This is a genomic window from Winogradskyella sp. PC-19 (assembly GCF_002163855.1).
Taxonomy (GTDB): Bacteria; Bacteroidota; Bacteroidia; order Flavobacteriales; family Flavobacteriaceae; genus Winogradskyella.
Map to the genome: position 1 here is coordinate 2914662 of NZ_CP019332.1, position 57671 is coordinate 2972332.

Below are 57671 nucleotides of genomic sequence, written 5' to 3' on the forward strand. Positions count from 1 at the left end.
ATGAAAAAATTAATATTAAGTATTTGTGTAGTTGGTAGCCTATTCACATCATGTGATAGCGACGACGATAATGGCAGTAACGCAAACCAAGTTACAGCACCACAAACGTTCGTGTTTGAAAGAAACGGAAACACAACCGTAAGTTATAGCGGTCAAACGACCAGAATAGAAATGGGAGAAGAATTTGTTTCTGCGTTAAAAGACCCATCAAAAACAGAAGCTCAGTTAGATGGTATGTTTACCAACACAGGCGATAATTTCTCAGATGCCGATTTAAATAGTTCTTCAAAAACAATAAGAAGTAAAACTGCAGCTTCTCAAGATTATTTTTCTTCAAATACAACCGAAGCAAATGCCATAAAAGCGCAGTTTGATGGTTGGATAGCTAATCAAGTCAACGATGTTTACCCAAGATGGAATGATTTAGCTTCTGCTGGTGTTGCGGGTCAAATTCAAGAAGCAGGCGGAACAGTGCGTTATGTAAATGGAAAAGGACTAGAGTATAACCAAGCGATTAACAAAGGATTAATTGGTGCATTAATGGTAGACCAAATGCTCAATAACTATTTAAGTACTTCAGTTTTAGATGAAGGTCAAAATCGTGCTAATAATGATAACGAAGTTTTAGAAGAAGGAAAAAACTATACAAAAATGGAGCACAAATGGGACGAGGCTTTCGGTTATTTATATGGGACCGACAACGCTATTGTACCATTGCTTAACCAAGATAGTTTTTTAAATAAATATTTATCTCGTGTAGAAAATGACACAGATTTTACTGGTATTGCTCAAGAAATTTACGATGCCTTAAAATTAGGTAGAGCCGCAATTGTAGCTAAAAATTACGAAGTAAGAGACCAACAAGTAGATATTATTAGAGAAAAAGTTTCTGAAATTGTAGGAATTAGAGCAGTCTACTACTTACAGCAAGCAAAAGCGACTTTAGGAACAGACAATGCATCTGCATTTCATGATTTATCTGAAGGTTTTGGATTTATAATGAGTTTACAATTCACAAGAGAACCAGGAGCCGATGCACCATATTTTAGTAAGTCTGAGGTTGATGGATTTTTAGCACAACTTATGGAAAATGATGGTTTCTGGGATGTGACATCTGCAACACTAGATAATATGTCTGATAGTATTGCAGCACGTTTTGATTTTACTGTGGCACAAGCCGCTAACTAAATAAAGTTGAGTTAATCACAAATTAGTATGTGCTTCAATTAGGTTTGAAGCATTTACTAGTTTAAATTTGCAAAAAAATTGAAAAAGAATATAATTATGTTAAAAAAGATTGCCCTTTTAAGTCTTGGTTTGTTCCTTATCATTTCATGTAGTTCTTCTAGTGATGGGACTGACGAACCTATAGACAATTTTGATAGAACTGCATTATTAACAAATTTAGCAGATAACATTATCATTCCTGCTTTATTAGATTTTCAATCTGAAATATCAGCCTTAGATGTGGCAAGGGCAAATTTTGTAAATGATATTAATCAGAATAATCTTGATGCTTTAAGTGGAGCTTGGTTAGAAGCTTACACATCTTGGCAAAATATTGAAATGTTTAATTTAGGCATTGCTGAAACACTTTCTGCTGATGCCAATGATGGCTTCATAGTATTTTTTAATAGATTTCCTGTGACTGTTTCTGATATTGAAACAGGAGCTTCAACAGGAAATTACGATTTAACAAGCACCAATTTTTATGATGCACAAGGATTTCCAGCTCTAGACTTCTTAATTCATGGTACAGCAACTGGAGACACAAATGCAATAGATAAATTTACAACCAATGCTAACGCAGATGGTTATGTAGACTATATGACAGATGTTTTTTCTTTAATGAATTCTACAATAAACATAGTGGTTAGCGACTGGCAAGGCACATACCGAAATACATTTGTAAGCAATACTGAATCAAGCACATCTGGTTCTTTGGATATTATTATTAATGATTTTATCCGTTATTACGAAAAAGGATTAAGAGCAAATAAAATTGGAACACCAGCAGGAAATTTCTCTGAAGGCGAAACATTTCCAGATAAAGTTGAAGGATTTTATAAAAATGATGTTTCAAAGCAATTAGCGTTAGAAGGTTTAGGTTCTGTACAACGATTTTTTAATGGAAACGCATTCAGCAATAATACAAGTGGATTTGGTCTAGCTGATTATTTAGATGCTGTTGAGCGTACAGATTTAAAAAATGAAATTAATGCGCAGTTTCAAGTGGCTAAGGAAAGTATTGAGTCTTTAAACAATAGTTTTAGCGAGCAGATAACTGCGGATAATACACAAATGACGCAAGCTTATGACGAGTTACAGCGCGCAGTAGTACTACTTAAAATCGATATGGCATCGGCACTAAATGTTGATATCGTATTTTTTGATAATGATGGAGATTAAAAAATATATAATATAAGTAAAAGGGATTCTTGTATATCGAGAATCCCTTTTTTTGGTAATGAAGTACAAGTTTCAATCCTATATCAATAAAACAACACCTGCCGCGCCATTAGCGGTTTTCCGTATTGGTTTTGGTCTAATGATGCTTGCAAGTATCATAAGGTTTTGGGCTAAAGGTTGGATTGAAACCGTTTATATAGCACCAAAATTTCACTTTACATATTTCGGTTTCGATTGGGTAAAGCCACTTGATAATTATACGTATTTGCTATTTTTTATCTGCGGGCTTTCAGCATTTTTCGTCGCACTTGGCTTAAAGTATCGGCTTGCTATTATTACGTTTTTTATCAGTTTTACGTACATCGAGTTAATAGACAAAACTACATATCTAAACCATTACTACTTTATCAGTATTGTTAGTTTTGTGATGTGTTTTTTGCCAGCAAATGCATACTTTTCTATAGATGCTATACGCAGAAAAGTAAGCTATACATCCATTCCAAAATGGACTATAGATTGCATAAAGCTTTTGCTAGCAATCGTTTATGTATACGCAGGTTTGGCAAAAATTAATTCCGATTGGATGAATCGTGCAATGCCTCTAAAAATATGGTTGCCATCTAAATACGATTTACCACTAATTGGGAATAACTTGATGCAGCAAGATTGGTTTCATCATGCCATGAGTTGGTCGGGTATGCTGTACGACTTGGCAATTCCTTTTTTATTACTTTACAAACGTACCCGATTGATAGCGTTTTTCTTTGTCGTATTTTTTCATGTATTTACCAGAGTACTATTCAATATAGGTATGTTTCCTTATGTGATGATTGTTTCAGCATTGATATTTTTTGATGCAAGTGTTCATGAAAAAATCTTGAATATTTTCCGAGCTGTTTTTAAGTTTTTAAGATTGAAAGCCAACACGCTTCAAACCAAAGTTTATGCTTATCAAAAGCAAAAAATAGTTTTGCCAATCTTGGCTATTTTCTTTGCTATTCAACTACTTTTGCCATTTCGATATTTGTTATATCCAGGAGAGTTATTTTGGACCGAAGAAGGTTATCGTTTTTCGTGGCGTGTGATGTTAATTGAAAAGGCTGGCTTTGCAGAATTTAAGGTTGTGAATGGTAAAACAGGCGAAAAATTTTTAGTTAATAACTCAGATTTTTTAACGCCATTTCAAGAGAAGCAAATGAGCACACAGCCAGATTTTATTTTGCAATATGCTAAGTATTTAGAAGCACATTTTTCGGCACAAGGACACCAAAACATCGAAATTTATGTCGATAGTTATGCAGCTCTAAATGGTCGAATAAGTACACGTTTTATTGACCCAAATGTCAATTTATTAGAACAAGAAGAATCATTTCAACACAAAAATTGGATTTTACCATTTAAGGATGAGATTAAAGGATTTTAGAATAGTAGTTGTACTCATTTTAGTGAGTGTTTCAGGTTTTGCCCAACAGAAAATATCTGGAATAATCACAGATGCTTCAACACAACAAAGGCTTAAAGATGTTGAAATTTATGACAAAGCTTCAGGTTTACTAACCAAAACAGATGCACAAGGTTATTATGAATTTACAACTAATAAAACGGAATTCACCCTAGTCTTTTTCTCTTTAGAATTTCAAGTTTTAGAAATTGAAGTTAATACAAATTCAGACCAGCAAATCAATAAACAACTGCAACCCATTGGCGAAACACTAACAGCAGTAGAAATCACAGCTCGGAAAGCCAAAGTTTTTGAGTTAGCACGTTTGCGAGATGTAGAAGAAACTGCAATTTACGCAGGCAAAAAAACCGAAGTTGTTTTAGTTGACCAATCCATGGCTAATTTGGCCACCAATAATGCTAGGCAGTTGTACAGCCAAGTCGCTGGTTTAAATATCTACCAAAATGATGATGCAGGTTTGCAATTAAATATTGGTGGACGTGGATTAGACCCAAACCGAACGGCAAATTTTAATACACGTCAAAATGGGTACGATATTAGTGCAGATGTTTTGGGCTACCCAGAAAGTTATTATGCTCCAGCATCAGAAGGCTTAAAAGAAATTCAGGTGATACGTGGTGCTGCATCATTGCAATACGGTACTCAGTTTGGTGGCTTAATTAATTTTGTAATGAAAAAGCCAAATCCAAACAAACCTTTAGAAGTTATTACTAGAAATACGCTTGGGAGCTTTGGGCTTTATACAAATTTCACAAGCTTAAGTGGTACAAAAGACAAGTGGAGTTACTACACGTATTTTAACTACAAAAAAGGAGATGGGTTTCGTCCAAACTCTGAGTTTGAATCAAAAAATGTTTTTGCCCATATCGGATACCAATTTAACGACAAAACAAAGCTTACAGGCGAAATTACTTATTTGGATTACTTAGCCCAACAAGCTGGAGGTTTAACGGATAGACAGTTTAACGAAGACCCATTTCAGAGCAATCGCGAACGTAACTGGTTTGAGGTAGATTGGCTGTTATATAACGTAAAGTTGGCGCACCAATTTTCTAAAAAGACCAATTTTACATTAAACTTCTTTGGGCTTAATGCCTCTAGAAATGCTTTAGGATTTAGAGATAGGCGAGTAGAAGCGCAAGACCCAGGAGAAGAACGCGAGTTAATCATTGGCGATTTTAATAATTACGGTTTTGAGGCACGCCTATTGAGCAAATACAAATTGTTTGAAAAAGATAATACCTTTTTAATTGGGACTAAGTTTTACAATGCCAATAACTTTCAGCAACAAGGTCCAGGTTCTGATGGCGTAAATCCCGATTTTTCTATCAGAGACGAAGAGTTTCCTAATTTTCCAAGTCAATCGCAGTTTGATTTACCTAACTTAAATGTTTCTGTTTTTGGAGAAAATATTTTGTATGTAAATGATAAGTTCTCTATCACGCCAGGTTTTAGATTTGAATACATTAAAACACAAAGCGAAGGATTCTTTAAACGTATCAATACAGATGCTGCCGGCAACGTTATTTTTGAAGAAACTATTGTTGATAACCGCGATTTTGAACGGTCATTTGTATTGCTTGGTTTAGGATTGAGTTACAAGCCAAGCACTAATCTCGAAATCTACGGTAATATTTCACAGAATTACCGTTCGGTGACATTTTCCGATATTAATATTGTAAATCCTGCATTTTCAGTGAGTCCAGATATTACAGATGAAGATGGATTTACGGTTGACCTAGGTTTCCGAGGTAATTTTGATAAATACGTTTCTTATGACATTGGCGCTTTTGCACTGTTTTACAACGGACGTATTGGGTTTATTCAAAAAGGATTGGACGATGGTCGTGTCGTTAGTGAACGTGGTAATGTTGGAGATGCTAGAATGTTTGGAATTGAATCTTTAGTTGATTTCAATTTAAAAAAAGTGTTTGATTTAAATAACGATTTTAGCTTAAATGCTTTTGCAAATACGTCATTTATTACTTCAGAATATACAAGTTCTTTAGAAAACAATGTGGAAGGAAATCGCGTAGAATTTGTGCCAGAATTAAACTTAAAAACAGGTCTTCGTTTTGGCTACAAAGATTTTATGGCAAATGTGCAGTACACTTATTTAGGGCAGCAATTTACCGATGCGTCAAATGCTGTAAACTCCAATATAAGTGGTGTTATTGGAGAAATACCAGAGTACGATATTTTAGACTTTTCAGTAGCTTACACATACAAAAGGTTTAAACTTGAGGCTGGAGTCAATAACGTTTTAGACAATGCTTATTTTACACGCCGTGCAACAGGTTATCCAGGACCAGGAATTATTCCTTCTGCGCCACGAAATTGGTTTACGACTTTACAGATAAAGTTCTAAAACAGAGTTTTTTTAGAGGTTTGTTTTAAATCAGTCTAAATACAAAAAATTGTTTTTCAATACTTTAGGTTTATTTTAAGATAATTCTTTTTTATCTTAGGAAAAATAATAAAATAAAAATTATGTCTATAAGAATAGGAAACAGCTGTATTAATTGTGAAAATTTAGGTAAGAATAATCTGTGTAGTAAACACGGTGTAAAAGTTGCAAAAAACTATACATGTGATAGTTTTAATATGAAAGCAGCATTAAAAAACGACCCTAACTGCGGCAATTGCGCACGTTTTGAATCCTCAAATTGTGCAAACCCAACAAAAGCAGCACCATCTATGTTATGTTCACACTGGGCGCCTCAGAATGCTCAAGCTTAGAATGCCTAACAAAACAAATAAAGACCAGCTTTTTAGGCTGGTTTTTTTGTGAGTTTACATTTCGAAAAAATCCTATTTTAAGTTGTATATTTGCACGCAATTATACTTTAATTGCATCATGACAGCACACAACAACAAAATTTTAGGAGAAGGTCTAACTTACGACGACGTCCTATTAGTACCAGCTTATTCTGAAGTACTTCCAAGAGAAGTCAGTATTCAATCTAAATTTACTAGAAACATTACTATTAATGTACCTATTGTATCTGCAGCTATGGATACAGTAACTGAGAGCAGAATGGCTATTGCCATGGCTCGTGAAGGTGGTATTGGTGTTTTGCACAAAAATATGACTATTGAAGCGCAAGCGATGAAAGTCCGTAAGGTTAAACGTGCTGAAAGTGGTATGATAATCGACCCAGTGACTTTGCAGATGGATGCAAAAGTTATAGACGCAAAAAATGCAATGCGTGAGCATAGTATTGGCGGTATACCGATTGTTGATGATAATGGAAAGCTCAAAGGAATTGTCACAAATCGTGACTTACGTTTTGAGCACCGAAACGAACGTCCTATAGTTGAGGTAATGACTAAAGATAATTTAGTAACTGCTCCAGAAGGTACTTCTTTAAAAGATGCAGAATTAATTCTTCAACAAAATAAAATTGAAAAATTACTAATTGTTGAAGGTGATAAGCTAGTAGGACTTATTACATTTAGAGATATCACTAAGGTTACTCAAAAACCAATTGCTAATAAAGATAGTTATGGTCGATTAAGAGTAGCTGCTGCTATTGGTGTTACTGGTGATGCTGTTGATAGAGCAGAAGCTTTAGTAAATGCAGGTGTTGATGCAGTAATTATAGATACTGCTCATGGACACACACAAGGTGTTGTGCGTGTATTAAAAGAAATAAAATCTCAATTTCCAGACTTGGAAGTTGTAGTAGGAAATATTGCTACTGCAGAAGCTGCTAAATACCTAGTTGAAGCAGGAGCTGATGCTGTAAAGGTTGGTATTGGACCAGGTTCTATTTGCACAACTAGAGTTGTTGCAGGTGTTGGTTTCCCTCAATTTTCTGCCGTATTAGAAGTAGCCAATGCTATTAAAGGTTCTGGTGTTCCTGTAATTGCAGATGGCGGAATTAGATATACTGGTGATATACCAAAAGCAATTGCCGCTGGTGCTGATACGGTGATGTTAGGTTCGCTATTAGCAGGAACAAAAGAAAGTCCTGGCGAAACGATTATTTACGAAGGACGAAAGTTTAAATCGTACCGTGGTATGGGTTCTGTAGAAGCTATGAAACAAGGTAGTAAAGACCGTTACTTCCAAGATGTAGAAGACGATATCAAAAAATTAGTACCAGAAGGTATTGTTGGTCGTGTACCATATAAAGGTGAATTATACGAAAGTATTCACCAATTTATTGGTGGCTTACGTGCCGGAATGGGTTATTGTGGTGCCAAAGATATAGGTACATTAAAAGAAACGGGACGTTTTGTAAAAATCACAGCTAGTGGTATTAATGAAAGTCATCCTCATGATGTAACGATTACTAAGGAAGCACCTAATTATTCGAGGTAGGCTTCTATTGATATATTAGAACAAAAACAGCATCCATTGGATGCTGTTTTTGTTTAGCTTCGTTTAACGGTTTCGTATAACCGTCAGTTACGGGTTAATATACGCAGACTTTTCAGTTAAGCACTGACTTTAGCAATTCCGAGTGGATTCGGACGTAGTCGAATCCGCCGTAATTGCGGTCATACATTGTTGTAAACTGTGCTTATTCATTTATTATTGGTTCATAAGGAATTCCGAAAAGTCCATTCGATAAAGTGATTTTGAATTCTTCTTTATGTTCAATTTTTGCATAGTCATTTTTGTCCATAAATATTCCGTCAACATCATCTTCATATGATTTATCTTTGATTCTTCCACGAACTTCATATTTGTTTTCAGATTTAATAACCCAAGGTCCAGATTCCGTTAATTCTCCATTGGTAGTTACTGTGTATGTACTCATAACGAAATTTTTATTCACAGTTTCGTTTTTAGTTATTCTGTTTGTTTTCAGAGCAATGGTCGTTAATAAGTCAGAGGTCAAACTCAAAATCAGATAGCTTGTAATTCCAATGTATCCTATGTAAATAACTTTAGACCATTTTCCACCATTAAATTCAGATTTATGAAAAGCAATTATGAAGGCTAAAACAATGGATAATAAAATTGAAATTGGTAAAATAGAACTGCGTAATTCGGATATGTCACTCTTCAAGTATAATTCAGATTCTTTAGGTAAAAAATAAAAACTACTCAACAATGAAGTGAGAAGAAATACAATTGAAATTATTATTCTGGTTCGTCTTTTCATATTATTACCAATATTTCGTTGATAAAAAATCGTTTTAATGTTTTTTATCAATCGTTAAACGAAGTTAGTCTAAAATTTTTGGAAAGTCAACTGGCGTAATAGCGACTAAAACATACTAAGAAGCTATGGTTTCTAGAGCATCCACCAAGTAGTTAATATCTTTTTTTGTGATGTAAATACCAAAAGAAATACGTACACCGTTTAATCCATATGAGGACATCGGTCTAGTATCAATACCATAATTTTCAAACAAGCGTTTTTTGACTTCAGAAACAGGTTGCCCTATAACTTCTAAAGTTTGTATAGCACAAGATAGCTGGTCGTTTTCTGGTGTTTTTAGTTTAAATTTTGGATTGTCTTTTACTTTGTCTCTAAAGTAATGTTTAAGCGCATAAGAACGTTTTGAGATTTTATCTCCACCAATTGAATTATGAAAGGCAACAGCATCACCTAGACCTAAATATTCTGGTAAATTTCTTGTATTGTAATTTTCTAATCGTCGTATGCTTTTGTCTTTATGACCTTTTGCAACTATCAGGGGTTTTAAATACTGCTGACTTTCTTTTTTTGCATAAAATACAGCAATTCCTTTTGGAGAAAACAACCATTTATGTGCACTAGCTGTGTAAAAGTCACACTCCAAATTTTTGAGATTAATAGTAAACATGCCAGCAGTTTGTGCACCATCAACAGCAACCAGAATGCCTTTTTTATGTGCCATCTTACTAATTTCTTTAACAGGCATAATCATCCCATTAGTATTTACAATATGGCAGAGGTTTATCACTTTTGTTTTTGGCGTAATTGCTTTTTCATATATGGCAACAATATCATCTACTGTTTTTGGTAGTATTGGTAATTTTGGACGCACTAGCTTAATACCTTTTGTTTCTTGCCAAACTTCCCATGGGATATATGCACTGGTGTGGTCATGGTTAGATAATATAACTTCATCATCAGGTTGTAAATCCATACTTTTTGCTATGAGATTCATACCTTCAGTAGTGTTGTGTGTAATTGCAATTTCTTCTTTATCTACTGAAAATAGATGAGCTATATTTTTACGAACGCGTTCTTTTTCGTCTTGCCATTCGCCCCACATATATCGCGAAGGAAAACCATCTAAAGTAGCTCTATAACTATTAGTAGCACCTTGAACAGACATAGGTGATGGTCCAAGAGAACCATTATTAAAATAATAAAGGCCGTGAGCAAAATGAAACTGAGCCTTTACTGTCTCCCAAAAAGCTTCAGAATTATCATCTATATTAAAACCTTTTATTGGTTTCAGTCGCGTTTTATTATCAGCAAAAAGCTGAGGGATTACTAAGGACGCTGCTGTACCGGCAGTCAATTTTTTTATAAATGCGCGACGATTAGAAGAATTCATACTTTAATTTGGTAGTAGGACTCTAATATAAGGCAAGGCTTTTAGATATTAAAACGATATGATTTTAATCTTTAAGCAATCTTGTTTAAACGCAAAAAAAACCAAGGATTTCTCCTTGGTTTAAGCATCAATTATAAAGACTAATTTTTCTTTTTCATGTATTAGTAATTATTCAGTGCATGATGCGTAATCGTATCCTTCTCTGAAGAGTATTATACCCACAGTACCTTCGGCGTCTACAAACTCTACGACATTACCATCGCATTTAAAGTTTAATTCTGTTCTTAGAAAATTCCCAAAATTTAAATCTATAACTAGTTCGTCTCCTTCAAAAACCCATGTGTTTGGATTTGGTATTGCTGTATCTAAAGCCCCAAATGTTCCATCTGTACTATAAATTGTATGACGTAAGGATTGCGTAAATTCATAAAGTACTGTAGTTTCAAAACCAATAGGATTCCATCTACCAATAATTGTGTTTTCTGACATGTCTTCTTGCATAGTATCATCATTCGATTCGCATGATGTAAAACTGATTATGCAAACTAGTAGTAACGCTTTAAAAATTTGTTTTGTGTAATTCATAGTATCTTGATTTTAGTTCTTTGTTATAAAACATTCTAATAAGGGTTTTTCCTAGCTAATAAATAATTTATCTTTTTTTTAGGGTTTTGATATATAAGGGTTATTGTGTTTTCGTCGTATCTTTGAAAACGCTATGAAACAGAAATCTGTAATTATTGTAGGTGCTGGTATTGCTGGTATATCTGCTGCAATTAGACTAAGATGTCAGGGCCACAACGTTTCGGTTTACGAAGCTAATAATTACCCAGGCGGAAAGCTTACTGCTTTTTCAGAAAATGGCTACCGTTTTGACATGGGGCCATCATTGTTTACGATGCCTCAATTTGTTGAAGACTTATTCAAAACAGCCAATACTAATATTTCAGATTATTTTCAGTACAAGAAAAAGGACGTCGTATGTAACTACTTTTATGAAGATGGGACTACGTTTTCAGCAGTATCAGACGAAGATGAGTTTGCTAAAAAAGCAGAACAGACTTTTGATATTAAAGCAGAAGACATTAAAGAATATTTTAAGCAAAGCAAAAAGAAATATGATTTAACAGCTTCGCTTTTTCTTGAAAAATCGCTTCATAAGGTGATTACTTACTTATCTAAAGGTACGCTCAAGGCCATTTTTAATATTAATAGTTTGGATATTGATAGTACATTAGATACTTATAATTCAAAGATGTTAAAGGATAATCGTTTGGTGCAATTCTTTAACCGTTTTGCAACTTACAATGGGTCTTCGCCTTACCAAACACCTGGTATTATGTCAATGATACCACATCTGGAACAATATTTTGGAACTTACTTTCCAAAAGGCGGAATGCACCAAATTACTTTAAGCCTGTTTAAATTAGCAACAGATATTGGAGTAGATTTTACTTTTGATACTAAGGTTGAAGAGATTATAACTAAGAATAACAAAGTAGTTGGTGTTGGTACAAAGCTAAAAGATAAAACGATTAAAGCGGATATAGTAGTCAGCAACTCCGACGTTGTTCCAACGTATCGATACTTACTAAAAAAACATAAAGCACCCGAAAAAATATTGCAGCAACCCAGAAGTAGTTCGGCTTTAATATTTTATTGGGGAATTAAAAAAGAATTCCCACAATTAGATTTGCATAATATATTTTTCTCCGAGGATTACAAAACAGAGTTTGATTATATTTTTAATAAAAAGAATGTTTCTGATGACCCAACAGTTTATATAAATATTACATCAAAAGAAGAAGAATCTGATGCTCCAAAAGGGCATGAAAATTGGTTTACGATGGTTAATGTACCAAGCAATATAGGGCAAGATTGGGATAAGATTATTAAAGAAACTCGAGTTAACATCATCTCTAAATTAAGCCGATTGTTGGGAGAAGATATTTCAGATTTAATTGAATTTGAGTCCATCTTAGACCCAAGGACTATTGAGTCTAGAACACAAAGCTTTCAAGGTGCACTGTATGGCGCGTCGAGTAATAATAAATATGCTGCCTTTTTAAGACATCCAAACTTTAAATCTAGTATAAAAAATCTTTATTTCTGTGGTGGTAGTGTTCATCCTGGTGGCGGCATTCCTTTGTGTTTGCTATCAGGGAAAATAGTTTCAGAATTAATTAAAAAAAATAATTGATGTTAGATAAAAAGTTTAAACGTAACTTTTCAGTATTTCTGATTTGGTTATTTATTATTTCGGGAATTTTTGGAGTGCTATCTTCAGAGTACTCAGATTGGTTTTTAGGTATGACACCTTTAAACCTATTGCTAATGTTCGTGATATTGATAGTTAATATTAAAACGTATAAAAAAGCTGTTTTTATAGCATTAAGCATTCCGTTTTTAATAGGATTTATTACTGAAGCTTTAGGTGTAAATTTTGGGTTAATCTTTGGTAGCTATGCTTATGGAGAAAATTTAGGTTATAAAGTATTTGGTGTGCCTTTAATGATATGTATCAATTGGGCTTTATTAACAGCCGTTACTGCAGATGTTGCAAAGTCTATCTCTAAAAACAAGATTTTAACTGCAGCAATAGGTGCAATTTTAATGACTGTACTAGATTTAATTTTAGAAGTATCTGCACCTCGTTTTGATTTTTGGGAATTTGATGGTGGTGTGGTACCGTTACAAAACTATTTGGGTTGGGTAGTAACTGCATTTGTTGCACATTTAGGGTATCAGTATTTTAATATAAAGACAGATAAATTTATATCTTGGCACATATTAATCTCTATCACTATATTTTTTTCCGTGTTTTTATTCTATTAGATGAAAGATTATAACTATATCATACTAGGTGCTGGTGCATCGGGATTAATGTTGGCTTACAGAATGGCTAATGATAGTTTTTTTGATGATAAATCTATTCTTATTATAGATAAAGATTCTAATAAGGGCAACGACAGAACTTGGTCCTATTGGGAAGAAGGTCAAGGAAAATGGGATGATGTTACAGATAAAATTTGGGACTCTGTTTTTTTTAGTAACCAAACTTTTTCTAAAACTATTGACATTTTACCCTATCGTTACAAGATGATTCGCAGTGAAGCTTTTTATAATAAAATGTGGGATAGAATTAAAACTAAATCTAATATCCAATTTTTAGAGGCTTCAGTAGATGATTTTAAAGAGAATGATACAGTTGTAGTAAAAACATCTAGAGGAGAATTTAGCACTAGCCAGTTGTTTAATAGCATTCCTAAATCTAGTTATAAGAACCAAGAAAAGTTTCCTGTTTTACAGCAACATTTTTTGGGTTGGTTTATAAAAACTGCTGCAGATACTTTTGATGATGCTACAGCAACATTTATGGATTTTTCGGTACCTCAAAAAGGCAATACTCGCTTTATGTATGTTTTGCCTGTAGATAAGCAGACAGCGTTGTTTGAATATACCTTATTCTCAAAGGATTTGCTAGAGATTTCAGAATATGAAAATGCGATTAAATCTTACCTCAATGAAAAAGGTATTAAAGACTATGAGATAATAGAAACTGAAAAAGGGTCAATACCAATGACATCTTATAATTTTTTGGAATCTAATACCTCAAAAATTTTTAATATCGGAACAGCTGGTGGATGGACAAAGGCAAGCACAGGTTATACATTTAGAGCTACCACTAAAAAAACAAAAGATATTATTGAGCTCCTTAAAAAGCAAAAGGATATTTCTAACTACAAGGGTAAACGTAAGTTTTGGTTTTACGACTTATTGTTTTTGGATGTTTTAGCTAATCATAACGAAAGCGGTTCAGCGTTGTTTTCTAGCTTATTTAAAAAAACTGATGTCAAAACAATTTTTCGATTTCTAGATGAAGAATCATCACTTCTAGAGGACTTAAAAATTATTATATCTGTACCACCAAAACACTTTATTTCAGCATTATTTAAGCGTTTATTTTAGTCTTGATGAACTTGTCCTCTATGAGGTTTTAAAGCATCTCGTAAAGGTTTCATTTTATCCTCATCAACAACAATGTATGCTAAACTATGCATGTCGTTTATGTCCTCAATACCAGTTATAGTAATATCTAATTTTTCAATTTGGATATATTCTCTTAGATGAATTAAATGGTGCTCGGCAGTTTTCTTTCCAGCTGGACCTCTAAAGTCCCATATGAGTTTTAGTTTTCGCATGTTTTTAGAATAACCTTATGACTATAGAAACATAAAAAGCACTTTTAAAAGTGCTTTTTATGTTTCTGCTAAGTTAAGATATTAGTTCAGAATAATTTTTTTTGGTGATACTCTTATTATCAGAATTTATTTTAACGATATAAATCCCTGTAGCTTCAGTCTCCATATTAACTAATATATTACGTTGATTTTCGTAGTTCTTAGAAAATACAGATTGTCCAAGTAGATTATAAATTTTTACAGAGTTAACATCGATAGTTGAGTTAATATTTAACTCTCTGTTCTTTACGTAAGTGACAATATTTATGTTGTTTAATTTTAAATTATCAGAAGATAAAGTAGTAAAAGGTATAAAGCCAGATCTATTGACTGCACTAAAAGAGTTGCCAAACCCTGCTGGATTTTGATTACCTGAATCATTGGTGTATATGTAGCGTATGTCAGTAATGCTTGTGCCTTCTGGATAAAAAGTAGATAGGTCAAAAGAGACTGTATATATGTCTCCGCCTTGGTTTACCATATTTGTACCAGGAAAGCCATTAGATAATTCAGCAAACATATTATTTCCAGCATCTGCTGCATCAACAAATGCATAAAGATTAACGGGATTGCCATTTGCATCCCAATCTACTGCAATGTTATCGTCAAATGTAAAAGTTACAATATTTCCAGTAGTAGATGTGGACATTTGCGCAACTCCAACTTGGGAGATAATTAATAAAATTAAGAGTAGTTTTATTTTCATATTTTAATAATTGATTTAATTCAAATTTATTAATAAATACTCTCTTTATTTAAGAATATATTTTACGAAAACGATTTCGTGTTAATAAGATTTCAATTTTAGTATACATTTTGCAATAATAAATTATGAATACAGTTGTAATATTCCAACTTGTAAAATAGTCGATTTATGTTATTTTTGCTAGGTTGTTCGAAACGTACAATAACCGCATAAACCTTAACCTTTGTAAATATCATGCGTATTAAATTACTAAGTTTTATAATTCTGCTTCTTTGTTTCAATTTATCCTCTGCACAAAAGGATGAAACATTATTAACTATTGAAGGTGAAGACGTATCTACTGATGAGTTCTTAAAGCTATACAATAAAAATCTTGACCTTGTAAAAGACGAATCTCAAAAACAATTAGACACCTATTTAGAATTGTTTGTTAGTTACAAATTAAAACTAAAGGAAGCTGAGCGCTTGGGCTTAAATAAAGATGCAAATTATAAGCGAGAATTCGAAAATTATAAAAAACAACTCACCAAGAATTATCTATCTGATAATAAAGTTACCGATGCATTGGTAAAAGAAGCTTATGATAGAATGAGTTATGATATTAAAGCATCACACATATTAATTTTAGAAGATCCTGAAGAAGAAGATACCCTTGTGGCATACAATAAGTTATTGGACTATAGAAAGACTTTGTCTAATAAAGGTTACCAAGGAGCTAAAGCTAAATACCACAACGGTAATTCAGTTTTGGTAGAAGACTTAGGTTACTTCTCAGCATTTAAAATGGTTTATGATTTTGAGTCTGTTGCTTATAAAACAAAACCAGGAGAAGTATCCATGCCTTTCAAAACAGATTTTGGTTATCATGTAGTAAAAGTAGATGAGAAACGACCATCTCGAGGAACAGCAACAGCAGCTCATATAATGGTGTCTTTAAAACAGAACGATAGTACTATAAATCCAGAAGAACGTATTAATCAGATTTATAAAAAATTGGAACAAGGAGAAGCTTTTGACGCATTAGCTAAGCAATTTTCTGATGATAAAAGCTCTGCAAGAAATGGTGGTAAATTGCGAGCTTTTAAAAGCGGCCAGTTGTCATCTACGGTTTTTGAAAATGCTGCTTTTGAATTAGATAATGAAGAAATTTCGAAGCCGATTAAAACTAAATTTGGCTGGCACATTATAAAGCTTATCAATAAGCAACCTATACAATCATTTGAAGAATTAAAACCGAGTTTAGAATCACAGGTAAAACGTGATGCACGTTCTAAGCTTATCAATAGTGCAATGGTAAATAAGCTTTCCAAGCGTTACGAAATTAAAAAGAATCCTGAAGCTAAAGTATATTTTGAGCCAATATTGAAGGGTGCTTATTTTTCAGGTAAATTTAATTTGCCAAAGGATTATAAATCAGATACACCAGTCGTAACTGTTAACGATTCAGTATATACTAATAATGATTTTCTTCATCATTTAAAAGCAAAGCAACGTAAGTATATGCGTCAGCAAACTACAGTAAAAAAGGTTTTAGAAACTGAGTTTGAATTATTTTACGAACAATCAGTATTAGACTTTAGAGAAAAAAACCTAGTTAATGAAAATAAAGATTTTGCAGATGTATTGCAAGAGTATAGAGACGGTTTATTGCTATTTGCACTCATGGAAAAAGAGATTTGGAACAAAGCCTCTAAAGATTCAATTGGTCTCAAAAAATATTACGACGCTAATAAAGTAAAATATCAATGGGAAGATAGAATAGATGTTACTATTGCGACTACAAATAATGCAGTTGATGCAGAAAAAATTATGCCTATCATAAGACGCAATGATTCATTATCATTACTTAAAAGCGAGATAAAAAATAATGGTTTTGATAAAAAAGTCATCCTCACTACAGGCATTTTTGAAAAATCTAGTTTAAAGCTTCCTTCAGAATTAGAATTTAAAATTGGAACGTCAAAGATTTATAATCATAACGATGGTTTTCATGTTTTCAAAATTCATGATGTAATAGAAGCAAGAGAGAAAACTTTAAAAGAAGCTCGTGGTTCTGTTGTTAATGATTACCAAAACCAAATTGAAGAAGAGTGGCTAGCAAGCTTAAGAAAAAAGTTTAAAGTCGAAGTCAATAATAAAGTATTAAAGCGTTTAAAAACAAAGATAAATAATTGAAAAACAGGTTATTAAATATAATTATTGTTGTAGCTCTTTTGCAAAGTTGCGACCGTTTTAACTCTAATGAAGCTGAAAATGCAGTAGCGAGAGTTAATGATACTTATTTGTATAAGGAAGACATAAAAAAAATAATTCCTGAAGGCGCATCTAAAGCGGATAGTACTTTATTAGCTAATAGCTTCATAAATAATTGGGCAAGTAATTTATTATTAATGGATAAAGCAAAACTTAATTTATCCGAAACGCAACAAGAAAACTATGACGACTTAGTTAAGCAATATGAAACTGATTTGTACACAAAAGCATATTTAGAAGCTTTAGTAAAACGCTCAATTGATACTACCATAACTAAGGCAGAAGCTGATAAAATATATCACAGAAACAAAGAATCTTTTAAGCTCAATGATGAGTTATTAAAACTTCGTTATTTGACACTTCCACAAAACGCTGTGAATTTAGACGCCATAAAATCTAAGTTCAAAAACTTTGAAAAAGCAGACAAAGTTTTTTTAGACTCTATTGCAGTACAGTTTAAATCTTATTCATTAAATGATTCAGTTTGGGTAAGAGCATCACAGGTTTTAGAAAAGATACCAGTAGCAAATCAAACCAATAAAAATCAACTGTTAAAAAAATCTAATTTTGTGCAACTCAAAGACTCATTAAACCTATATTTGATTCAAATTAATGATGTACTTTTGCGAGGCGATTACGCACCCTTAGATTATGTTAAACCTACGGTAAAACAGATAATAAGTAACAAGCGTAAATTAGCTTTGATTAAGGAAATAGAAAATGAAATTACAAAAGATGCTATTAAAAATAAACAATTTGAAACCTATAAATAAATACACACTATCAGTCTTATTTGTATGTTTTATGCTTTTCGGATTTTCTCAAGAAATCATAAAAGACGTCGCAAAAGCTACAGAGATTACAAAGAAAAAAATAACAGGGAACCGTATCAAAGCCGATGGTGTAGCTGCTGTTGTCGGAGATTTTATCATTTTAGATTCTGAAGTAAGTAGAAGAAAAGCACAAATTAAAGCTGGTGGCGGAAATTTAGGAGATATAACTGATTGTGAATTGTTTGGTAGTGTTTTAGAAGAAAAGCTCTACGCACATCAAGCAATACAAGACAGTATAGTGGTTAATGAATTACAGATACGCTCGCAAATAGATCAACAAATGCAAGCGATTTTAGGTGAGTTTAATGGGTCAATGACGAAGTTATTAGATTTTTATAAAAAAGACTCTGAAGATGCCTTAAGAGAAGAAATTTACGAGATTAATAAGAATCAATCTCTAGCCTCTCAAATGAGAGACAAGGTTATTAGTGAAGTAGAAATTACACCGGAAGAAGTTCGTCAGTTTTTTAATGAGTTAAAAAATAGCGAAAACGGACTACCGACTTTTGGAACGGAATTACAAATTGCCAACATTGTCGTTATTCCTGAAGTTACAGAGGAATCAAAAAACGCAACAATAGAAAAGCTTAAGGGTTTCAAGAGAGATGTTGAAGAAAACGGAGCTAGCTTTACCACAAAAGTTTTATTTTTCACAGAAGATACCGGGTCGAAATCTACGGGCGGTTTATATACTTTAAACAGAAAAAGACCTCGAATGGTTAAAGAGTTTAGAGACGTAGCTTTTTCATTACAAGAAGGAGAAATTTCAGAACCTTTTGAGTCAATCTATGGTTACCACATCATTTTATTAGAGAAGATTAGAGGTCAAGAGTATGATGTAAGACACATACTTATACGTCCAGAAATAACTCCTGATGCTATTGAAGCTGCACAAAAAACGATTAATGATGTACGCTCTAAAATTGCTGATGGTTCAGTTAGCTTTGCAGATGCGGCTAGGGAATTTAGTGACGAAAAAGAAACTAAATTCGAAGGTGGTAAGTTAGTAAATCCAGTAACTCAAGATTTTAATTTTGAGTTAACTAAAATGGAGCCTGATGTTTATGCACAAGTTCAGGATTTAAAAGATGGTGAGGTTAGTCCAGTTATACAAGACGGTGACCGTGAAAACCCAATTAAATTTAAGCTTATGATGGTTACAGATCGTATTAATGACCATGAAGCGGATTTTGCAAAAGATTATCTAAAAATCAAAAGATTAGCCTTACAAGACAAACACTTTGACGCTATTGAAAAATGGCAAAAAGAAACCATTGAGTCGACTTACATAAAAATTAATGGTGAGTATAGAGATTGCGTCTTTACAGGTAATTGGTTAAAAAATAGATAATATGTCGGATGTAGCTGCTATTGAAAACTTTGTAAATAAATACAAAGCGCTTAAAAATGAGATTGCAAAAGTTATTGTCGGACAAGAAGCTGTTATTGATCAGATACTGATTTCAATTTTTTCAGGAGGACATTCTCTACTTATCGGTGTCCCTGGCTTAGCTAAAACATTAATGGTTAATACCATAGCTCAGGCTTTAGGCTTAGATTTTAAGCGCATTCAATTTACACCGGATTTAATGCCGAGCGATATTTTGGGTAGTGAAATCTTAGATGAAGACAGGAGATTCAAATTTATAAAGGGTCCAATTTTCGCTAATATCATTCTTGCAGATGAAATTAACAGAACACCACCAAAAACACAAGCAGCTTTACTTGAAGCTATGCAAGAGCGTGCTGTTACAGTAGCAGGACACAATTATAAGTTAGAGTTACCTTATTTCGTTTTAGCAACTCAAAACCCAATTGAGCAAGAAGGAACGTATCCTTTACCAGAAGCACAGTTAGACCGTTTTATGTTTGCTATTAATCTAGAGTACCCATCTTTTCAAGAGGAAGTAGATGTGGTCAAAGCTACAACTACTGATAAAAAAGTTTCAGTTAATTCTTTATTTTCAGCACAAGAAATAATAGATTTTCAGAATGTTATGCGTCGCATCCCAGTAGCTGATAATGTCATCGAATATGCAGTGGCTATGGTTGGTAAAACAAGACCTAATACTAGTACAGCTGCAGATTTAGTAAAAGAATATGTAGATTGGGGAGCAGGTCCACGTGCGTCACAGAACTTGATTTTAGCTGCTAAAACTCATGCAGCAACAAAAGGTAAATTTTCACCAGATGCCGAAGATATACAAGCTGTAGCAACTTCGATATTACGCCACAGAATTATTAAAAATTACAAAGCCGAGGCCGAAGGCATAACTGACGAAGCAGTAATTAAAAGCTTATTCTAGATTAATTGCAGCATAGTATTACATTTGTACTATGTTGAATCATCCTAACAGAATTTTTGGTTTAGATGTTATTAGAGCAACTGCAATACTTCTTGTTCTATTATCGCATTGTACTTATATTCTACCTGAATTTAATAAGAGCTTAACTGATGGTATTCGTCTACTAGGAGCAACAGGTGTAGATATTTTCTTTGTGCTTAGCGGCTATCTTATTGGTGGCATATTACTCAGAAAATTAGATGTTGGTAAAATTGCGTTGTCAGATTTAATGCATTTCTGGAAACGTAGGTGGCTTAGAACCTTGCCTAACTATTTCCTAGTATTAATATTAAATATTTTTCTAGTCTTTTTTTTAGATGATGATTTAGTTAACGATGTTTGGCTATACTTTCTGTTTCTTCAAAATTTTTTAACACTACACCCTAACTTTTTTACCGAAGCTTGGAGTTTATCTATTGAGGAGTATGCATACTTAATTTTACCTTTTTTAATGTATGTTTCATTTGTAATATTCAAAAATTTAAAAGCCTCAAAAGTGTTTTTATACACTACAGTTTTTATAATTTTTTTTCTATTTATTTTAAAAATCCATTTTTATTATTCTGTAGAAATTGAAAGCTATAAAGACTGGAGTTCTCTATTTCGAAAAGTAGTTATATACAGACTTGATGCTATTTATTACGGTTTTGTATTGGTATATCTAGTTTCAAAATATGATTTTTTTAAAAAGCAGAGTTATCCGCTATTTATCTTTGGTTTAATACTGTTTATATGCCTTCATGTTATAATAGTTTTATTACAGATAATACCAAATAGCCATAAATTATTTTATAGTATTTTTTATTTGCCATTAATTAGTATTAGTATAGCTATGGTGTTTCCTTATTTTTTAAAACTCAAAGCAAGTAATAATATAATGAAGTTTATTAAATATATCAGTACGCGTTCTTATGCTCTTTACTTAGTTAATTATTCTTTAGTAATGCTAACATTTCAACAATTTTTAAGGCCTTCGATTTTGACAGTTGTAATTTATTTAATAGTAACTTTTATAATTTCAGAAATACTGTATAGGTGGTTTGAAATACCAATTTTGAAACTAAGAAAACGCTTAGTTCCAAGATAGTTTTGTTGATTAGAAATTTTAATAATCAATTAATTAGGGTCTTAATTGTTAACTTATTAGATTATTAACCCTTAAACTGAAAAATATTCAAATTTGTTATAGATATTTTACCTTAGATTGAATTATTCCTAATGAATATTCAATTTTGTTACATATTTTTAAAAATGCTTTAAAATTTGTAAATTTGTGCTGCAAAAAAATAATTATCAACCTTTAAAAATACTATATGGCTTTTGACATTGATATGATTAAGAAGGTTTATGCCAACATGACGGAGCGCGTAGATGCAGCTAGAGATGTTGTTGGTAAACCATTAACTCTTTCAGAAAAAATATTATACTCTCATTTATGGGATGGAAAACCTACTACAGCTTTCTCTAGAGGAAAGGATTACGTAGATTTTGCTCCAGATCGTGTTGCTTGTCAAGACGCAACAGCGCAAATGGCATTATTACAGTTTATGCAAGCTGGTAAGCCAAAAGTGGCTGTTCCAACAACGGTACATTGTGATCACCTAATACAGGCAAAAGAAGGAGCTGCTACAGATTTAAAAAATGCTAATGATGTAAGTAGCGAAGTTTTTAATTTCCTTGAGTCTGTATCTAACAAGTATGGTATTGGTTTTTGGAAGCCAGGTGCAGGTATTATTCACCAAGTAGTTTTAGAAAATTATGCATTTCCTGGTGGTATGATGATAGGTACCGACTCTCATACTGTAAACGCAGGTGGTTTAGGAATGGTAGCAATTGGTGTCGGTGGTGCAGATGCAGTAGATGTAATGGCTGGTATGGCTTGGGAACTGAAGTTTCCAAAATTGATTGGTGTTAAATTAACAGGTAAATTATCGGGTTGGACAGCACCAAAGGATGTAATACTAAAAGTTGCTGAAATATTAACTGTAAAAGGTGGAACAGGAGCTATCGTTGAATATTTTGGCCCAGGTGCTACTGCAATGTCTTGTACAGGTAAAGGCACTATTTGTAATATGGGAGCAGAAATAGGAGCGACTACATCTACATTTGGCTATGATGATTCTATGGAGCGTTATTTACGTGCTACTGATAGAGCAGATGTAGCAGATGAAGCTAACAAAATAAAAGATTATCTAACAGCAGATGCCGATGTATATGCAAATCCGGAGCAGTATTTTGATCAAGTTATAGAAATTAACTTATCAGAATTAGGGCCACTATTAAACGGACCTTTTACTCCAGATTTATCAACAACTGTAGGTAGCGCAATGACTGAGAAAGCAACAGCTAACGAATGGCCACTTCAAGTAGAATGGGGTTTGATTGGTTCTTGTACCAATTCTTCTTATGAAGATTTATCTCGTGCATCTTCAATTGCTCAACAAGCTATTGATAAAGGTCTAAAAATGAAATCTGAACTTGGTATCAATCCAGGTTCTGAGCAGGTGCGTTACACTGCTGAACGTGATGGCATCTTAGGGATTTTTGAAGACCTAGATGCTAAAATATTCACTAATGCTTGTGGACCTTGTATTGGCCAATGGGCACGATATAGTGATCCTAAAAATGCACCTAAGAATAGTATTGTACACTCTTTTAATAGAAACTTTGCTAAGCGTGCAGATGGTAATCCAAATACACATGCCTTTGTAGCATCTCCTGAGTTAACTGCAGCAATAGCTGTTGCTGGTCGCTTGGATTTTAATCCATTAACAGATAAGTTAATTAACGAAAACGGTGAAGAAGTAATGTTTGATGAGCCAACAGGATGGGAATTACCACCAAAAGGCTTTGAGGTTAAAGATAATGGTTATTTAGAACCAGTGGCTGATGGTAGTGGTGTTGAAGTAACAGTCAACCCTACATCAGAACGTTTGCAATTATTAACTCCATTTACACCTATAGAAGGTAACATCAAAGATGTTAAATTATTAATTAAAGCATTTGGGAAATGTACAACTGATCACATTTCAATGGCAGGTCCATGGCTACGATTTAGAGGACATTTAGACAATATTGCAAATAATACATTGATTGGTGCCGTAAATGCATTTAATAAGAAAACAAATTTTGTTAAGAATCAATTAACAGGCGATTATGGAGGAGTTCCTGATACACAACGTGAATACAAGAAAAATGGTGTTTGGTCTGTTGTTGTTGGAGATCATAATTATGGTGAAGGTTCATCTCGCGAGCATGCTGCAATGCAACCACGTCATTTAGGTGTAGCTGCAGTTATTGTAAAATCTTTTGCTCGTATTCACGAAACAAACCTTAAAAAGCAAGGTATGTTAGGACTGACATTTGCTAATGAAGCGGATTACGATTTAATACAAGAAGACGATACTTTTAACTTTACAGATTTAGATGCTTTTGCACCTAATAAACAATTGACTTTAGAGATTGTTCATGCAGATGGAAGTTCGGATGCTATTAAATTGAATCATACATACAATGATTCTCAAATAGAATGGTATCATGAAGGTTCGGCATTAAACTTAATAAAAAAGCAGAATGCTTAATTAAGATATTTATTTAATATTGAAAAGGCTTTGATGAAAATCAAAGCTTTTTTATTACTAGTAATTTACAGCACACTTATAATATTCGAAATATTTTTTATCTGTGATATTAAAAGTAATAAAAAAGCCTCTCATATTATGAAAGGCTTTTTTGTACTATAAAGTTATTAACTTACAAAGCAGCAACGTGCTTAGTTAATTGAGATTTAAGGTTTCCAGCTTTATTAGCATGTATAACATTTTTCTTAGCTAACTTATCAATCATACTAACTACAGAAGGTAACATAGCTTGTGCTTCTTTAGCGCTAGTTAATTCACGTAACTTCTTGATAGCGTTACGTGTTGTTTTGTGCTGGTATCTGTTCAGCAGACGTCTCTTCTCGTTACTTCTAATTCTTTTTAATGCTGACTTATGATTTGCCATGTCTTTTACTTTTATTAAAAAATTGTAGCCCGTAGGGGAATCGAACCCCTCTTACCAGGATGAAAACCTGGCGTCCTAGCCGATAGACGAACGGGCCATTTATATTTAGTTTTTTTAAGCTTTATTAAGAGCTTTTGAAAACTATTTAAAATTTAAATGAACAACAATGTTTCCATTGCGGATGCAAAAATACAACTATTTTTAAATGTTGCAACACCAAAGCAATTTTTTTTAAAAAAAATTAATATGCCTTTGCAAAGAGGACACGTTGTTTTGATATATTACCTGTGTAAACACATTGTCCTTCCTCCATTACGCTGTCGTAAGGAATACATCTAATGGTAGCTTTTGTAAGTTCTTTTATTTTATTTTCAGTCTCTATTGTACCATCCCAATGAGCAGAAATAAACCCAGTTTTAGTTTCTAGTATTTTTTTGAAAGTTTCGAAGTCATCTACTTCTGTTATATGTTCATCTCTGTAAGTCTGTGCTTTATTAAATAAGTCTTGTTGAATCGTATTCAATAAATCTGAAATTTTATTCTCAATACCCTCAATTGTAACTACTTCCTTAGTTAACGTGTCACGTCTAGCTAATTCAACAGTGCCATTTTCTAAATCTTTTGGGCCAATAGCAATACGAAGTGGTACGCCTTGTAGTTCGTGCTGGGCAAATTTAGCACCAGGTCTAAAAGTATCTCTGTCGTCAAATTTTACACTTATGTTCTTTGCCTCTAAGTCAGATTTTAGTTTTGATACAACTTTTTTTATAGCTTCAAACTGTTCATCGTTTCTATATATGGGAACAATAACAACTTGGTTAGGAGCAAGGTTTGGCGGTAATACTAGGCCTTGGTCATCACTATGAGTCATTATTAATGCGCCCATCAATCGAGTAGAGACACCCCATGACGTAGCCCAAACGTAATCTTGTTTTCCTTCTTTGTTAGTAAACTTAACATCAAATGCCTTTGCAAAATTTTGACCCAAAAAGTGAGATGTTCCGGCTTGAAGGGCTTTTCCGTCTTGCATTAGGGCTTCTATACAATGCGTATCTATTGCACCAGCAAAACGTTCGCTTTCTGTTTTTACACCTTTGATAACAGGAATAGCCATAAAGTTTTCAGCAAAATCGGCGTATACTTTATTCATCTGTTCTGTTTCAGCTATAGCTTCTGATTCAGTGGCGTGAGCAGTATGTCCTTCTTGCCATAAAAATTCTGCTGTACGTAAAAATAAGCGTGTACGCATCTCCCAACGTACAACATTTGCCCATTGGTTAATAAGTATAGGTAAGTCTCTGTAACTTTGAATCCATCCCTTGTATGTATTCCATATAATAGCTTCACTTGTTGGTCTTACTACAAGCTCTTCTTCTAATTTTGCTTCAGGATCAACTCTTAACTTACCTTCGTTATCTGGATCATTTTGTAACCTGTAATGTGTGACTACAGCACATTCTTTAGCAAAACCTTCAGCATTCTTTTCTTCGGCTTCAAATAAACTTTTAGGAACGAAAAGCGGAAAATAAGCATTTTGATGTCCAGTAGCTTTGAACATTTTATCTAATTCTGCTTGCATATTTTCCCAAATCGCATAACCGTAGGGTTTGATAACCATGCAGCCTCTTACCGCTGAGTTTTCAGCTAAATCGGCTTTGACCACCAATTCGTTATACCATTTTGAATAATCTTCTGCTCTTTTTGTAAGATTTTTGCTCATTATCTGTTATTTGGCACAAATGTTGTGACTATGTTAAATAAAAAAATAGTAGAGCAAAACTAACTATTTTTGTAATGTTCAACAATTTAAATCATCATAGATATGCGATTTACTTATACACTCAAAAAATTAACAGCACCATTTATAGCGTTAGGAGGAATTTTAATGCTTTCTTCATGCGGTGCTTATCAATACGTTGGATACGATAATGACGGAATATACAGTTCTGATGAAGTTGTTGTAGATGTTAACGAGGCAGCTACAAACCGAACTAATGACAATTACTATGCAAATTATTTTGCTGAACATGTTAACGAAGCACAATTATTGCAAGATGAAGGTGATGTCTTTACTGATATTGACTCTTACAGCAGCGGCTCTGTTGCTAGTCAAGACGTAGAGATTATTGAAGATTATGGAGGTTGGGGTCAAGTAAACGATCAAGTAACTATTAATTATTATAATACTGGTTGGAATAACTGGGGTTGGGGTTTTAATGACCCTTGGTTATGGAATGGAGGTTTTGGATTTGGTTGGAATAACTTTGGTTGGAATAATTGGCGTTGGAATAGATGGTATGGTAATATTTGGTATAGTCCATGGGCATGGAACGGAGGCTTCGGTTGGGGTTACAACAACTGGGGTTGGAATAATGGCTATCATAGAAATCAGTTTGCATATAACTATAGTAGACGCGGTAATGCATACAACAGGTCATCTGTTCAAAATAGTAGAAGAAATAGAACAGGTGTATCTAGACGACTAGCATCTGTTAATAGAAGAGGTACAACTGTAGGAAGAAGAAATATGACAACTCGACCAAGTCGTACAATACGAGACCCACGAATTCGTGGAGGTAACTCTACATCGACGAGACCATCGAGAGGTACTGTCACTAGACCATCTAGAGGTACAACAACTCGTCCGTCTAGAGGTACAACTACTAGACCATCACGAGGAACTACGACTAGATCTTCAAGAGGTTCTGTGTCTAGACCATCTCGTAGTGGATCAGTTAGAAGTTCAAGAAGTTCTTCTTCTCGTTCTTCAGGAAGTGTAAGATCTTCAAGTAGCAGAAGTAGTTCTTCAGGAGGTTCTCGTTCAGGAGGTTCTCGAGGTGGAGGTAGAAGAGGATAATTTCAAAAAAAATATTAGTTTAAATTAAATTATGAAAAAAGTTATTTTACTCTTCATAACAGTACTTTTCATGTCCTTTATTAACGGGCAAGACATAACTGATGCCGTTAGATATTCTGACGATGAAATAAATGGTACAGCTAGATTTAGAGCTATGGGAGGCGCATTTGGCGCTCTAGGTGGAGATTTGTCAGCTGTAAGTATAAACCCAGCAAGTTCTTCTGTTTTTACACAAAGTAGAGCCTCTTTTACCATTGGTTATAATACTAAATCTAATAATTCTAATTATTTTGGAAGTTCTTTAAACGAGAGAGATGGAAATATTAATTTTTATCAAGGAGGAGGAGTTTTTGTTTACGAATCAAATAATCCAAGTACTAAATGGAATAAATTTTCTTTAGGAGTAGCTTATGACCAAACTGGAAATTATGATGATAATTGGTCTGTTTCGACATTAGATGCAACAACATCTATTTCTGAATATTTTCTTGGGTATAGTCAAGGTCTACGATTAGATGAAATTTCTGCATTTCCAGGTGAATCTTTGAGTGAAGCTTATGCCGACATAGGCTCGGTTTACGGTTATGCAAATCAACAAGCATTCTTAGGATATGAATCTTTAATAATTGACCCTGTAGAAAATACAGATGACAACACTGCTTATGTAAGTAGTATTTTGGGTGATAGATTTAATCAAAATTATTTTTTTAATTCTACTGGATATAATGGAAAAATGGCATTTAATTTTTCAGGTCAATACGATAATAAACTTAATATAGGTTTAAATATCAACGCCCATTTTATTAACTACGAGCGATTAACCCTAATGAATGAAATCAACACGAACCCTAACTCTGCAGTTGAACGTGTGAATTTTGAAAATGCTTTAAGAACAACAGGAGCAGGGTTTTCTTTTCAGATTGGGTCTATTTATAATGTAACAAAAGAATTAAGGGCAGGACTATCTTATCAATCTCCTACTTGGTATAGAATAACTGACGAATCTAGTCAATATATTGAAACTCTTGTAAGCCAAGGTAGCGCCTTTAGAGTGATTGATCCAGGTATAATTAATATTTTTCCTGAATATAGATTACGTACTCCAGGAGAATTAACGGGTAGTTTAGCTTATGTATTTTCTGGTAAAGGTTTGTTTAGTTTTGATTATTCCCGTAAAGATTATTCTGAATCTTTATTTAAACCAAATGACGACCCGTTTTTTGCTTTTCAAAATAACGAAATTCAAAACTTATTAGGTGTTTCTAATACATATAGATTTGGGGCTGAATACAGATATAATCAGTTTAGTTTTAGAGGAGGTTATAGATTTGAAGAAAGTCCTTACAATGATGATTCAATATTAGGAGATTATACAGTTTATTCTCTAGGTCTAGGATATAAAATAGGAGATTTTGCTATTGATTTAGCATACATACAAGGCCAGAGAGAGCAAAATAACTTATTATATTCTGATGCTCCAACATTCAGAGAAAGTGCTCAAGTAGACTCTAAGCTAACAGATGTAGTTATTACTCTTTCTTTCGGAATTTAATATAATTATAGATTTACAAAAACCTCTAGCATAAATGTTAGAGGTTTTTTTTGTAAGTATATCTAAGGAATTACGACTAGAAAACACAGAATCAAATAACTTAACCATGAATTCTATTTGGCTTTTTGAAGATGTAAACCTCTTTAGTTTATTATGCACACACAAGTTTAAGGCTTACAAGCATAATCACGATTTTGATGCTTATAAGAAAAGTGACTACATTTATTTTGAAGAAGATGCTGCCAATAAAGTTTATCTAATCGAAAAAGGTAAAGTCAAGATTGGCTATTATAATGAAGATGGAGCCGAAGTAGTTAAAGCTATTTTACGTAAAGGCGAATTGTTTGGAGAGAAAGCAATATTAGGCGAAAATACAAGAGATGAGTTTGCACAATCGATAGATAATAATACTTCAATTTGTCCTGTTGGCGTTAATACGATGCATGATTTAATGCGAGCTAATCAAAAATTCAGTTTTAAGATATATAAGTTTATTGGTTTTAAATTCAAAAAGCTAGAACGCAGGCTTCAGCTTTTACTTTTTAAAGATGCCAAGACGCGTTTAAGCGAATTTTTAGATGAACTTTGTAATGATTATGGATATAATTGCGAAAAGACAGGAGATTATGTTATCAAACATCCATACACACAAAAAGGTATTGCCTCTTTAATTGGTATCTCGCGACCGACTTTAAATACGCTTATGAATGATTTAAAGCTACAAAACATAATTGATTTTAATAGAAGAGAAATTAGAATCCTAAAAAAGGTAGCTTAATGTCAGCTAGCTGACATTTTATCCAATTTTGGTCATATAATTTAGCATCATCAAATTATATGAACTTAAAAAATTGGATAATGATTAAAAAAATGTTTTTAGGAGTTTTAGCATTAGGATTAATGGTAACTTCTTGTAGTGACGACGACGATGTGCAAATAATTCCTGATGCAGGAGTATTAAATGGTAGTGATTTTTCATTTACTGTAGATGGTACTCCAGATTTTGTTACAGGTATATCAACAGATGCAAATGCTGTTGGTACAAACAGAACTTTTGTAATTACAGATTTAGATTTAAATATTTTGGGAACTCCTCCAAATATTGAAGCTTTAGAAGGAGTAAATTTTGAAGCTGCTGGACGCGGTGTGTGTCTAATATGGTACTTAAGATTTGAAAACGATACTAATATTGACACCGTAACCAATGCTAATGATTTAACAGGGTCTTTTGACTTATCTAATTCTATAAGAGTAGAACGAGGGCCTAATGCAGATGCATTAACAGGTGGCCCATTCAACTTTACAGTAGATGGAACACCAGATATGGTTAGTGGTATAGCATTTGAGAACCCCAATAATAGAATTGGTACTAATGCTACATGGGTAATTACAGATGATACAGGTATGATTTTAGGCACACCACCTACACTAACTGCAGTTGAAGGTGTTGATTTCGATGGAGCAGGAGTTGGTGTTTGTTTAATATGGTATTTGCGTTATGAAAACGATACTAATATCGCTACTGTTACTAATGCTAATGACCTGACAGGTACGTTTCATTTATCAAATTCTATTACAGTTAATAGAAATTAAAATAGTATAAACTTAATGTTATTAATAAAGCGTAGTTTCGTTTAAGAAGCTGCGCTTTATATTTTTATAAGATGAATAAATCAAAACGGAATAATATTATTTTCTTAGTAGTAATAGCTTTATTATTAATACCTCAAACTAGAAAACCTATACAGGTATTACTGCACAAAGGTATTGCTTTGATTAATCCGGTCAGTCTTACAGAGATTAGTGATAGAGTAACAATAAGTAATTACAATTGGAAGCTTCAAAAAGAAGATGGAAAACCCTATAATTTTGAAGATGCAAGAGGAAAAGTAATTATTTTGAATTTTTGGGCAACTTGGTGTCCGCCTTGTATTGCCGAAATGCCAAGTTTACAAAAACTCTATGATAAATACGGCAACGAGGTTGTATTTCTATTTGCTACAAGTGATTCTATAACGACAACAAAAACTTTTAAAACTAAAAATCAATACACTATTCCTGTTTATAAAATACTTTCTAATCCACCAGCAGAGTTGGAAACATCTTCAATTCCGCGAACATTGATTATTAATCAAAAAGGTGAAATTGTTATTGATAAATCTGGTGCAGTAAATTGGTTTGGAGAAAATATTCTGAATAATATAGATGAACTCTTAGAACGTTAATTCTACTTAAAATACTTTTTTGGAACAATAAGCATCCCAAAATTTTCGCCTTTATGTTTTCCTAAATGTTTGTGGTGAATTTTGTGAGCACGTCTTACACCACGAGCATACTTGTTGTCGATATTTCTTAACCATTTAAAACGCTGATGGATAAATATATCATGAACAACGAAATAAGCAATCCCGTATGCTAAAATTCCAAAGCCAATAGGTAAGGTAAACCACATACCTTCAACACTCCACAAATAGAAGCATGTCATACTCACTACAGCATAAAAAATAAAAAAAGCATCATTACGCTCAAACCAGCTATCGTGGTCTTTATGATGATGGTCTTTGTGTAAGCTCCATAAAAAACCATGCATTACGTATTTATGAGTAAACCATGCGTTGAATTCCATTATAAAAAATGTCCCGAAGAATATAAGTATCCAAAGAAATGTTTGCATTGAGGTAAGTAATTTTTAAAGTAAGTTTAATTGGTATTTTACATAACTTCTAGTTAATAGCTCTACTTTTTTGTAATCAGGAACTCTGATTCTGGCAGATTTTATTTCTAAGGCTGGCGTCTTTTTTAGTTTGTCTAATAGTTTGCTATAATATCTATATGCCATAAACACACCAAAACGAGCTTCGAGAGGTAGTTTTTTGATGCCTACAAGTCCTTTTGCAAAATCTTCTTCTATATCAGTAATTATAGCTTGTTTTGAAGCTTCATCTAAATGATTTAAATCTGTATTTGGAAAATAAGTACGACTCAAATCTTCAAAGTCAGCTTTCAAGTCTCTCAAGAAATTTACTTTCTGAAAAGCTGAGCCTAAACTCATTGCTGAGTCCTTTAGCTCATCATATTTTTTATCATCTCCTTTAACAAAAACTTTTAAGCACATTAAGCCTACCACGTCAGCTGAACCATAGATATAATCTTTGTATTCTTCTGGAGTTAAATAGTTGTGTTTGTAAAGGTCTTGTTTCATACTTTTCATAAAAGCATCGACCATATGCTTTTCGATATTGTATTTATGATATGTTTCTTGAAATGAATTAAGAATTGGATTTAAGCTTATTTTCATTTCTAGTGCATCTTCTAAATCATTAGAAAATTTATCAAACAATATAGCTTTATCGTAATCATGAAATGTGTCAACAATTTCATCAGCAAATCTTACAAATCCATATATATTGTATATGTCTTGTCTGATGCTGTCTGAAAGCATTTTCGTTGCCATAGAGAATGATGTACTGTAAGAGGTAGTTACCAGCTTACTACATTCTCTAGAAACTCTGTCGAAGATTGATTTCATGTTTTTAATTTTTTATTTGTTTTTTTATTAAGTCTGCTGCGAGTTTACCTGATATTAAGGATGGTGGGACTCCAGGACCAGGAACTGTTAATTGTCCAGTAAAAAAGAGATTTTTTACTTTTTTACTTTTTAAATTAGGTCTTAAGAAAGCAGTTTGTGATAGCGTATTTGCCATACCATATGCATTTCCTTTGTAAGAATTATACTCCTTTTTAAAGTCTTTGACGCAAAAAGACTCTTTAAAGATAATATTATTTGTCACCTTTTGATTGGTTTTCTTTTCAAATCTGTCGATAATGATATCAAAATACTGTTCTCTAAGAGCTTCAGTGTCCTCAAGATTAGGTGCAATAGGAATCAGAAAGAAGCCAGTTTCGGAATCTTTAGGTGCCATAGATGCATCAGTTATTGAAGGAAAATTAACATAAAAGAGTGGTTGTTTGGGCCACTTTGGATTATCATAAATATCTTCGGCGTGTGCTTCAAAATCAGTATCAAAAAATAGGTTATGATGTTCGACATTTTTTAGTTTCTTATCAAAACCAACATAAAAGAGAAGAGAAGATGGGGCAAATGTTTTCTTATCCCAATAAGCTTCACTATACTGTCTGTATTCTTTATCTAATAATGTTTCAGAATGACTATAATCTGCACCACTAAGAACATAATTAGATTCTATTTCTTTACCGTTTACAGTAATTCCTTTTGTCTTTCCGTTTTCAACATTTATCTTTTCTACTACTGCATCTGTATTTAGTTCAACACCAAGACTTGTTGCTAAATCTCTCATGGCTTTTATAACTTCGTACATACCACCTTTTGGATGCCAAGTCCCTAAGCCAAAGTCAGCAAAATTCATAAAACTATAAAATGAAGGTGTTTTACTTGGTTTTGCTCCAAGAAATAACACAGGAAACTCTAACGTAGATATAAGTTTTGGATTTTTAAATTTCTTTCTGACTTCGCTACTTATAGTTCTAAAAAATTGGTCAACACGTGTTACAGTCTCTTTAGTTACCAACTCTAGTGGCGATAATCCAGGTTTTAGAACAATTTTATTTATTGCAATATCGTAATTGTCTTGCGCCTTAGATATGAATTTTCTTAAGGGCTCAGAACTTCCTGGTTCAATACGCTCAAATTCTTCGCAAATTTTGTCCATGGTATCACCAATAGTAATTTCATCATCTGAGAAGAAAATTTTGTAAGCAGGACTTAGTTTATCTAGTTCGTAATAATCCTTTGTTGATTTATCGAAGTCATTGAAAAATTTTTCAAAAATATCTGGCATCCAATACCAACTTGGACCTATATCGAAAGTAAATCCTTCTTTTTTTAATTGTCTGGCTCTTCCACCAACTGTACTGTTTTTTTCAAAAACAGAAACTTTGTAGCCATCTTTAGCTAAATAGCAAGCAGCTGAAAGTGATGAGAACCCAGAACCTATAATAGATATTTTAGTCATTATTTAAGATTGTCAGTAACTTCTTGTATTGATTTAAAGCATTTAATTTTTGGAGGTAAATTGTCCATGTCTATACTGTTCAGCATTTGGCCTAAAATCCAAAACTCCGCATCAGTCTTTTCTAGCAAGGTTTCGCTGAATGATTTTAAGTAATCATCTATTTCTTCCTTTAGTGGCTTTATAGTAAAATAGGATAAGAATATAATGTCATCGTAATAATTAAGTATATCCGCTAGGCTTTCCATAGGAACACTTTGACCTAAAAAGATACAATGATAGTTATTACTAACAATTTGATAATTCAAGAACATAATACCTAGTTCATGAATTTCGTTATCGGGTAAAAAGAGAACAAATGTTTTCTTAGAGTTTGGTTTAGTTTCTGACTGAATAAACTCAGTGTTTATAAGTATTTTTTGACGAATAAGGGTTGTCAAAAAATGTTCGTGAGCTGGAGTTATAGTATTTGTTTGCCATAACAATCCAATTTCAGTAAGCAGAGGAATAAATATGTCATAAAATATATCATCGAAGGATTTGTCCTTTAACAAAGCTTCGTAGGTATTGTAAAAAAGAGCTTGATCAAAATTAAGCATTGACAACTTAAATGAGTTTATTGCATGGCTCTCTAAGTTTGTTTGAGATGCAATTTCCCTAACTAGCGCAGGAATTTCTTCTGGCTTTAGGGTTGCTATTTTAGATATTTTGTAGCCGTTATTGTTAAGGTAGCTTACATTAAGCATCTTCTGAAAACTAGCTAAGTCGTAATATCTTATGTTTGTGTCTGTTCTTTTTGGGGATAAGAGGTTGTAGCGTTTTTCCCAAATACGAATAGTATGCGCTTTAATACCTGTAAGATTCTCTAAATCTTTGATACTAAATTTATTTTTCATGTTATTCATACAAGCTCTATTTGTTTATCAAAATAAAATTAATGTTAAACAAAAGTAAGTGTTTAACTTTTAAGAGTACGGTATTTAACAAAAATTAAGTAAAAAAATGGAAAATAAATAAAGTGCGCACGAGAAGACTCGAACTTCCACGGACTAATGTCCACCAACCCCTCAAGCTGGCGCGTCTACCAATTCCGCCACGTGCGCAAAAAATGAAATATAAATGTAAAAAAAAAGTTAAGCAATTTGCTTAACTTTTTTTGTGACTTGGCTGGGGCTCGAACCCAGGACCCTCTCCTTAAAAGGGAGATGCTCTACCAACTGAGCTACCAAGTCATTAATCTTTTTCTCTAACGAGGGTGCAAATATAAAATGTTTAATTAATAAAACAATGCTTTTTTTATATATTTTTTTGTTTTTTTGTGGGACAGCTTTGTAGGTGTTTCACAATCAATTTATAAGCAAATATGATTATAGTTTTAATGGGGTATATGGGTTCTGGGAAATCTACAATTGGCAAGGAATTAGCTGCGATTTTAAGTTATAATTTTATTGATTTAGATGATTATATCGTAGATAGAGAGAAGATGTCAATTTCTGAAATATTTGACAAAAAGGGAGAAATTTATTTCAGAAAGAATGAGGCTGCATATTTAGAGGAGATTTTAGAAGGAGAAGACAAAACGGTTTTATCTCTAGGCGGAGGTACGCCGTGTTACGGAAATAATCTAAATCTAATACTAAATAGTATAGAGGTTAAATCTTTTTACTTAAAAGCGTCTATTCCTGAGCTAGTAAAACGTTTGAAACCCGAAAAAAGTAACCGTCCAGTAATTAATCATCTAAAAACTGATGAAGAATTTTTTGAGTTTTTTGGAAAGCACCTTTTTGAGCGTTCTCCATTTTATTCAAAATCGAATGTTACTATTACTACTGATAATAAAACTTCGAATACCATTGTAGAAGAAATTGTATTAAATTTAATCTAAGTAGGCTTCGTAAGGTTGCTTACTTAAATTAACATTAATATGTTCTTTCAGAGAAGTTGAAAGAGATATACCTTTAAAATCTGCTTTTACAGGAAATTTTTTATGATTTCTGTTTACTAAAACTGCTGTTTTAAATTGTTTTAAAGGGACTTCTAAAAAATGCCTTACACCGTATATCAGCGTACTACCAGAGTTAAGGACATCATCGACTAAAACTATTGATTTATTGGTATACTCTTTTGAAGTAAGTGAAGTTGATAATGGATTTAAAGGTGTTTTTTTATCTATTGAAACTTTGCATAATACACTATGTATTTTTGATATTTTATCTAAGTTTGCTTTGATTTTTTTTGCTAGCAGAAACCCGTTTTTATCAATACCTGCTATAATTAGCTCTTTTTCATTAACGTTTGATTCATATATTTGATAAGATATTCTTTTTATCTTATGCTGAATTTCTTGATGATTGAGTATGGTATTTTTTTCTGTTATCATGCTTTTTTTTAAATATATAAAGAGTTATTTATTCATAAGGTAACAATAAAAATCATTCTTCTTCATCAATGTAATTTTCTATAGAGCGTCTGTCTTTTTTTGTGGGTCTTCCTGTTCCTTTTTTTCTATAATAGTCTTTACTATATTTTAATAATTCTTGAGCTTCAAATTCAGATTTAGGAGTTAAATCGGTTATGTAGATATCGACAAGTTTTGCGCCAACACGGTTAGGTGGAATGTCATTTATTCTAATCTTATAATTAACTTGATTTTTTCTAAGTACTATTGTATCACCTATATAGACTTCTCTACTAGGTTTTACAACAGCTTCATTGACCTTTACTTGACCTTTTTTACAGGCAATTGAGGCTTGATTTCGGGTTTTGTGATATCTCACACACCATAAATACTTATCTATTCGCATATAATTTAACTAAAAACTGCGTTAATCAATTTGTACAAAAGTATTATATTATTGTATCTTGCGGCCTAAAATTAAGCAATATTGAACCGTGTTTATGCTTTAAATAAATATGAATTTAAATGACCCTATGAAATTAAGAACATTCCTATCTAGTATTTTTGTTTTTTCACTATTGATTTTTGCTTGTTCACCAGATGAGCCTGAAATATCTCTTGTACCTGATAGAGATAGAACTGAGCAACAAGCAACAGATAAAGCCTTGTTATTATCATATTTAGGTACGCATTATTATAACAGTGCAGATTTAGCAGCAATTATAAATCCAGAGCCTAGCGACATTATTATTACTGAATTGGCAGAAGGAGCTACAGTTCCTATGGGACATACATTATTGGCTGGTGCTGTTGAAACAAGAACTACAGTTTTTGAGGAAGCAACTTATGAATATTATATTCTGAAAATAAACCAAGGAGGAGGAGATGAGTCACCTAATTTTACAGATAAAGTAAGAGTAGAGTATGAAGGTAGCTTAATTGAAGATGCTTCTGTTTTTGATAGCGCTATTAATCCTGTAGATTTTAATTTGGTAGGATTTGGAGTTAATTCTGGCGGAGTTATTACGGGGTGGCAACGTGTTTTTCCAGAATTCAACACTGCAGCTAGTTTTACAACTGGGTCTAATGTAGAATATGACGATTATGGAGTTGGTGTAATGTTTTTGCCATCTGGTTTAGCTTATTTTTCAACGCAATTAGTTGGTATTCCTTCATATTCTAATTTAATATTTAAGTTTACTTTATTTCAAACTGAAATAAATGACCATGATAGTGACGGTGTGCCATCATACATCGAAGATTTAAATAATAATTCAAGTACTTTCGATGAAGATACTGATGATAACTCAATTGTAAATTATGTTGACCCTGATGATGATGGAGATGGTGTACTTACAATTAATGAACTATTTAGAACTGAATATATTGTTGACACAAATAATGGTGAATCAGAACCTGAATTAGATAATAATGAATTTGAATTAGGTAGAACCCAATCCATGGGTGTTATAACTATAACAACAGGTAAAATATTAGACACAGATAATAATAATATTCCTGATTATTTGGATGAGGATATTACAATTAATTACAATGAGTAGTATAAATATTAGAAAAAAAAACCCGCTAATTTAATTAGCGGGTTTTTTTTTCTAATATTTATACTTTATAATTTGTATGATAAACTTAAAATAAGTTGCTCAGGTCTTGTATCTAATCGGTCAAGAGAGATAACATTATTATTGTCTATAAAAGTAGCTTCATTATCGCTAAAACCTCTTTCGTATCTTAAATCTATTCCTAACCTATTAAGATTTAATCCAATACCAAAATTTAAACCTACACTAAAGTCACTTTCAATATTATCAATCCTAGTATTGCCAAAATCTGTATCCAAAATATATTGTAATGCTGGACCACCAAAGACGTTTATTGGCCCTAATACTTTTAGACCAACCAATAAGGGTACATCAATTTTTTGTACATCAAATTCACCTAAGTCGTAATCACTTTTCGTCTTAGTATAAACAATTTCTGGTCTGAAATATAGTTTGTTTCCTAACTTGCCAAATACACCAATATGGTATCCTACATTTTGGTCTGGGTTTTCAAAATTTTGGGCAGCCGATTCAAAATAATCTCCGTTACCACCATAATTTAAACCTGCTTTAATACCAAATCCACTTCCAGATTGCGCAAATAAACTTGTTGAAAATCCTGCCACTAAAAGTGCAGTAAAAAATAAATTCTTCATAATTATTCGTTTTTGATTTAGATTACTTAAACAAAAACGCTGCCAAACTCAACTTATTTTCTACTGATTGCTTTTTTTGAAGCCTCAATTATCGCTTTACTGTTTAATCCGTACTTGTCCATAAGCTGGGCAGGTGTGCCAGATTCTCCGAAAGTGTCTTTGGTTGCAACAAACTCTTGAGGTGTTGGATTGTTCTCTACCAAAACTCTAGAAACACTTTCTCCTAGACCACCTAAGTAGTTGTGCTCTTCGGCTGTTACAATACAACCTGTTTTAGAAACAGATTCTAAAATAGCAGCATCATCTAAAGGCTTTATCGTATGAATATTTATGACCTCAGCAGAAATACCTTCGTCATTTAAAGCTTTAGACGCTTCCAATGCTTCCCATACGAGATGACCAGTAGCAACAATAGTTACATCAGTTCCTTCTGTAAGTTTTATAGCTTTTCCTATCTCAAAATTTTGGACTTGAGGAGTGAAATTTGCTACTTTTGGACGTCCAAAACGTAAATAAACAGGACCATTATGTTTTGCAATCGATAATGTAGCTGCTTTTGTTTGATTATAATCACAAGTATTGATAACTGTCATTCCTGGAAGCATTTTCATTAAACCAATATCTTCTAAGATTTGGTGCGTTGCACCATCTTCACCTAATGTTATACCTGCGTGAGAAGCACAAATTTTTACATTTTTTCCTGAGTAAGCTACACTTTGTCTTATTTGATCGTAAACACGACCAGTTGAAAAATTTGCAAATGTTCCTGTAAAAGGGATTTTCCCACCAATAGTAAGACCAGCTGCTATACCAATCATATTTGCTTCTGCTATGCCAACTTGGTAAAATCGCTCTGGATGATTGGCTTTGAAGTCATCCATTTTTAAAGAACCTATTAGATCTGCGCAAAGTGCAACAACATTTTCGTTGGTTTGTCCAAGTTCTGTTAAACCAGCACCAAACCCCGAACGTGTATCTTTATTTCCTGTGTTTTCGTATGTTTTCATAATTCTTAAATCAAAAATGGATTAATAATCGCCTAAGGTCTCAGCATTTTGGGTTAACGCAATTTGTAATTGCTCATCATTAGGTGCTTTACCGTGCCAGGCATGAGTATTCATCATAAAATCTACACCATTACCCATTTCCGTTTTTAGTAAAACACAAACTGGTTGCCTTTTTCCGGTTCTAGATTTTGCTTCAGTCATACCTTCGAGGATAGCTTCTATATTATTCCCTTCTTCAATCTCAACAACAGTCCAACCAAAAGCTTCAAATTTCTGTTTGATATTACCCATTGGTAAAACATCATCTGTTGCTCCATCTATTTGTTTCCCATTTAAGTCAATAGTAGAAATTAAATTATCTACTTTTTTTGCAGAAGCATACATAATTGCCTCCCAATTTTGACCTTCTTGTAACTCTCCATCTCCATGAAGACTGTATATCAGATGAGAATCCGCGTTTAATTTCTTTGCTTGAGCAGCGCCAATTGCAACTGACATACCTTGACCAAGAGAACCAGAAGCAATTCTAATTCCTTCTAGACCTTCGTGAGTTGTAGGGTGTCCTTGAAGTCTTGAGTTGATTAATCTAAAAGTATTTAATTCATCTACAGGAAAGTATCCCGAACGTGCAAGAACACTATAATATACAGGAGAAATATGTCCGTTAGATAGAAAGAATAAATCTTCACCAAAACCATTCATGTCAAAATGGTCTTTTCTATCCATTATCTCTTTATAGAGAGCGACAAAAAATTCGGCACAACCAAGGGAGCCTCCTGGGTGACCAGAGTTTACCTTGTGTACCATGCGAAGTATATCTCTTCGAACTTGGGTTGTTAAATCTTGTAATTCTTGAATGTTTGGCATCTTTTTATGACTTATTTTAGTGCTTCAAAAATAGTGGTTTCGTTTTCTGTAACAAAGTCTCAAAGAAGCCACTTATTAACGATTTTATTGAATTGCTAACAATTTTAAATTTAATTAAGAGCTTATGCAATTGAGTTATTTATATTTGCGCTTTCACAACTATTTTAATGGATTTTAAAAAGATTGCCATAGATGCTGGAAGTAAAGCCAGAGCAGGAGAGATAAAAACAGATCACGGTAAAATTGAAACACCAATTTTTATGCCAGTGGGTACAGTTGCTACTGTAAAAGGCGTACATCAGCGTGAACTAAAAAACGATATTAATCCTGATATAATTTTAGGAAATACCTACCATTTATATCTAAGACCACAAACAAAGATTTTAGAAGAGGCAGGCGGATTACATAAATTTATGAATTGGGATAGAAATATCCTTACAGATTCTGGCGGTTATCAAGTTTATTCTTTATCTGCAAATCGCAAGATTAAAGAAGAAGGTGTTAAGTTTAAGTCTCATATAGATGGTAGTATGCACATGTTTACTCCTGAAAATGTTATGGAGATACAACGTTCTATAGGTGCTGATATTATTATGGCTTTTGATGAGTGTACACCATATCCTTGTGATTATAATTATGCTAAGCGCTCGATGCATATGACACATCGATGGTTAGATAGATGTATTAATCATTTAGAAAAAACACCTTTTAAATACGATTACGAACAAACTTTTTTTCCAATTGTACAAGGCAGTACTTATAAAGATTTGCGAAAACAATCTGCAGAATATATTGCTAATGCAGGTGCGCAAGGTAATGCAATTGGCGGTTTGTCAGTAGGAGAACCTGCAGAGGAAATGTACGGTATGACTGAAGTAGTTTGTGATATTTTACCAGAAGACAAACCAAGATATTTAATGGGAGTTGGTACGCCAATAAATATTTTAGAAAATATTGCGTTAGGTGTAGATATGTTTGACTGTGTAATGCCAACAAGAAATGCAAGAAATGGCATGCTTTTTACAGCTCATGGCACCATTAATATAAAGAACGCTAAATGGGCTAATGATTTTTCACCTATTGACGATATGGGTATTACATATGTAGATACAGATTACAGTAAAGCATATTTAAAACATTTGTTTACAGTAAATGAATTATTAGGAAAACAAATTGCAACTATACATAATCTTGGATTCTATCTTTGGTTAGTGAGAGAAGCACGTAAACATATAATTGCGGGTGATTTTAGAGTTTGGAAGGATAAAATGGTAAAACAAATGGATAAACGTTTGTAAAAAATGAAAATATTAGATTGGTACATACTAAAGCGTTATTTGTTTACATTTTTAATGATGTTACTACTATTTATACCGATTGCTATAATGGTTCACCTTGCCGAAAAAATTGGTAAGATTATAAGTAACGATGTGCCATTTGATGAGTTGGCTTTATATCTACTTAATTTTACTATATATTTTGCTAACCTATTATTCCCATTATTTTTATTTCTTTCAGTTATATTTTTTACTTCAAAATTAGCTAGAAATACTGAGATTGTAGCTTTTTTGAGTTCTGGTGTTTCTTTTACAAGATTTTTAAGACCATATATAATTGGAGCAACAATAGTAGCACTAATGGCTTTAGGCTTAGGAATGTTTTTGGCACCAAAAGCAAGCCAAGGGTTTAATGAATTCAAGTATAAATACTTATCGCGAAATAAGAATATTCAAGATACAAAGGATGTTTTTAGAAGAATTACAGACAACGATATTATATACGTAAGCTCTTATGACCCTAAAAGTAAGAGAGGTCAAAATTTCACTTTAGAACATTTTGAAGATGATAGATTAGAGTATAAGATATTCGCAAGTAGTATTCAATATATGGAAGAAGATTCTATATATAAATTAAGATCATACTATAAGAGAAGCTTTGACAGTATTGGTAATGTGACCGTTGAAGAAAAACGTGTTCTAAATGTTGAATTTTCTTTTGATACTGAGGACTTGACACCAGTTAACTACATAGCTGAAACTAAGCCATATGACGAACTTGTAGATTTTATTGAGAAAGAAAAGCAAAGAGGCTCACCCAATATAGGTAGATACGAAGTTGTGAAGTTCAAAAAGTGGAGCTTACCAGCATCAGTATTTATCTTGACCATTATAGCAGTAGCAGTTTCGTCAAAAAAACGACGTGGAGGCATGGGTGTAAACCTAGCTATAGGTATTACTATTGCCATGGTTTATGTGTTTTTTGACAAGATATTTGGTGTAATGGCACAACAATCTAACTTCTCACCTTTAGTAGCTGTATGGTTTCCAAACATTGTTTTTGGTACATTAGCAGGATATTTACTATACAATGCGAGGCGATAATTTTAAGCATTACTTACACTTACATTTTTTAGTTTTCATAGCTGGATTTACTGCAATTTTAGGCGAAAAGATATCCATTGGCTCTTTTTCTTTAGTTTGGTATCGTATGTTAATAGCTGGTGTTTTAATGTACTTGTATATCAAAATCACAAAGAAAAACCTAAAAATTAGTAGTCGATTAGCTATGCAATTAAGTATTGCTGGATTTATAATTGCGGCACACTGGATTACATTCTTCGAAGCTATTAATCAATCTAATGTTTCTATTACTTTAGCAATGTTTTCTTCTGGAGCATTTTTCGCTTCATTTATTGAGCCTATTTTTTTTAAACGAAAAATTTTGTGGTACGAAATTTTATTTGGTATAGTAGTAATTTTTGGAGTGTTTTTAATTGTTCAAGGCGAGTTAGACTATATTAATGGCATTCTTTTAGGTATAGCATCAGCTTTGTTTTCTACTCTTTTTGCAGTTATTAACGGTAAACTAATTTTAAAACATAGGGCTAGTGTTATCTCATTTTATGAGTTTGTTAGCGGTGTTGTATGTATAAGTATAGGTATTGGGATTTTTTATGGTGGTTTTGATACAGAATTTTTTAATCTTTCAAACGAAGATTGGACCTATATAGTAGTATTAGCTTCAATTTGTACTGCTTACGCCTTTATTGCAGCAGTAGAAGTGATGAAATATATTTCGCCTTTCACAGTAATATTAAGTTATAATTTAGAACCTGTTTATGGTATACTATTGGCACTATATTTCTTCCCAGAAAATGAACAAATGTCACCTCAATTTTATTATGGTGCTATAATAGTCATACTTGCTGTTGTTTTAGATGCTATTATTAAGAATTACCGTACAAAGAAATTGAAAAAATCTAATTAATTACATTAAAATGTCATTAGCTGTAGAGTAATTTATATTTTTGTGGACTAACTAAAAAAACTAACTTCAAATTGTATGGAATATTTAGAGTTTGAATTACCAATAAAAGAATTAGAAGATCAATTACAAAAATGCAAGGTCATTGGAGATGAAAGTGAAGTTGACGTAACTGAGACCTGTAAACAAATTGAAAAGAAATTAGCTGAAACCAAAAAAGATATTTATAAAAATCTATCGGCTTGGCAACGAGTTCAACTATCTAGACATCCAGATAGACCTTACACATTAGACCATATAAATGCGCTTTGTGGCGATTCGTTTTTAGAATTACATGGTGACAGGAATGTAAAGGACGATAAAGCTATGATAGGTGGTCTAGGTAAAATAGGTGACCAAACTTATATGTTTATCGGCCAGCAAAAAGGTTTTAATACTAAAACAAGACAGTATAGAAACTTTGGGATGTCTAATCCAGAGGGTTACCGTAAAGCATTACGCTTAATGAAGTCTGCAGAAAAATTTGGAATTCCAGTTGTTACTTTAATTGATACACCTGGTGCTTATCCTGGTTTTGAAGCAGAAGAACGTGGACAAGGAGAAGCTATTGCAAGAAATATATTAGAGATGACTCGTTTAAAGGTCCCAATCATTACCATAATCATTGGTGAAGGTGCATCTGGTGGTGCATTAGGTATCGGTGTAGGAGATAAGGTGATGATGTTAGAAAACACTTGGTATTCTGTAATTTCTCCAGAATCTTGTTCTTCAATTTTATGGCGTAGTTGGGAATATAAAGAGCAAGCAGCCGAAGCGTTAAAGTTAACAGCCAAGGACATGAAACGTATGAAGCTAGTTGATCAAATTATTAAAGAACCCTTAGGTGGCGCGCACAAAGACAGAAATAAAACATTTTTAGCAGTAAGAGATGCTATTGTCAAAACTTTTGATGAGCTCAAAAACTTATCACCAAAAGAATTGGTTAAGCAACGCATGGAAAAATATGGCGAAATGGGAGTTTATAAATAAAAACTTCAATAAAACATAGTATACTTAAAAAGACTGAAGCCTACTGCTTCAGTTTTTTTATCGCTATTAACAATAAAATCAAGTTATCAACAGGTGAAATGTTAATCAGTTGTTGATGATTGGAAGTAAGTAAATCAGTGTTTTCTTAACGATTTAGTTACTTTCGTAAGCCTTTGAAAAAGAAATATTATCTTTAAAAGTGTAAACTCATTTTTATATAATTAATCCGCTAAATTGAGTAATCAATAATGAAACAACCAAATCCAGTACAAGGCTATAAAGTCGATAAAAGCTCCTTAATAAGCTTGGAAAAAGGGAAAATACCACCTCAAGCATTAGATTTGGAGGAGGTTGTGCTTGGTGCAATGATGATTGATAAAAAGGGAGTTGATGAGGTTATTGATATTTTAAGCCCTGATGCTTTTTACAAAGAATCACATAAATTTATATTCGAATCTATTTTCAAATTATTTGAAAATAGTGAACCAGTAGACTTATTAACAGTTTCAACACAATTAAGAAAAGAAGGAAAGCTAGATTTAGTCGGCGGTGATTTTTATCTAATATCTTTAACGCAACGTGTATCTTCTTCAGCACATATTGAGTTCCATGCACGCATTATTCTTCAAAAGTATATACAAAGAAGCCTTATTAAAATTTCAAACGAAATTATTGAAGACGCTTATGATGAAGGACAAGATGTATTTGATTTATTAGACAATGCAGAAGCAAAACTTTACGAGGTTACCCAAGGTAATGTAAAGAAGTCAACCGAAACTGCTCAGAGTCTGGTAATTCAAGCAAAGAAAAAGATTGAAGAGATTTCCAATAAAGAGGGTATGAGTGGAATTCCTTCTGGATTTGACAAGCTTGATAAGTTAACATCTGGTTGGCAACCTTCTGATTTGGTAATTATTGCTGCTCGTCCAGGTATGGGTAAAACAGCTTTTACGTTAACAATGGCTCGAAATGTCGCTGTAAATAGTAATATTCCAGTTGCATTTTTCTCTTTAGAAATGTCATCCGTACAGTTAATTACACGTTTGATTTCTAGTGAAACTGGTTTATCTTCAGAAAAACTAAGAACAGGTAAGTTAGAAAAACATGAGTGGGAGCAACTCAATGTCAAGGTTAAGACTTTAGAGAAAGCACCTTTATTTATTGATGATACACCTTCACTTTCAATATTTGATTTACGAGCAAAAGCCCGTCGTCTAGCTTCTCAATACGGTATTAAAATGATAATGATCGATTATCTGCAATTAATGACTGGTGGAGGAAGTAATAAAAACGGTAATCGTGAACAAGAAATTTCTATGATTTCTCGTAACTTAAAAGCTTTAGCCAAAGAATTAAATATTCCTGTAATTGCGCTATCTCAATTATCTCGTGCAGTAGAAACTCGAGGTGGAAGTAAAAGACCTTTATTATCTGATTTACGTGAATCTGGTGCAATTGAACAAGATGCAGATATTGTATCATTTATTTATCGACCTGAGTATTATAAAATTGACGAATGGGATGATGAAGAACGTTCACCTACTGAAGGACAAGGAGAATTTATTGTAGCAAAACACAGAAATGGTGGTTTAGAAAATATACGACTAAAATTCATTGGACACTTAGGTAAGTTTGATAATTTAGATGATTTTGACACACCATTTGGAGAGTTTCACTCAAAAATGAATGCTGCGGCAAACGATGATACCTTTAAGACAGACCATTTTCCATCCGCAAGTGATGCTTTTGACGCTCCAGAAGATGATGGTGTTCCTTTTTAAATATTTATAATTTTACTAAGAGTTATTTGATGTTTTATGTATTAATTTTATCAAATATTCTATTTTCTGCCCTATGCTTAACGAAAGACGTACAACAAATATATTATTGCTAATTATAGCAGTGCCAATAGTGTTTTATCTACTTAAGGTGCTATCATTTATATTTATCCCATTGATTTTTTCAATGTTTATTGCGTTGTTGTTTCTACCGCTAATGCGTTGGTTAGGTCGAAGAAAAATTCCAAAATTTGTAAGTATAATAATTGTATTATTCTTGGTTGCTGCCGGATTAAAAATAGGTATTGAGCTTATACAATTATCTAGTAGAGAGATTTTAGCAAATAACGCAGAGTTTCTTGAGAAAGCAGAACCAAAGATAAATAGTCTAAAAGGTTATTTATCCGACAGCTTTGGTATTGAATTTGAATCAAAAAAGAACGTTTTTGCTCAATTCTTTCAAAAAGAAAACATTGGTTCCACCATTGGATTTTTGAGAAAATTTTTGACGACTTTGTTAATGACTGCATTTTTTGTTGTCCTTTGGCTTGCAGAATCTATTAATGTACAAGCAATGCTAAACAATACAATATTAAAACAAAAGTACACCTCGGTAAAAGCATTTATGAAAATCGAAAAAGACCTTATTAAGTTCATTAAGGTAAAGGTTTTGGTAAGTGCCTTAACAGGAATTTTTACTGGCTTAATGTGTGTATTTTTTGATGTTAGCTTTCCTATTTTTTGGGGGTTATTTGCTTTTGTTATTAATTTTGTACAAATGGTCGGCTCTTTTGTATCTGTAATATTACTTTCAATATTTGCCTTTGTAGAGTTGGATACCTCTAGTACATTATTGTTTTTTATACTTTCAATTACTTTAGTTCAAGTTGTATTTGGAGCTATATTAGAACCAATTTTTATGGGAAAATCCTTTTCTATAAATATAATAGCAGTTTTAGTAATGTTAATGTTTTGGGGCTTTTTATGGGGAATTCCAGGTTTAATTATGGCTATTCCAATAACAGTATTTCTAAAAATAATCATGGAGCAGTTTAAGGGTACAAAAGTTATTGCCAGTCTGCTCTCAGGAAAACAAACATCCTTGAATGATTATTAATTTATCAATATCATAAAAGAATAATAAAGAGTTCGCTAGCTTTAGTTTTTTAAGTATCTTTCATTTAGAAATTATAGAAATTGAAAAAGCACATTTTATTATTGATAATAGTCCTTAGTGGCTATTTTGTTCATGCGTCTTACTTGTTGATTCCTATGGATGCAGAAACTCAAGAAAATCACCTTAAAGCTTATGGTGTTACTTTCTGGACACTAGAAAGAAATCTCAAAGTAAAATGGCTATTAAATTATAGAGGTGGTTCTTTTTTATTACCTGATGCAGAAATTATTCAACGAGAATGTCAAATAAGAGGTGTTTCTTTTGAAATTATATCTGATAGTCAGGCTACTAAAATTTTAGACGATATATCGAGTCCTTCTGTTAATCAAGAGGCTGTTGTATTAGAAAAAGCACCAAAAATTGCTGTTTATACACCTTACGGTAAGCAGCCATGGGACGATGCAGTTACTATGGTTTTGACTTATGCAGAAATCCCATATGAAACTATTTATGACGAAGAGGTATTAAAAGACGAATTATTGCTTTATGATTGGTTACACCTTCATCACGAAGATTTTACTGGGCAATTCGGTAAATTTTATCGTAGTTACCGTTCTGCCGCATGGTATATTAAAGAGAAGAAAGAGGCTGAGGCATTAGCTAAACGCTTAGGGTATAATAAGGTTTCAGATGCAAAATTAGCAGTTGCACTAAAAATTAGAAATTATGTTGCAGGTGGCGGTTTTATGTTTGCTATGTGTTCTGCAACTGACAGTTTTGATATAGCATTGTCAGCAGAAAATGTTGATATCTGTGAGCCAATGTTTGATGGTGACGGAAGTGATGCAGGTTATCAGAACAAGATTGATTTTAAAAACACTTTTGCATTCAAAGATTTCATTCTAGAGAGAAATCCTAATATTTATGAGTTTTCTTCAATTGACATGACTCGTAAACGCAAGATACCAAAGTCAACTGATTATTTTTCACTAATGCAATACTCAGCTAAATGGGATCCAATCCCAACAATGCTTACTCAAAATCACACAGCTTTGGTAAAAGGTTTTATGGGGCAAACGACATCATTCACACGTGAGCAAATAAAATCAAACGTCTTGGTTATGGGAGAAAATAAAACCAACGGTGAGGCAAAATATATACACGGAATTAAAGGTAAAGGCTTCTTTACTTTCTACGGAGGTCATGACCCTGAAGATTATACCCATCGTGTTGGAGACCCAAAAACAGAGCTTGATTTACATCCAACTTCACCAGGATATCGCTTAATACTTAATAATGTATTATTTCCAGCTGCTAAAAAGAAGAAGCAAAAAACTTGAGTTGTTTTAGATGTCCAATAGAATTTCGTCTTTTTTTAAGTTGCTTTTAATTTCATCCATTTTTTGGGTGTTAGTATTTCTTTTATTTACTGCAATTAGATATAATGGCTTAGAAGAGGAAATGCACTTATATACAGATGATGAATTATTTTTACCAATCAGAGCTATTTATGAAGCTGCTATTGTATTTGGTCTTACAATAAGTCTTTTTTATGCTACAATAGAGTTTTTATTTGATAGACTGGCTAAACGATTCATCTTAGGGGTAAGTATTTTTCTTAAATCGATTATATATTTTATTCTAATCGTAGTTATGGTTAGCTTAACTTCTTTTCATCTTGAAGAGCAGATAGATATAGATATATATAATGAAAGAGGTTGGTGGAGAGATGATCCATTTTTTTGGATTACAGTAATCTATTTTGTTAGTGCCTCAGTTGTTTTTTCGTTATTTAGAATTGCAAATGATAGGTTTGGTCGTGGTAATTTTATTCAAATTCTTTTAGGTAAATATAAACGCCCAAAGGAACAGGAACATGTTTTGATGTTTATTGATTTAAAAGACTCTACAAAAATTGCCGAAAAATTAGGACATCACAAATACAGTCAATTCATTCAAGATTGCTTTATTGATTTAAACATGTCTTTAAATAATTTTGAAGCTGAAGTTTACCAATATGTAGGTGATGAAGCTGTTATTTATTGGCCAAGTAAAAAAGGATTTAGGAATAATAATTGCATAAATCTGTTTTTTGCGTTCGAAAAAAGATTAAATAGAAGAGAAGACTATTACAAAAACAAATACGCTTTTAATCCTAAATTTAAAGCAGGTTTGCATTTTGGTAAGCTTATGGTTGCTGAAATAGGAACTATAAAAAAAGATTTGGCTTTTCATGGAGATGTAATAAATACTGCGTCAAGGATACAAAGCCTTTGCAATATATTTAATCAGCACCTACTAGTGTCAGAGTCGGTTTTAGAAAAATTAAATATATCTAAATCTCATTATAAGTTACTTTCTCAGGATATGGAACTAAAAGGGAAAGAAGAACGCTTAAAGATTTATGCCATATATAAAAAAACCGATTCGTAAAGAACCGGTTTTTGATTTTTAGTGAGAGCCCACGTGACAACCACAAGCACCTCTTGTAAAGCTTTGCGCTTCTTCATGCCATGGAAAGGCTTGATTATATTTTGAATTTTCCCAATAGAATTTTGTACGTTCTTTTGGTTCATTTCCTATTTCATTCATAGTTTCCGTATCATACAATCTACCATTAATCATTGTATATACTATGCTTTCTGAATTACGAATGTTCTCAAGCGGGTTTTTATCCATAACAATAAGATCTGCCAGTTTCCCTTTTTTAAGAGAGCCAATATCATTAGCAGCTCCAATATAATCTGCACCATTAATAGTCGCTGCTTTTAAAGCTTCATGGTTAGTCATACCACCTTGTTGCAACATCCATAATTCCCAATGTGCACCAAGGCCTTGTAACTGTCCATGAGCACCTAAATTTACTTTAACACCAGCATCACTTAAAGCTTTGCAAGTTTTTGAAACGAGGATATGTCCATTATCGTACTCTTCATCAGGAATCATAATTCGATGTCTAGAACGAGAATCGATAATCGACCTAGGCATATATTTTAATAGTTTTTCATTTTCCCAAACATTAGTATTTTGATACCAATACATTTCACCATTCATTCCGCCATAATTTACAATAAGCGTAGGTGTGTAGCCAACGTTGCTATGTCCCCAAAGCTCTAGAACATCTTTATAAACTGGCGCTACAGGAATATTATGTTCTACACCAGTATGTCCATCCATAACCATTGTAATGTTGTGATAAAACGTTGAACCGCCTTCAGGGACTACAAAAATACCTTCTTCACGTGCAGCCTGCAATACTTGTTGACGTTGCTCTCGTCTTGGCTGATTGTAACTTTTTACAGATAATGCTCCAAAAGCTTTTGTTCTTTTTATTGAAGAGCGAGCATCATCAAGGTTATTAATAACGGCTTTAAAATCACCATCTGCACCATACAAAATAAATCCTGTAGAGTAGAGGCGAGGTCCGACGAGGCTTCCATTTTTTTGTAATTCGGAAAGTGCAAAGACAGTTTCAGAATTGGCTGAAGGATCATGAGTAGTAGTAATGCCATAGGCTAAATTGGCATAAAATTGCCAATGTTTTTGGGTAGTTAAGCCATAACGAAAACCGCCAATATGTGCATGTGCATCTACCATACCTGGCATAATAGTTTTCCCTGTAACATCATATACTTTTGCATCCGACGGAATTGATACATCTGACGCTTTACCTATGTTTTCAATTCTATTATTATCTATAATAATTATTCCGTTTTCGATGACTTCATCACCTTCCATTGTAATTATTCGCGCTCCTTTTAAAACTATTTTTCCTTCAGGTTTATCAGTTTTAGCTTCTAGATTAATTTTAATTCCAGTTTCTATAACCTTGGTGTCCTTTGATACATTGGCTGAATAGTATTGATTTCCCAATGTCCAATGAATAGTTTTACTATCCTTAGACCAATGTATATTAATACCAGCGTCCTTTGATAATTTTGTTACAGGAACAAACTTGGCCTTATCAGTTAGGTCTAATGTTTTTCCAGTCTTAGGCATTGGAGCTATATATACTTTATGTAAATGTATAAATGCTATCCAATTTCCATCAGGACTAGGAACCAAGCGGTTTCCATGTTTTGATTTGACATGAATGCGTTCTTCAAAACCATTAATGTCTACACTTTTCAATTCTTTGGTTAAAGCACCAAAAAACTGACCTCCTTTTTGATAGATAATTCGTGTATCGTCTCCATTAAATATAGGATAATCACCTTCTTTAGTGATACGTTTTGCATTTGAGCCATTAGCATTCATAAGGTATAAGCCCGTTTTTTTGGAGAATGTGTGACCTTGTTCGTTATTACCACCTTCTTTTCGGTACACAATATGCTTTCCGTTGTTTGAATATGATGGATTTCTATAAATACCTTTCTCAGAAGATAGCTTTGTTGATGTTCCTCCAATAACAGAAACGGAATGAATTGCTCCAAGATTTTGGTCATTCCATGTGACATAAGTAATTCTATTTCCATCAGGAGAAAAGGTAGGTTCAAATTCAAAATCGGTTCCAGTGGTTAAGCGTTTTGCTTTACCATTAGGTAATTCTTGAATGTGTAAATAACCTAAAGCATTAAATACAAATGATTTTCCGTCAGGAGAAGTAACTGCATGGCGAATTACTTTAGCATCAAATTTATCTGGAGCAACTGGACTATTGACTTCGATTGCTTTGGCAATTTTAATTTTTGCATCAACCTGAAAAGGAATTTCAGAAACGCCTAAAGTATTAATGTTTATTCTTTTTATTTTTCCTCCGGACCATATAACAATATCTTCGTCATTTGGCATCCAACTAAAATTAGTATAAACTCCAAAGATTGCCCAAGCTTCTTGCTGGTCTTTGTTAAGCTTATCATATATAGGCCATTCTTCACCAGAATCTAAATCATGAATATATAGTACGGATTTTGTACGCACACGTTTTACAAAAGCTAGCTTTTTACCATCTCTAGATATCTGTGGTCGTGCTGCACCACCTGGACCACCAGTAATTCTTCCAATCTTACCGGTTTCCATATTATATCTATTAATCACATAAATTTGTTTGTTTGGGTCTTTGTTGTATTGAAAAAATCCTCCAGGATATGCATCTTCACTGTAGTATAAATATTTGCCATCAGGAGATATTGTTGGTTCATTTATATCTTGCTGGTCATTCTTCTTTTTTATTAGTTGAATGCCGCTACCACCAGACTTATGATACATCCACATTTCACCAGCTCCAAGAGAGCGTGAAGAAGTAAAATGTTTTCTGGCAATTAAATAGTTTCCATCTGGAGTCCAAATAGCATTATTTAGTAATCTAAAGTTTTCTTTAGTGATTTGTTTTGCGTCTGAGCCATCACTCTCCATAATCCATATATTATCTCCGCCACCAGCATCACTTGTAAAAGAAATGTATTTACCGTCTGGACTAAATCGTGGTTGGATTTCAAAGGGAAGTCCTTCTCTTAATACTTTTGCTTTTCCACCTTTGATATCAAGTTTATATATGTCACCTAGGAGGTCAAAAATAATAGATTTTCCATTAGGACTTACGTCAAGATTCATCCAAGTTCCCTCGTTGGTAGATAGTTTTAATTCTTTAAAGTCCCAATTACCTTCTGGGTTAGATACATCCCAAGATTTCTTTTTGTCTTTGTCTTGACTAAAAGTAATTAATGTAAAAAGTAAAAAAAGACCAGTGATGAGTTTAATACGCTTCATGTAATTAGTTTTAATATACTTGTAAGGTACTTAAAAAATGAAGTTTTCTATTAGGTCTTTATAGGATTGATAAGGATAAAATAAAAAGCCCAACTCTAAGAGTTGGGCTTTTTTAAGCGAAATGTTGTTATTAATTTGGCTAAAAGCCCTACTTAACTTTGTTTACTATTGCTTCAAAAGCCGTAGGATTATTCATAGCTAAATCTGCTAGAACCTTACGATTCAATTCGATATTGTTAGCTTTTAATTTTCCCATAAATTTTGAATAGCTCATCCCATGTTGTCTTGCACCTGCATTAATACGCATAATCCATAACGCACGGAATGTTCTTTTTTTGTTTCTGCGGTCTCTGTACGAATATTGCATCGCTTTGTCTACCGCGTTTTTTGCTACTGTCCAGACGTTTTTACGTCTTCCCCAATAACCTTTTGCTTGCTTAAGAACCTTTTTTCTTCTGGCTCTCTTTGCAACTGAATTTACTGATCTTGGCATTTCTTTAATTGTTTTTTGTAGTAGGCGACCAACTTGGTACTTGCTAAATAGTTTTGCCTAACTCCAGGGTTTATAAATTGTTTTAACCGATTAAAACGTTGTTACTTTAAACGTAACATTGTTTTAATGTTATCCTCATCTGCTTTGTGTACCAAAGTGTCATGAGTTAACTTAAGCTTACGCTTTTTAGATTTTTTTGTCAATATATGACTCTTAAAAGCATGCTTTCTTTTAATCTTACCAGTGCCAGTTAGTTTGAAACGTTTCTTAGCACTTGATTTTGTTTTCATTTTAGGCATTTTATCCTCTTTTTAATTACGCTTCGCTTATTATCTTAAATACTGAATTATTCAGTTTTCTATTTCTTCTTTGGAGCAATAAACATAATCATACGTTTACCCTCTAATTTAGGCATTTGTTCTACCTTACCATATTCTTCTAAGTCTTGAGCAAGTCTTAGTAATAATATTTGACCCTGCTCTTTGAATACAATCGAACGTCCTTTAAAAAACACAAAAGCTTTTAGTTTTGCACCTTCTTTTAAGAACTTTTCAGCATGTTTCTTTTTAAACTCATAATCATGGTCATCAGTTTGTGGTCCAAATCTAATTTCTTTTACAACTACTTTAGTTGCTTTTGATTTTAGAGCTTTCTCACGTTTCTTTTGTTCGTAAAGAAACTTCTTATAATCCATAACTTTACAGACAGGCGGCTTGGCATTAGGAGAAATCTCCACGAGGTCAAGACCTTGTTCATCGGCAATCGATAAAGCTTTTCTTGTAGGATATACACCTATTTCCACATTATCACCAACTAGTCTTACCTCTTCGGCTCTAATTTTTCCATTAATCTTGTGCTTGTCCTCTTGGACTACACGTCTGCTGAAATTTTTTCTTCTACGTATTGCTATGGCTAATAAATTTTAATTAAACGTTATTGTTATTTGAAAGTTTTTAGGCTTTCGTTTACTTGTTTTGTTACTATTTCTGTAAAGGCATCTACACTAATCGTGCCTAAATCTTCTCCGCCGTGAGCTCTTACAGTTATAGTGTTGTCTTTTTCTTCTTGCTCACCTACAACAATCATAAATGGATACTTTTGCATTTCTGCTTCACGGATTTTCTTTCCTACAGTTTCATTTCGATTATCTGCGAGGGCGCGAATTTCGTTATTTTCTAGCAAATTTAAAACTTTTTCAGCGTATTTTTCATATTTCTCACTGATAGATAATACAATAGCTTGTTCAGGCATTAACCAAAGAGGAAAATTGCCACCAGTATGTTCTAGCAATATAGCTACAAAACGTTCCATACTTCCAAATGGTGCGCGATGAATCATCACTGGTCTATGTAGCTCGTTATCACTGCCTTTATAAGTTAAGTCAAAACGCTCAGGAAGATTGTAATCTACTTGAATTGTCCCTAATTGCCATTGTCTTCCAAGGGCATCTTTGACCATAAAATCTAACTTAGGTCCGTAAAAAGCAGCTTCGCCTTCTTCGACAACAAAGTTGAGTCCTTTGTCTTTTGCAGCATTAAGAATTGCATTTTCTGCTTTTTCCCAATTTTCAAGACTTCCGATGTACTTTTCAGGAGTTTTTGGGTCTCTTATTGAAACTTGTGCTGTAAAATTTTCAAAGCCAAGGGAGCCAAATACATAAAGAACCAAATCTATCACTTCTTTAAATTCTTTATCTAATTGGTCTGGTGTACAGAAAATATGTGCATCATCTTGTGTAAATCCTCGAACACGTGTTAAACCATGGAGCTCACCACTTTGTTCGTATCTATATACTGTACCAAACTCAGCATAGCGTTTAGGTAATTCCCTGTATGAAAATGGTTTTGTGTTGTATATCTCGCAATGGTGTGGGCAGTTCATTGGTTTAAGTAAAAACTCTTCGCCTTCATTGGGTGTTGTTATAGGTTGAAAGCTGTCTTCTCCATATTTAGCATAATGTCCAGAAGTCTCATAAAGTTCCTTTTGTCCAATATGTGGTGTCACAACCATTTCGTAACCCGCTTTTTTCTGAGCGGCTTTTAGGAAGTTTTCAAGTCGCTCACGTAAGGCAGCACCTTTTGGTAACCATAGAGGTAAACCTTGTCCTACTTTTCTCGAAAAAGTAAAAAGGTCTAATTCTTTACCTAGTTTTCTATGGTCACGTTTCTTAGCTTCTTCTAGTAAATGTAAATATTCTGTAAGCTCTTTTTGTTTAGGAAATGAAACACCATAAACACGTGTGAGTTGCTTTTCATTTTCATCACCTTTATAATATGCGCCAGCAACGCTTAATATTTTAACTGCTTTAATGATTCCAGTATTAGGAATGTGTCCGCCACGACACAAATCTGTAAAAGTATCATGGTCGCAGAAGCTTATTGTGCCGTCTTCAAGGTTTTCAATAAGGTCAACTTTATATTCGTTTTTACCTTTATACAATTCTAAAGCATCAGCTTTTGTAATAGAGCGCATTTTAAAATCGTGCTTTCCACGAGCAATCTCTATCATTTTTGTTTCAATAGCTTTAAAATCCTTTTCAGAAATTGTGCCTTCACCCAAATCCACATCATAATAAAAACCATTATCAATCGCTGGACCAACCCAAAGCTTAACGCCAGGATATAATTCTTCCAAAGCCTGAGCTAAAACGTGAGCCGAAGAATGCCAAAATGCTTTCTTACCATAATCATCTCTGAAAGTATATAAAACAAGACTACCATCAGTGGTCAATGGAGTGGTAGTTTCAATAATTGTATTATTGAATTTTGCAGAAATAACGTTTCGGGCAAATCCCTCGCTAATATCTACAGCCACTTCGCGAGGTGTCACGCCTTCTTTAAAAGCACGCACCGAACCATCAGGTAAAGTAATTTGTATCATTATTATTTGTAGTTTTTAATAACTAGCAAATATATAGGTATATCATCAACTAGCAAAGCTTACTAGGTTATTAGTGTTTAATATTTTTGGATGTTTTCACTCATACTCATTTTACAAGTGTAAAAGTGGTAGAGCTTTTGTTTCAACTCCTTATATTTTGTTTTAGCTTTTGGAAGCCAAATTAATGTGGGCTATTTACGTTGACCCTTAACGCGAATTAGATAAAGGTCATAATTACCTTTATTAGTTTGTAGTTAGTTAAAAAGGGTATTTACAAGTTTCTCTAATCAGGATACAATTAATAAGGTATACATGTATGATTAAATCTAAGGTATTTTTTTAAAATATTTTGGTTTGTATGTGCTTTGTATTAAGGGTTTTAGTGAAGTTTAGTAAATAACTTAAAAATAAAGTTGAAAAAAGTATTGTGAGATTAAAAAGTGGTTTTATATTTGCACCCTCAAAACGGCGAAATAGTTTTGTTTTGAGAAGTTCTTTTAGAGTATTATAGGGTTAAAAAAATAAAATAAAAGTTTTTCATTTTTATTTTGTGAGAAACAAAAAAGCATTTTATATTTGCACCCGCTTAAGAGATAAACGCCTTAAGAGAATTTAAGAAATACGTTCATTAACATATTGAATTGACAGCGTAAGATTTTGTTGGAAACGACAAAATTAAACAAGAGAATAAATCATATTGAGACTTTGAAAATTCTAAATTAGTTGTTGAAGATAATAGTGGAAACACTTAAA

The 57671-nt window shown here is 33.0% G+C and carries 51 protein-coding genes and 3 tRNA genes; 30 read left to right on the plus strand and 24 right to left on the minus strand.

Annotated features, from left to right (window positions below):
• From BTO05_RS13595 to guaB, 6 genes are all read left to right on the plus strand, one after another.
• Positions 1 to 1188: a DUF4856 domain-containing protein gene (locus BTO05_RS13595; protein WP_087493195.1), complete on the plus strand. Its 1188-nt coding sequence runs from the start codon at positions 1 to 3 to the stop codon at positions 1186 to 1188.
• Between the two features lie 96 nt (positions 1189 to 1284).
• The gene (locus BTO05_RS13600; RefSeq protein WP_087493196.1) at positions 1285 to 2409 is read left to right on the plus strand and encodes an imelysin family protein; all 1125 of its coding nucleotides are present in this window, start codon (positions 1285 to 1287) and stop codon (positions 2407 to 2409) included.
• Between the two features lie 58 nt (positions 2410 to 2467).
• Positions 2468 to 3832, plus strand: a complete 1365-nt coding sequence (locus BTO05_RS13605; protein WP_087493197.1) for an HTTM domain-containing protein — start codon at positions 2468 to 2470, stop codon at positions 3830 to 3832.
• Positions 3813 to 6239 (plus strand): TonB-dependent receptor domain-containing protein, encoded by a 2427-nt coding sequence (locus BTO05_RS13610; protein WP_087493198.1) that lies wholly within the window; start codon positions 3813 to 3815, stop codon positions 6237 to 6239. Before BTO05_RS13605 ends, BTO05_RS13610 begins: the two co-directional genes overlap by 20 nt.
• A gap of 122 nt (positions 6240 to 6361) precedes the next feature.
• On the plus strand, positions 6362 to 6610 hold the full coding sequence (locus BTO05_RS13615; RefSeq protein WP_087493199.1) for a hypothetical protein: 249 nt from the start codon (positions 6362 to 6364) through the stop codon (positions 6608 to 6610).
• Between the two features lie 118 nt (positions 6611 to 6728).
• Positions 6729 to 8198: an IMP dehydrogenase gene (gene guaB / locus BTO05_RS13620; RefSeq protein WP_087493200.1), complete on the plus strand. Its 1470-nt coding sequence runs from the start codon at positions 6729 to 6731 to the stop codon at positions 8196 to 8198.
• Between the two features lie 202 nt (positions 8199 to 8400).
• Here guaB and BTO05_RS13625 read toward each other — a convergent pair whose 3' ends face one another.
• The 3 genes from BTO05_RS13625 to BTO05_RS13635 all read right to left on the minus strand — a co-directional run bounded on the left by BTO05_RS13625 (position 8401) and on the right by BTO05_RS13635 (position 10963).
• The gene (locus tag BTO05_RS13625) at positions 8401 to 8988 is read right to left on the minus strand and encodes a hypothetical protein (RefSeq protein ID WP_087493201.1); all 588 of its coding nucleotides are present in this window, start codon (positions 8986 to 8988) and stop codon (positions 8401 to 8403) included.
• A gap of 115 nt (positions 8989 to 9103) precedes the next feature.
• Complete coding sequence (locus tag BTO05_RS13630; RefSeq protein ID WP_087493202.1) at positions 9104 to 10378, minus strand: aminotransferase class V-fold PLP-dependent enzyme; 1275 nt, start codon at positions 10376 to 10378, stop codon at positions 9104 to 9106.
• Positions 10379 to 10546: 168 nt separating this feature from the next.
• Complete coding sequence (locus tag BTO05_RS13635) at positions 10547 to 10963, minus strand: hypothetical protein (protein WP_157662596.1); 417 nt, start codon at positions 10961 to 10963, stop codon at positions 10547 to 10549.
• Positions 10964 to 11096: 133 nt separating this feature from the next.
• Here BTO05_RS13635 and crtD point away from each other — a divergent pair, with 133 nt between their 5' ends.
• The 3 genes from crtD to BTO05_RS13650 are packed head-to-tail and all read left to right on the plus strand — an operon-like array spanning position 11097 to position 14347.
• Positions 11097 to 12578: a 1-hydroxycarotenoid 3,4-desaturase CrtD gene (crtD, locus tag BTO05_RS13640; protein WP_087493204.1), complete on the plus strand. Its 1482-nt coding sequence runs from the start codon at positions 11097 to 11099 to the stop codon at positions 12576 to 12578.
• Entirely contained in the window at positions 12578 to 13213 is a 636-nt protein-coding gene (locus BTO05_RS13645) for a carotenoid biosynthesis protein (RefSeq protein WP_087493205.1), read from the plus strand. The genes crtD and BTO05_RS13645 overlap by 1 nt, the downstream gene beginning before the upstream one ends.
• Positions 13214 to 14347, plus strand: coding sequence for a lycopene cyclase family protein (locus tag BTO05_RS13650; protein WP_087493206.1), 1134 nt, complete (start codon positions 13214 to 13216; stop codon positions 14345 to 14347).
• On the opposite strand, the gene BTO05_RS13655 is transcribed toward BTO05_RS13650, so the two are convergent.
• A complete protein-coding gene (locus BTO05_RS13655; RefSeq protein WP_087493207.1) occupies positions 14344 to 14580 on the minus strand; it encodes a hypothetical protein in 237 nt (78 codons plus the stop codon). The two genes, BTO05_RS13650 and BTO05_RS13655, sit on opposite strands and share 4 nt — an antisense overlap.
• Positions 14581 to 14653: 73 nt before the next feature.
• The gene (locus BTO05_RS13660) at positions 14654 to 15325 is read right to left on the minus strand and encodes a T9SS type A sorting domain-containing protein (RefSeq protein ID WP_087493208.1); all 672 of its coding nucleotides are present in this window, start codon (positions 15323 to 15325) and stop codon (positions 14654 to 14656) included.
• Between the two features lie 234 nt (positions 15326 to 15559).
• On the opposite strand from BTO05_RS13660, the gene BTO05_RS13665 reads away from it, so the two are divergent.
• The 6 genes from BTO05_RS13665 to BTO05_RS13690 all read left to right on the plus strand — a co-directional run bounded on the left by BTO05_RS13665 (position 15560) and on the right by BTO05_RS13690 (position 24337).
• The gene (locus tag BTO05_RS13665) at positions 15560 to 17500 is read left to right on the plus strand and encodes a peptidylprolyl isomerase (RefSeq protein WP_087493209.1); all 1941 of its coding nucleotides are present in this window, start codon (positions 15560 to 15562) and stop codon (positions 17498 to 17500) included.
• Positions 17497 to 18351, plus strand: coding sequence for a peptidyl-prolyl cis-trans isomerase (locus tag BTO05_RS13670; protein WP_232459751.1), 855 nt, complete (start codon positions 17497 to 17499; stop codon positions 18349 to 18351). The genes BTO05_RS13665 and BTO05_RS13670 overlap by 4 nt, the downstream gene beginning before the upstream one ends.
• Positions 18335 to 19762 carry a peptidylprolyl isomerase gene (locus tag BTO05_RS13675; RefSeq protein WP_232459752.1) on the plus strand — a complete coding sequence of 476 codons (1428 nt, stop codon included), beginning with the start codon at positions 18335 to 18337 and terminating at the stop codon, positions 19760 to 19762. Before BTO05_RS13670 ends, BTO05_RS13675 begins: the two co-directional genes overlap by 17 nt.
• Before the next feature lies 1 nt (position 19763).
• Complete coding sequence (locus BTO05_RS13680; RefSeq protein ID WP_087493211.1) at positions 19764 to 20717, plus strand: AAA family ATPase; 954 nt, start codon at positions 19764 to 19766, stop codon at positions 20715 to 20717.
• A 31-nt stretch (positions 20718 to 20748) separates the two neighbouring features.
• Positions 20749 to 21843 (plus strand): acyltransferase family protein, encoded by a 1095-nt coding sequence (locus BTO05_RS13685; protein WP_087493212.1) that lies wholly within the window; start codon positions 20749 to 20751, stop codon positions 21841 to 21843.
• 226 nt (positions 21844 to 22069) lie between these two features.
• Complete coding sequence (locus BTO05_RS13690; protein WP_087493213.1) at positions 22070 to 24337, plus strand: aconitate hydratase; 2268 nt, start codon at positions 22070 to 22072, stop codon at positions 24335 to 24337.
• Between the two features lie 172 nt (positions 24338 to 24509).
• Here the strand turns inward: BTO05_RS13690 and rpsT are convergent, their stop codons facing one another.
• The 3 genes from rpsT to proS all read right to left on the minus strand — a co-directional run bounded on the left by rpsT (position 24510) and on the right by proS (position 26481).
• Positions 24510 to 24761, minus strand: coding sequence for a 30S ribosomal protein S20 (gene rpsT / locus BTO05_RS13695; protein ID WP_087493214.1), 252 nt, complete (start codon positions 24759 to 24761; stop codon positions 24510 to 24512).
• A gap of 25 nt (positions 24762 to 24786) precedes the next feature.
• A tRNA-Glu gene (locus BTO05_RS13700) sits at positions 24787 to 24858 on the minus strand.
• 144 nt (positions 24859 to 25002) lie between these two features.
• On the minus strand, positions 25003 to 26481 hold the full coding sequence (proS, locus tag BTO05_RS13705) for a proline--tRNA ligase (RefSeq protein WP_087493215.1): 1479 nt from the start codon (positions 26479 to 26481) through the stop codon (positions 25003 to 25005).
• 102 nt (positions 26482 to 26583) lie between these two features.
• Here proS and BTO05_RS13710 point away from each other — a divergent pair, with 102 nt between their 5' ends.
• The 5 genes from BTO05_RS13710 (at position 26584) to BTO05_RS13730 (ending at position 31395) form a co-directional block, all read left to right on the plus strand.
• Positions 26584 to 27618: a hypothetical protein gene (locus BTO05_RS13710; RefSeq protein WP_087493216.1), complete on the plus strand. Its 1035-nt coding sequence runs from the start codon at positions 26584 to 26586 to the stop codon at positions 27616 to 27618.
• Positions 27619 to 27649: 31 nt separating this feature from the next.
• Positions 27650 to 29170: an OmpP1/FadL family transporter gene (locus tag BTO05_RS13715; protein WP_232459753.1), complete on the plus strand. Its 1521-nt coding sequence runs from the start codon at positions 27650 to 27652 to the stop codon at positions 29168 to 29170.
• Between the two features lie 106 nt (positions 29171 to 29276).
• Positions 29277 to 29948 (plus strand): Crp/Fnr family transcriptional regulator, encoded by a 672-nt coding sequence (locus tag BTO05_RS13720; RefSeq protein ID WP_087493374.1) that lies wholly within the window; start codon positions 29277 to 29279, stop codon positions 29946 to 29948.
• Between the two features lie 80 nt (positions 29949 to 30028).
• On the plus strand, positions 30029 to 30763 hold the full coding sequence (locus BTO05_RS13725; RefSeq protein WP_157662597.1) for a hypothetical protein: 735 nt from the start codon (positions 30029 to 30031) through the stop codon (positions 30761 to 30763).
• 71 nt (positions 30764 to 30834) lie between these two features.
• Positions 30835 to 31395: a TlpA family protein disulfide reductase gene (locus tag BTO05_RS13730; RefSeq protein WP_087493219.1), complete on the plus strand. Its 561-nt coding sequence runs from the start codon at positions 30835 to 30837 to the stop codon at positions 31393 to 31395.
• 2 nt (positions 31396 to 31397) lie between these two features.
• Here the strand turns inward: BTO05_RS13730 and BTO05_RS13735 are convergent, their stop codons facing one another.
• The 6 genes from BTO05_RS13735 to BTO05_RS13760 all read right to left on the minus strand — a co-directional run bounded on the left by BTO05_RS13735 (position 31398) and on the right by BTO05_RS13760 (position 35393).
• Positions 31398 to 31844: a sterol desaturase family protein gene (locus BTO05_RS13735; protein WP_087493220.1), complete on the minus strand. Its 447-nt coding sequence runs from the start codon at positions 31842 to 31844 to the stop codon at positions 31398 to 31400.
• 15 nt (positions 31845 to 31859) lie between these two features.
• A complete protein-coding gene (locus tag BTO05_RS13740) occupies positions 31860 to 32699 on the minus strand; it encodes a phytoene/squalene synthase family protein (protein ID WP_087493221.1) in 840 nt (279 codons plus the stop codon).
• A gap of 4 nt (positions 32700 to 32703) precedes the next feature.
• Positions 32704 to 34164, minus strand: coding sequence for a phytoene desaturase family protein (locus tag BTO05_RS13745; protein WP_087493222.1), 1461 nt, complete (start codon positions 34162 to 34164; stop codon positions 32704 to 32706).
• Positions 34164 to 35057 (minus strand): MerR family transcriptional regulator, encoded by an 894-nt coding sequence (locus BTO05_RS13750; protein ID WP_317041902.1) that lies wholly within the window; start codon positions 35055 to 35057, stop codon positions 34164 to 34166. The genes BTO05_RS13745 and BTO05_RS13750 overlap by 1 nt, the downstream gene beginning before the upstream one ends.
• A 123-nt stretch (positions 35058 to 35180) precedes the next feature.
• A tRNA-Leu gene (locus BTO05_RS13755) sits at positions 35181 to 35264 on the minus strand.
• Between the two features lie 56 nt (positions 35265 to 35320).
• Positions 35321 to 35393, minus strand: a tRNA-Lys gene (locus tag BTO05_RS13760).
• Between the two features lie 131 nt (positions 35394 to 35524).
• On the opposite strand from BTO05_RS13760, the gene BTO05_RS13765 reads away from it, so the two are divergent.
• Entirely contained in the window at positions 35525 to 36046 is a 522-nt protein-coding gene (locus BTO05_RS13765) for a shikimate kinase (protein WP_087493224.1), read from the plus strand.
• Here BTO05_RS13765 and BTO05_RS13770 read toward each other — a convergent pair.
• Both BTO05_RS13770 and BTO05_RS13775 read right to left on the minus strand, forming a co-directional pair.
• Positions 36038 to 36541, minus strand: a complete 504-nt coding sequence (locus tag BTO05_RS13770) for a phosphoribosyltransferase family protein (protein ID WP_087493225.1) — start codon at positions 36539 to 36541, stop codon at positions 36038 to 36040. The genes BTO05_RS13765 and BTO05_RS13770 overlap by 9 nt on opposite strands.
• Positions 36542 to 36593: 52 nt before the next feature.
• Positions 36594 to 36965 carry an RNA-binding S4 domain-containing protein gene (locus tag BTO05_RS13775; protein WP_087493226.1) on the minus strand — a complete coding sequence of 124 codons (372 nt, stop codon included), beginning with the start codon at positions 36963 to 36965 and terminating at the stop codon, positions 36594 to 36596.
• A 127-nt stretch (positions 36966 to 37092) separates the two neighbouring features.
• Between BTO05_RS13775 and BTO05_RS13780 the strand changes: the two genes are divergently transcribed.
• Entirely contained in the window at positions 37093 to 38121 is a 1029-nt protein-coding gene (locus BTO05_RS13780; RefSeq protein WP_157662598.1) for an FKBP-type peptidyl-prolyl cis-trans isomerase, read from the plus strand.
• Positions 38122 to 38186: 65 nt separating this feature from the next.
• Here BTO05_RS13780 and BTO05_RS13785 read toward each other — a convergent pair whose 3' ends face one another.
• Genes BTO05_RS13785 through BTO05_RS13795 form a run of 3 tightly spaced genes read right to left on the minus strand, consistent with a single transcriptional unit; the run spans position 38187 to position 40648 of the window.
• Positions 38187 to 38774, minus strand: a complete 588-nt coding sequence (locus BTO05_RS13785) for an outer membrane beta-barrel protein (protein ID WP_087493228.1) — start codon at positions 38772 to 38774, stop codon at positions 38187 to 38189.
• A gap of 53 nt (positions 38775 to 38827) precedes the next feature.
• Complete coding sequence (locus tag BTO05_RS13790; RefSeq protein WP_087493229.1) at positions 38828 to 39781, minus strand: transketolase family protein; 954 nt, start codon at positions 39779 to 39781, stop codon at positions 38828 to 38830.
• A 21-nt stretch (positions 39782 to 39802) separates the two neighbouring features.
• Positions 39803 to 40648: a transketolase gene (locus BTO05_RS13795; protein WP_087493230.1), complete on the minus strand. Its 846-nt coding sequence runs from the start codon at positions 40646 to 40648 to the stop codon at positions 39803 to 39805.
• 167 nt (positions 40649 to 40815) lie between these two features.
• Here BTO05_RS13795 and tgt point away from each other — a divergent pair, with 167 nt between their 5' ends.
• From tgt to BTO05_RS13835, 8 genes are all read left to right on the plus strand, one after another.
• The gene (gene tgt / locus BTO05_RS13800) at positions 40816 to 41946 is read left to right on the plus strand and encodes a tRNA guanosine(34) transglycosylase Tgt (RefSeq protein WP_087493231.1); all 1131 of its coding nucleotides are present in this window, start codon (positions 40816 to 40818) and stop codon (positions 41944 to 41946) included.
• Between the two features lie 3 nt (positions 41947 to 41949).
• Complete coding sequence (locus BTO05_RS13805; RefSeq protein ID WP_087493232.1) at positions 41950 to 43029, plus strand: LptF/LptG family permease; 1080 nt, start codon at positions 41950 to 41952, stop codon at positions 43027 to 43029.
• Positions 43016 to 43915 (plus strand): DMT family transporter, encoded by a 900-nt coding sequence (locus BTO05_RS13810; protein WP_087493233.1) that lies wholly within the window; start codon positions 43016 to 43018, stop codon positions 43913 to 43915. Before BTO05_RS13805 ends, BTO05_RS13810 begins: the two co-directional genes overlap by 14 nt.
• Before the next feature lie 75 nt (positions 43916 to 43990).
• Complete coding sequence (locus BTO05_RS13815; RefSeq protein ID WP_087493234.1) at positions 43991 to 44941, plus strand: acetyl-CoA carboxylase carboxyltransferase subunit alpha; 951 nt, start codon at positions 43991 to 43993, stop codon at positions 44939 to 44941.
• A gap of 248 nt (positions 44942 to 45189) precedes the next feature.
• Positions 45190 to 46722: a replicative DNA helicase gene (dnaB, locus tag BTO05_RS13820; RefSeq protein ID WP_087493235.1), complete on the plus strand. Its 1533-nt coding sequence runs from the start codon at positions 45190 to 45192 to the stop codon at positions 46720 to 46722.
• 73 nt (positions 46723 to 46795) lie between these two features.
• Positions 46796 to 47836: an AI-2E family transporter gene (locus BTO05_RS13825; protein WP_087493236.1), complete on the plus strand. Its 1041-nt coding sequence runs from the start codon at positions 46796 to 46798 to the stop codon at positions 47834 to 47836.
• A 155-nt stretch (positions 47837 to 47991) separates the two neighbouring features.
• Positions 47992 to 49176: an asparagine synthetase B gene (locus BTO05_RS13830; protein ID WP_087493237.1), complete on the plus strand. Its 1185-nt coding sequence runs from the start codon at positions 47992 to 47994 to the stop codon at positions 49174 to 49176.
• Between the two features lie 10 nt (positions 49177 to 49186).
• Positions 49187 to 50269: an adenylate/guanylate cyclase domain-containing protein gene (locus BTO05_RS13835; protein WP_087493238.1), complete on the plus strand. Its 1083-nt coding sequence runs from the start codon at positions 49187 to 49189 to the stop codon at positions 50267 to 50269.
• An 18-nt stretch (positions 50270 to 50287) separates the two neighbouring features.
• Here the strand turns inward: BTO05_RS13835 and BTO05_RS13840 are convergent, their stop codons facing one another.
• From BTO05_RS13840 to thrS, 5 genes are all read right to left on the minus strand, one after another.
• Entirely contained in the window at positions 50288 to 53545 is a 3258-nt protein-coding gene (locus tag BTO05_RS13840; protein ID WP_087493239.1) for an amidohydrolase family protein, read from the minus strand.
• Between the two features lie 148 nt (positions 53546 to 53693).
• Entirely contained in the window at positions 53694 to 54038 is a 345-nt protein-coding gene (rplT, locus tag BTO05_RS13845) for a 50S ribosomal protein L20 (RefSeq protein ID WP_087493240.1), read from the minus strand.
• A gap of 101 nt (positions 54039 to 54139) precedes the next feature.
• Entirely contained in the window at positions 54140 to 54337 is a 198-nt protein-coding gene (rpmI, locus tag BTO05_RS13850) for a 50S ribosomal protein L35 (RefSeq protein WP_087493241.1), read from the minus strand.
• Positions 54338 to 54396: 59 nt separating this feature from the next.
• Positions 54397 to 54948, minus strand: a complete 552-nt coding sequence (gene infC / locus BTO05_RS13855) for a translation initiation factor IF-3 (RefSeq protein WP_198295278.1) — start codon at positions 54946 to 54948, stop codon at positions 54397 to 54399.
• Between the two features lie 29 nt (positions 54949 to 54977).
• On the minus strand, positions 54978 to 56918 hold the full coding sequence (thrS, locus tag BTO05_RS13860) for a threonine--tRNA ligase (RefSeq protein WP_087493243.1): 1941 nt from the start codon (positions 56916 to 56918) through the stop codon (positions 54978 to 54980).
• Positions 56919 to 57671 lie beyond the last annotated feature (753 nt).

Coding starts and splice junctions, on each gene's coding strand:
- guaB (WP_087493200.1), top strand. CDS start 6,729: ATGACAGCACACAACAACAAAATTTTAGGAGAAGGTCTAACTTACGAC.
- BTO05_RS13730 (WP_087493219.1), top strand. CDS start 30,835: ATGAATAAATCAAAACGGAATAATATTATTTTCTTAGTAGTAATAGCT.
- BTO05_RS13625 (WP_087493201.1), bottom strand. CDS start 8,988: ATGAAAAGACGAACCAGAATAATAATTTCAATTGTATTTCTTCTCACT.
- BTO05_RS13680 (WP_087493211.1), top strand. CDS start 19,764: ATGTCGGATGTAGCTGCTATTGAAAACTTTGTAAATAAATACAAAGCG.
- BTO05_RS13710 (WP_087493216.1), top strand. CDS start 26,584: ATGCGATTTACTTATACACTCAAAAAATTAACAGCACCATTTATAGCG.
- thrS (WP_087493243.1), bottom strand. CDS start 56,918: ATGATACAAATTACTTTACCTGATGGTTCGGTGCGTGCTTTTAAAGAA.
- BTO05_RS13805 (WP_087493232.1), top strand. CDS start 41,950: ATGAAAATATTAGATTGGTACATACTAAAGCGTTATTTGTTTACATTT.
- BTO05_RS13630 (WP_087493202.1), bottom strand. CDS start 10,378: ATGAATTCTTCTAATCGTCGCGCATTTATAAAAAAATTGACTGCCGGT.
- BTO05_RS13765 (WP_087493224.1), top strand. CDS start 35,525: ATGATTATAGTTTTAATGGGGTATATGGGTTCTGGGAAATCTACAATT.
- BTO05_RS13775 (WP_087493226.1), bottom strand. CDS start 36,965: ATGCGAATAGATAAGTATTTATGGTGTGTGAGATATCACAAAACCCGA.
- BTO05_RS13685 (WP_087493212.1), top strand. CDS start 20,749: ATGTTGAATCATCCTAACAGAATTTTTGGTTTAGATGTTATTAGAGCA.
- BTO05_RS13795 (WP_087493230.1), bottom strand. CDS start 40,648: ATGCCAAACATTCAAGAATTACAAGATTTAACAACCCAAGTTCGAAGA.
- crtD (WP_087493204.1), top strand. CDS start 11,097: ATGAAACAGAAATCTGTAATTATTGTAGGTGCTGGTATTGCTGGTATA.
- rpmI (WP_087493241.1), bottom strand. CDS start 54,337: ATGCCTAAAATGAAAACAAAATCAAGTGCTAAGAAACGTTTCAAACTA.
- BTO05_RS13750 (WP_317041902.1), bottom strand. CDS start 35,057: ATGAAAAATAAATTTAGTATCAAAGATTTAGAGAATCTTACAGGTATT.
- tgt (WP_087493231.1), top strand. CDS start 40,816: ATGGATTTTAAAAAGATTGCCATAGATGCTGGAAGTAAAGCCAGAGCA.
- BTO05_RS13720 (WP_087493374.1), top strand. CDS start 29,277: ATGAATTCTATTTGGCTTTTTGAAGATGTAAACCTCTTTAGTTTATTA.
- BTO05_RS13605 (WP_087493197.1), top strand. CDS start 2,468: ATGAAGTACAAGTTTCAATCCTATATCAATAAAACAACACCTGCCGCG.
- BTO05_RS13725 (WP_157662597.1), top strand. CDS start 30,029: ATGATTAAAAAAATGTTTTTAGGAGTTTTAGCATTAGGATTAATGGTA.
- BTO05_RS13610 (WP_087493198.1), top strand. CDS start 3,813: ATGAGATTAAAGGATTTTAGAATAGTAGTTGTACTCATTTTAGTGAGT.
- dnaB (WP_087493235.1), top strand. CDS start 45,190: ATGAAACAACCAAATCCAGTACAAGGCTATAAAGTCGATAAAAGCTCC.
- BTO05_RS13715 (WP_232459753.1), top strand. CDS start 27,650: ATGAAAAAAGTTATTTTACTCTTCATAACAGTACTTTTCATGTCCTTT.
- BTO05_RS13780 (WP_157662598.1), top strand. CDS start 37,093: ATGAAATTAAGAACATTCCTATCTAGTATTTTTGTTTTTTCACTATTG.
- BTO05_RS13645 (WP_087493205.1), top strand. CDS start 12,578: ATGTTAGATAAAAAGTTTAAACGTAACTTTTCAGTATTTCTGATTTGG.
- BTO05_RS13600 (WP_087493196.1), top strand. CDS start 1,285: ATGTTAAAAAAGATTGCCCTTTTAAGTCTTGGTTTGTTCCTTATCATT.
- BTO05_RS13665 (WP_087493209.1), top strand. CDS start 15,560: ATGCGTATTAAATTACTAAGTTTTATAATTCTGCTTCTTTGTTTCAAT.
- BTO05_RS13835 (WP_087493238.1), top strand. CDS start 49,187: ATGTCCAATAGAATTTCGTCTTTTTTTAAGTTGCTTTTAATTTCATCC.
- BTO05_RS13790 (WP_087493229.1), bottom strand. CDS start 39,781: ATGAAAACATACGAAAACACAGGAAATAAAGATACACGTTCGGGGTTT.
- BTO05_RS13655 (WP_087493207.1), bottom strand. CDS start 14,580: ATGCGAAAACTAAAACTCATATGGGACTTTAGAGGTCCAGCTGGAAAG.
- BTO05_RS13745 (WP_087493222.1), bottom strand. CDS start 34,164: ATGACTAAAATATCTATTATAGGTTCTGGGTTCTCATCACTTTCAGCT.
- BTO05_RS13660 (WP_087493208.1), bottom strand. CDS start 15,325: ATGAAAATAAAACTACTCTTAATTTTATTAATTATCTCCCAAGTTGGA.
- BTO05_RS13690 (WP_087493213.1), top strand. CDS start 22,070: ATGGCTTTTGACATTGATATGATTAAGAAGGTTTATGCCAACATGACG.
- proS (WP_087493215.1), bottom strand. CDS start 26,481: ATGAGCAAAAATCTTACAAAAAGAGCAGAAGATTATTCAAAATGGTAT.
- BTO05_RS13830 (WP_087493237.1), top strand. CDS start 47,992: ATGGATGCAGAAACTCAAGAAAATCACCTTAAAGCTTATGGTGTTACT.
- BTO05_RS13635 (WP_157662596.1), bottom strand. CDS start 10,963: ATGAATTACACAAAACAAATTTTTAAAGCGTTACTACTAGTTTGCATA.
- BTO05_RS13810 (WP_087493233.1), top strand. CDS start 43,016: ATGCGAGGCGATAATTTTAAGCATTACTTACACTTACATTTTTTAGTT.
- rplT (WP_087493240.1), bottom strand. CDS start 54,038: ATGCCAAGATCAGTAAATTCAGTTGCAAAGAGAGCCAGAAGAAAAAAG.
- BTO05_RS13770 (WP_087493225.1), bottom strand. CDS start 36,541: ATGATAACAGAAAAAAATACCATACTCAATCATCAAGAAATTCAGCAT.
- BTO05_RS13615 (WP_087493199.1), top strand. CDS start 6,362: ATGTCTATAAGAATAGGAAACAGCTGTATTAATTGTGAAAATTTAGGT.
- rpsT (WP_087493214.1), bottom strand. CDS start 24,761: ATGGCAAATCATAAGTCAGCATTAAAAAGAATTAGAAGTAACGAGAAG.
- BTO05_RS13595 (WP_087493195.1), top strand. CDS start 1: ATGAAAAAATTAATATTAAGTATTTGTGTAGTTGGTAGCCTATTCACA.
- BTO05_RS13815 (WP_087493234.1), top strand. CDS start 43,991: ATGGAATATTTAGAGTTTGAATTACCAATAAAAGAATTAGAAGATCAA.
- BTO05_RS13740 (WP_087493221.1), bottom strand. CDS start 32,699: ATGAAATCAATCTTCGACAGAGTTTCTAGAGAATGTAGTAAGCTGGTA.
- BTO05_RS13840 (WP_087493239.1), bottom strand. CDS start 53,545: ATGAAGCGTATTAAACTCATCACTGGTCTTTTTTTACTTTTTACATTA.
- BTO05_RS13735 (WP_087493220.1), bottom strand. CDS start 31,844: ATGCAAACATTTCTTTGGATACTTATATTCTTCGGGACATTTTTTATA.
- BTO05_RS13650 (WP_087493206.1), top strand. CDS start 13,214: ATGAAAGATTATAACTATATCATACTAGGTGCTGGTGCATCGGGATTA.
- BTO05_RS13785 (WP_087493228.1), bottom strand. CDS start 38,774: ATGAAGAATTTATTTTTTACTGCACTTTTAGTGGCAGGATTTTCAACA.
- BTO05_RS13825 (WP_087493236.1), top strand. CDS start 46,796: ATGCTTAACGAAAGACGTACAACAAATATATTATTGCTAATTATAGCA.